The organism is Flavobacterium suncheonense GH29-5 = DSM 17707 (assembly GCF_000430025.1).
Classification (GTDB): Bacteria; Bacteroidota; Bacteroidia; order Flavobacteriales; family Flavobacteriaceae; genus Flavobacterium; species Flavobacterium suncheonense.
Map to the genome: position 1 here is coordinate 1 of NZ_AUCZ01000008.1, position 57,671 is coordinate 57,671.

Here is a 57,671-nt window from a genome sequence, read left to right on the forward strand (position 1 = left end):
CATCGTTATCGGCGTCGGCCAGGGTATGGTGGTAGGTTACCGTATATCCCGGTTGGTTATTCGTCACATCATTATTCAATGCCGCAAAATCAAATATCGCTACTCCTGAACCCGCTGCATTCTCACACAAAGTGATGTCTGCCGGAGTTTGTGGAGTGGAACCGCAGTCGTTGATAATTAAATTAAAAGATCTAAAAACTGGACAACCAGGAATATCATAATTTAGCACCTTTATCCAAATCGTTGTTGATGGAGCTAATGTTGAATAAGTTGTCCCTATTGGATTCAACCCATCTATTGCGTCTTGTTCTGATAAATAATAAGTTACATTATAATAGTTTTGGTCAATAGCATCATTATATTCTGAGAAATCAAAATCAACTAACGCTCCATTATTATCACACTGCACAATATCAACTGGTTCTTCCAAAAAAATTATTTCTTCACTAAACTCAATAAAAATTTCATCCGTCAAAGAACAGCTAGTTCCAGTATTGGATGCCGTAACCGAATATAATCCCGGTACTGTAGCCACAATTGAGGGACCAGTTTCTGTCGTTAAAACATTTCCGTCATGTGACCAAACAAAAGTATACTGAGTAGGATCTAAGCCCGTATCCAAAACTTGAGTATTTCCGAAACAAACCATAGTCCCATCGGCAATTGTCAAATCAGCACCTAAATTAGCCTGACCAACGTTAAACGATCCCGCCCCAATAAATACAGCAGAATCCCAAGCATTGTCCCGTAAATCTGAAACAGCTAATTTAATATGGTATGGTCTGCCGGGTATAACCGGAGACGAAGCTTGCATCACCACTAGCTGACCATCAAATTTGATAGCCGAACCAGCTCCGTTATACTGTGCGAAATATTCAGGATTAGCTCCTCCACAGGACTGCCCATTGTCCGGGTGCACATTGGTTACCAAAATAGGCGTAGAAGTTCCGGGAAGTACTGCCAGATTAGTCTTCACATTGGTTACCAAATCTGTTAAGATAAAAACGAAAGCATCGGAATAGTTACATTCAAAAGACCCGCCATCATATTCCTCAGACGCAAATAAAAAGTCGAAACTCATTGAGTTTGTAAGCGGAATAAAATCAAATTCCAACTTACTTGCATTGTTAGAGGTATCCGAATTCCCGGGGGGAATCGCATTTACAATAGCCTGTATTTCAGCATCTCCCAACCAGGCGCTCGTTCCGTCAGATGACGTTGGACCTGCCGGACCAGGAACCGAAGTTAAAGCACCACTCGACAAAACAACACCTGCAGCCATCGGAAAACCCGGGTTTGTATTTTGAAAATAACCCACTCCGTTTACCGAACCGTAGTTGGTTCCGGTCGTAATGGTGTGATTACTGGTTGTAACGCATGGCGTGTCCATCAAAACATTTACCAATTGTTGCGCTGTATAGGTTCCGTTTACGGTTACAGCCTGTGAAAATCCGCTGATTCCGAAAAACAAAAACAGCAAATGCAATAAGTAGTTATTTTTCATATATGTTATATTGGTTGTGTTCTTTGCCATATTTAAACAAACATTAAAACAATGTTAATTTTTCACTTAAATTGCCAAATATACTTAATAGAGAATTATTCTTCGCTAAATTTGCAAAAAATCACAAAATCCATGCTAAAAGTAACAATAAAAGAGACTCAAAACCCTAATATCGTGAAGTTTGAGTTTCCGGATTTCATCACCAAAAGTCAGAATTTCGAATTTAAGAACATCGACGAAACCGCGCAATCTCCGTTGGCCAAAAAACTGTTTTATTTACCTTTCGTTAAAACGGTATACATCTCAGGAAATTTCATCGCCATCGAAAAATTTTCCATTGTCGAATGGCACGAAGTAAAAGATTTGGTGGCTGAGGAAATCGAAACCTTCATCGACAAAGGCGGTAAAGTACTCAACATCGACGAAAACACCACCAAAAAAATTCCGGTAACCGTATACAGCGAAACCACTCCGAATCCGTCGGTGATGAAGTTTGTCGCGAGCAAAATGCTGACCAAAACGATGGTGGAATGCAAAAACATCGACGAAACCGCTTCTTCTCCGTTAGCCAAGGAATTGTTCAAATTTCCGTTTGTAAAAGAGGTGTTTATCGATGAGAATTACGTTTCCATTTCCAAATACGACATCGCCGAGTGGATGGAAATCACTCAGGAAATCCGTTCGTTTATCAAAACGTATATCGAAGAAGGCAAAACGGTTATCGACGAGTCGCAAATCGTAAAAACAAGCAGCCACGAAAAACAACAGGAAGCCTATTTCGACAAACTGGATACCACTTCGCAGCAAATCGTCAACATATTGGAAGAATATGTAAAACCGGCGGTACAATCCGATGGCGGTAACATCATGTTCCAGTCGTTCGACGAAACCGAAAAGCGCGTGAAAGTAATTTTACAGGGTGCCTGCAGCGGTTGTCCTTCGTCTACATTTACCCTGAAAAACGGCATCGAAAACATGCTGAAAGAAATGTTACACGATCCGGAAATTAAAGTGGAAGCCGTTAACGGATAATTTTTCACACTTGCTCTAAAACAGCCCCAAATAATTGGTTTTTAAAAGATTACCTATTAAATTAGTAAGCTAAACCTTAAAAATCAATACAGTCATGGGAGTAATGAAAGTTATCGAAATTCTCTCCAGTTCTGATGTGAGCTGGGAAGAGGCCACCAGAAAAGGCGTTGCTGAAGCTTCAAAAACCTTAAAACACATCCGTTCCGTTTACGTGCAGGACCAAAGCGCCGTGGTAAACGAAGACGGAAAAGTAACCGAATTCCGGGTGAACCTGAAACTTACCTTCGAAATCAAATAGTTTCGGGAAATCGCCGTATCTTTAAGCGTTCTGTTTTGGAGCGCTTTTTTTATTGACACTTATGAACGAATTACAACACGAAACCAGCCCGTATTTATTACAGCACGCCCACAATCCCATTCACTGGAAAGCCTGGAACGATGCTTCTCTGCAACTGGCCCGAACCGAAAACAAACTGCTGATTGTCAGTATCGGTTATTCCGCCTGTCACTGGTGCCATGTCATGGAGCACGAAAGTTTTGAAGACGAAGAAGTCGCCGCTGTGATGAATTCCGGTTTTGTTTCGATAAAAGTCGATCGCGAAGAACGGCCCGATGTCGATGCCATTTACATGAAAGCCGTACAACTGATGACCAGGCAAGGCGGCTGGCCCTTAAATGTAGTGTGCCTTCCCGACGGCCGGCCTGTTTGGGGCGGAACGTATTTCAAAAAAGACCAATGGACGGACATTCTGCAACAGCTTCAAAACCTGTATGTGGAAAACCCCGAGAAAATGTTGGACTATGCTGAAAAATTACATCAAGGCATTACCGTCTTAGGCGTTGTGGAGAAAAACACTTCCGACGAAAGCCGCCATACAGATCGTATTAAACCTTTAGTGGAAAAATGGTCGAAAAGCTTCGACTGGGACTTTGGCGGTTATGCACGTGCCCCGAAATTCATGATGCCGAACAACTATCTGTTTTTACAGCGTTACGGTTATCAGACGCAATCAAAAGAGTTGCTCGATTTTGTCGATTTAACGCTTACGCGGATGGCATACGGGGGTTTGTTTGACACGGTAGACGGCGGCTTTTCAAGGTATTCCGTGGATCTGCGCTGGCATGTTCCCCACTTTGAAAAAATGCTGTACGACAACGGTCAGCTGGTTTCGCTTTATGCCGAAGCGTACAAACGCACCAAAAATCCGTTGTACAAGGAGGTGGTTGAAAAGACACTGGCTTTCGTCGAACGGGAACTGCTGCAGGAAGATCACGCTTTTTATTCCGCGCTGGACGCGGACAGTATCAACGAAACCGGCACTTTGGAAGAAGGCGCTTTTTACGTCTGGAAAAAAGAACAGCTACAGCAGATACTGAAAGAGGATTTTGAAATATTCGCCGAACTCTTCAACATCAACGATTTCGGTTATTGGGAACATGACCATTACGTGTTGATTCAAAGCCAAACGACTGCAGCCATCGCTTCGCAATTCGGCCTGACCGAAACCGAGCTGCGCCAAAAAAAGAAAGACTGGGAACAACTCCTTTATAACGAACGGAAAAAACGGCCAAAACCCAGACTGGACGACAAATCGCTTACGTCCTGGAACGCCCTGATGCTGAAAGGTTATACCGATGCTTACAAAGCACTAGGTAACGAATCCTATCTGGCTGTTGCCGAAAAAAATGCGCAATTCTTAATAACCCGGCAATGGTCTGAGGAAGGTTTGCTGTGGCATTCCTATAAAAACGGCAAAAGTACCATTCCCGGTTTTCTGGAAGATTATGCCTTTGTGATTGAAGCATTCCTCAGTTTGTATCAGGCTACGTTAGTAGAAACCTATCTGCACCAGGCAAAACAGCTCACCGATTACACTTTGGAACATTTTTACGACGAAGCCAAACAGTTTTTCGCTTTCAACGCCCGGAACAGCACACAACTGATTGCACAGCATTTCGAGACAGAGGACAATGTGATTCCGGCCTCCAATTCGGTAATGGCGAACAATTTGTACACGTTGGGACTTTTGTTTCACAACAGTTATTACGAGAAAGTCGCGGTACAGATGTTACATCACGTGATTCCGTATATGGATTATGCTTCGGCGTTTTCCAATTGGCTGAACCTTTGGTTAAACCTTTCGGACGATCAGAAAGAGCTGGCCGTTTGCGGAAAAGAAGCTTTGGCAAACATCAAAACTTTAAATGCGGAATACCTCCCGAATGTAATCCTTGCCGGAACGACTACAGCATCGAATCTTCCTTTTCTGCACAACCGATTTGACGAAGCAAAACAGTTGTTTTATATTTGCCAACACAAAAACTGCTTGTTGCCGAACGAATCTTTGCAACAAACAGTATCCGAATTAAAAATCCAATAACCGTCATGGAAGTAACCAATGTAAGCAACGTGTTCAATCGCTATTTTAACTTCTTAATCGATTACTCACCGCGCGTGGTTTCGGCCTTGCTGATTCTGTTTATCGGGATTTGGGCCATTAAAATTCTGCGAAAAGTCGTGGAGCGCATCATGATCAAACGGGAACTGGAACCTACACTGATTCAGTTTACTCTGGATATTTTGATTTGGGGCGTGCGCATTTTGCTTTTCGTCACCGTAATTTCCCGTTTAGGCGTGGAAACATCCTCATTCGTGGCGATTCTAGGAGCCATCGGTTTGGCTGTGGGGATGTCGTTACAAGGGTCGCTGTCCAACTTTGCCGGCGGTATGCTGATTATCATGTTCAAACCGTTTAAAGTAGGCGACACTATCGAAGCGCAGGGCGAAACGGGCAAAGTACTGGAAATCCATATTTTCACCACCAAAATACTAACCGCTCAGAATCAGGTTATTTTTATTCCGAATGGCGCGTTGTCGAACAGCAAAATCAAGAATTATTCTGAAAAAAACATGCGCCGCAGCGATCTGATTGTCCGCACAGGCTACGATTCCGATATTAAAGTGACGAAAGCGCAACTGGAAACCATCGTCAAAAACCATCCGAAAGTATTAAAATCTCCGGCTCCGGAAGTTTTCGTACACGAGTTGGGCGAAACCACCGTAAATTTCGGCCTCCGCGTTTGGGTTAAAAACGCCGATTACGCCAAAGTAAGTTCTGATATTTTAGAAGAAAGTAAAGGCGTGGTTAAGCTTTAGGCTTGGTGGTCATCACGAAATCCTTCAGATAGAACGGCTCGAAATACGCTACATCCGCAAAATCCTTTTGTTGAAATTTCTCAAAAGACATCGCGCTCATTTCGTTGGCCGACGGATGAATCACTTTGTCGTGATACACAAACTTATCCGAAACGAGCACTTCTTTGCATTTTGAAGCTCCGTCACCAACCAGATGAAGCGGTCCGACAACTTCGGCATACGTGTTTTCATCTATAATTTCGGCTTTTGTTTCGCGGATTTTTGTATAGTCCTTATCAAAAAAAGCGGTAAAAACTTCCATTCTCCTGGCATCAAGCATGGGAACGACGATTCCGCTTTCAATGGTTATTTTTCGGGAAAGCGCTTCCAACGTATCGGTGGCTAACAACGGAATGTTGAGCGCATAACTTAACCCTTTGGCCGCCGAAACACCAATCCTTAAACCCGTATAGGAACCCGGCCCCTGACTGACGGCCACGGCATCCAGGTTCTGAAAAGTGAGTCCGGCCTGCTGAAGCGCCTGTTCGATAAAAACGTGCAGTTTTTCCGCATGCGAATACCCTTCATCCGCCACTTCCAGACAGACTACAGTTTTCCCGTCTTCGGCAAGGCTTACCGAACAGTTTTTGGTTGCGGTTTCTAAGTTTAAAATATACGCCATCGGTTTACAATTATTGGCAAAGATACGGGTTTGAAATCCCAAAAACCAAATCGCGGAAGGTCCTTAAAACAAATAAAAAAATCCAAACGGCCTGTTACGAACCGTTTGGATTTTCAACAACCTCATATCGGGTTATTATTTTTTTGTTTTGTCGTCGGATTCTTTTTTCTTCAGCGTTACCTTATCGCCCGGATTCAGCTCTTTGGTAACCGTGGTATACGGTCCGATGATAATCACATCGCCTTTTTTAAGTCCGCTTACGACTTCGATGTTGGTATCGTCCTGAATTCCGGTTTTGATCACGCGGATTTTGGCCTTATCACCTTCTTTTACGAAAACGCATTCGAATTTTTTATCGGTGGAACCTTTGATTTTTTCCTCCTGTTTTTTCTCCAGTTCTTCTACAATGTCTTTTTTTACGGAAGTCGTATCCGATTTCATCACTACAGCGCTGATCGGTACCCCCAGAACATTTTCTTTTCGGTTGGTAATGATATCCACCGTAGCGGTCATTCCGGGACGGAACGGTGAAAAATTGGCCGGTTTCCCTTCCATCAAATCCTGATACGATTCTTTCAGAATGCGCACTTTTACTTTGAAATTGGTTACCTGATCGGCTGTGGTAGTCGCAGTGGAGGAATTGGAAATACTGGTTACCACTCCTTTAAATTCTTTTTTCAGATAAGCGTCCACTTCGATTTTGGCTTCGTCGCCGATATTGATTTTCACGATGTCGTTTTCGTTTACATCGACTTCCACTTCCATGTTGTTCAGGTTGGCCACCCGAAGCAACTCGGTTCCGGCCATTTGCTGGGTTCCCAAAACGCGTTCACCCAATTCCACATCCAGTCTGGAGATGGTTCCGTCTGCCGGCGCGTAAATGGTGGTGCGTCCTAAATTATCCTTAGCTTCGGTAACCGTAGCCGAAGCACTCTGCACGTTATAATACGCCGATTGTTTGTTTGCCTGAGCCACTTCATACGCCGAAACCACTTTGTCCCACTCCGATTTGGAGATTACGCCCTTTTCAAACAATCGTTTGTTGCGGTCGTAATTGGCTTTCGCTTCTTTTAGCTGTGCTTCTGCCTGACTTAACCCCGCTTTAGTGGTAGACAAAGACGCAACGGTTCGGTTTACGCCGGACACATAAATATCGGGGTTGATTCTTACCAACAAATCGCCTTTCTTTACCGTTTGTCCTTCTTTTACCGGCAAGTCGATAATCTCTCCCGATACTTCCGAAGAAATTTTCACTTCCACTTCCGGCTGGATTTTTCCGGTGGCCGATACGGTTTCCACTATGGTGATGGCGTCGATTTTAGCGGTTTCCACCTCTTTTCCTTCATCTTTTTTACCCAACACTCCTGTTTTGGCTAATACCACCAATACAACGATTAATCCAACAGCACCGAATAATAAATATTTAGTTCTCTTTGTCATGGTTTATTGTTTTTTATATAACGGAATTCCGAAATAGAATTCCAATATTTTAGTTCTGAAAATGTAGTCGTATTTGGTTCGCAGCACTTCGGATTGGGCGTTCTCAAGGGCAACGGTTGCCTGCGAATAATCGAAAGAATTCATCAGCCCGATTTCATAACGCGCTTTGGAAAAATCAAACGCCTGTTTACGGGCTTCCAATGTTTTTTGAGCAGCCTCATAAGACTTCTGCGCATTCGAAACATCGTTATATGCCTGATACACATTTCGTTCCAGATCCAATTCTGCCTGCTTTAACTGCAATTCTGTTTTTTCTTTGTTTATTTTGCTGCGCTGTACACGTCCACGTGTGGCAAACCCGTTTAAAATAGGCACATTCAACTGCAGTCCAAAAGCAGTACCGTCAAACAGGTACAACTGATCGATAAATTTTATATCCACACTTTCAGACCATCGGGTATTATACCCCAAAAAAGCCGATAGTGTAGGCAGATAACTTGATCTTGCAAGGGACACATCTTTTTTGGCCAAATCCAGGTTAGCCATGGCTATTTTAACGTCTTTTACGGCTTCTTTTGCCTTTGCAACTATGTTTTCCTGACTTTCATTCAAAATGGCAGACAACGGAACATCGTAAGCCTCATCTGCAATATCAAAACTCGCGTATTCTTCCAGCAGAAGCAATTGGCACAAACTGATTTTGGAGATCAACAGCGCGTTTTGCGTATTGATGATCTGTTGCTCCTGACTGGCATCTGTGGCCTGCAATTCGTAAATGTCTCCGGCAGGAAGCGATCCGGCTTCAATAAGCTGTTTGGTTCTTTCGATATTCTGTTTGGAAATTGTGTTCTGATTCTGCAATACTTTCAGTTGCTCTTTATTGAAAAGAATCTGCAGGTAACCGTTGGCTACAGACAACGCAATATCGTCTTTCATCTTATCCAAACGATAATTGTTGGCTATCTCACTGAGTTTAACCCTTTGCAAAGCTCTCCAGTTCTGCAATCCGTTAAAAAGAGGAATACTCGAATTGGCACCTGCCGATAACGACTTAAACGTTTCGTTCTCAAACTGGTTTGTAGCCGGGTTAATATTAGCTCCTGTATTGATACTGTAGTTCGCATTCGCATTGAGTGTTGGCAAAAAACCGCCAATGGCTTCCAGCTTTTCAACCGCTACCGTTTTTAAATCCAGTTCGGACTGTTTGATGGAAATATTATTTTTAATGGCATAATCCACGCACTCTTCCAAAGTCCATTTTTTGGATTGTGCCTGGGATTGATATGCAACGAGCAACAATCCGGTGAGCAGCCATTTTGCTGCGGTTAAACTTCTCATAGGCTTTAATTTGAAAAGAGCATTACAAAGATATCATTTTTGAGAGTAATCTCTTATCCGTAAAAAATAAATAAGACGTATTTCTTCAGGAAAAGTTACAGTATCGCACGAATAAAAATTTTACATTTACGCGATTTATTACAGTTTTCATGAAAACAATTTTATCCTTGCTTACCGCTTCGGCTTTGTTGACAATTTTCACTGGTTGCTCTACCTCCAAAAGAGTTGACGCCTTAAAACCAACACCCAGCGACAATACGCCAACCGTCTACAAAACGACCACTTCATTTATCGCCATGCCGGTGGAAGTTCCGCTGAAAGAAATCGAAAACCAGCTCAACAAAACCCTTACCGGACTGATTTACAACGATTCGATACTTTCCGATGACAATACCGAAATGAAAATCTGGAAACAGGCTCCCGTGAAATTGGCAGAGAAAGACGGTAAAATACAATCGGTTTTGCCGATGAAAATCTGGATTCGGGTAAAATACGGCACCGAATTTCTGGGTATGAACGACATGAAAGACATCAACCTGAACGGTACCATCAAATTACTGAGTGAGGCCCGGTTATCGAACTGGAAACTCACCACCACTTCTGTAATTGAGGATTTTGAATGGAGCGAAAGCCCTTCCATCGAAGTAAAAGGACGAAACATTCCGATTACGTATTTGGTGAATCCTACCTTGCGCATTTTCAAGACGAAAATTGCCAAAAAGATAGACGAAGCCATCAATAAATCCACCGATTTCAAACCGCAGGTTTTAAATGTGCTGGAGAAACTAAGCACTCCCTTCCTGACCAGCGAACAATACGAAACCTGGTTCAAACTCATTCCGACCGAATTGTATGTAACCGATGCCGTCTTATCCAAAAGCAAAATCACAATGGACATGGGACTGAAATGCAGCATGCAGACCATTGTGGGACAACAGCCGCTCAACACGTTCAAAAAAGAAAATATCCAGTTGAAACCGGTTACCAAAATGCCCAACAAAATTGAGGCAACGGTAGCAGCAGTTTCTACCTACGAAAGTGCTTCCCGGATTTTAACCAAGAATTTTCAGGGCCAAACCTTTGCTTCCGGAAGCCGTAAGATAACCGTTCAGAAAGTGGATGTATGGCATAAAGACGGCAAAATGATTATTGCATTAGACATGATAGGTAGTGTAAACGGCACGATTTATTTATCCGGATTTCCGAACTATAATGCTGTGACTAAGGAAATTTATTTCGACCAACTGGATTATGTACTGAACACGAAAGGCGTATTGACCAAAACGGCAAACTGGTTGTTAAGCGGGATGATATTGCGCAAGATTCAGGAGAGTTGCCGGTACTCCATCAAAGGAAATCTGGAAGACGGAAAGAAAAACATGCAGCCGTATCTGAATAATTATTCGCCGATGAAAGGCGTTTTTGTAAACGGTTCATTAAACGATTTTGAATTCGACAAAGTAGAACTGACCGACAAAGCCATCATCGCCTTCATCAAAACTTCCGGTCAGATGAATATTAAGATTGATGGTATGGAATAAACAACCGCATCCGACACAAAACAAAAAAGCGATTTCCCCATTGAAACTGCTTTTTTGTTTTATTTCGCTTCTTTACTCTTCCCGTATTTCAAACGATAGACAGCATATCCAATTACCGCTACCAATATATAAGGAATAGCCATCAGGTAGACAATTCCGTCATTTACGGCTTCGGCCTTAACGCCTGAGGCTTCACTTTCAAGAGCAGCGCGACACATGGCACATTGCGCCTGCACATCCGCTAAGGCAAAAACAAAAAGGAATACAAAAAAGAAACCTGTCTGCTTTAAGTTTAACCCTTTCGCCGTAGCCATTATTTTATTATTAGTGCGCATAATAAGGAGAAATCATCATGTAAACTATAACACCGGTAATGGCCACGTACAGCCACATCGGAAACGTTATCTTGGCAATCTTTTTATGACGTTCAAAATTGTTGGAAATCGCTCTCACATACGTAATCAGCACAAAAGGAATAATCACAACTGAAAGAGCAATATGCGTTAACAAAATAACCAGATACAACAATCGGGCCTTGCCTACCACTAAAGCTTCTTCGGCATCCAAAACGCCGTTGTGGTCTGCATCTCCGAAAACCGTGGAATCCGAGGTCATGTGATAGGCCACGTACATTCCTAAAAAGGCTACCGAACAGGCAATTGCAATCTTAATCAAACGCTCGTGTAAGGCTCTTTTGCCGTTTTTAATAGCCCAAACGGCTGCAATCAGAAGAATTGCCGTGATTCCGTTTATTGTTGCATAAATCGGCGGTAAAAAGGACAGCGGCTGCACATCATAGCCTAATTTTCTGAGATTGACTCCGAAAAGTAAGGCCACCACCAAAGGAATAGCTACGGATAAAACGACTATCCATTTATTGTATTTTTTTTCTGCTGACTGATCCATTTATTCTTCCAATAATTTTTTAATGTCTTCTTTTAACATGTCGATGCCCGGCTGTTCCAAACCATCGTAGTACAAAATCGGGTTGCCGAATTCATCGCGACGACAACGGATATTCCCTTCTTTGTCTACTAGGGCAAACATTCCGGAATGCTCAAAACCGCCGGCCACATTTTTATTTTCCCCGGCATACAGGTTGAAGCCGGTTTGGGCCAGTTTGAAAATATACGCTTTATCGCCTGTTAAGAAATGCCAGTTGTAATGCTTTGCCCCTAACTGTTCGGCATGTGCTTTCAGCTGTTCCGGAGTATCCGTTGTCGGATCAATGGTAATGGACGCTATTCCGAAGTCCGGCTTTCCGTAAAATTCTTTCTGCAGTTGCAACATATTCTGATTCATGCGCGGGCAGATGGTCGGGCAACTGGAAAAGAAAAATTCCACCACATACGCTTTCCCTAAGTAGTCTTTATCACTAATCTTTTTATTGTTTTGATCGGTCAGCTCGAATGCCGGAACCGGACCTACCAGATACAAATCGGATTTCTGGAATTTGGCCACGATTTTCGGAACTGCCCAGATGCCGAATAACAGCACGATAAAGGAAATTCCTATATAGGATTTATTTTTCATTTTTTAGATTTTTCGCTTGTTGTTTCTTTTGAGTGCCAAACGGTATTCGGCCAGGATAATTTTTACATCATCGGACATTTCGTTGTGCAAATCGGCCGCGGAAATAGTATTGTAGCCTTCTTTATATTCCTGTTCTCCTTTTTTGTTTTTCCCTTTTCTGCCCCGAAGGTTTCGGTCTTTGTCTATGATGAAAACATTCGCCGTGGCAGCATTGGCATTTAACTGACCCACCAGTTTTAACTGTGCGTAATAGCTCTGAATTTCTTCAGGCTTGGCGAAAACGTAATGCCAGGAAGTCATGTCGGAAATACGGGCCAGTTCTGCTTTGATGGTTTTTGCATCGTTTTCCAGTCCTACCGGAAGAACCATAACAACCTGAAAATCCTGAAAGCTTTTGTTCTTATCGTAAATTTTCTGCTGAAGGTTAAACTGGTTTCCCTTTTCTTTCACGAATTCCGTTCCCGGAAAACCCAATATGGTGATTTTCTCCCGAAGCTGAACGTTTTCTCCATGCAAAGTCTTCCATTTGGGCAGTTCTGGCACATTTGGGGTTACAGTGGGCAATTTTACAAAACTGTTTACACCGGAGGCAAAAAAAAGGTATGCGCAAATAGGCAACGCAAAAAGAACCGTCAGGACAATATACTTCTTCATTGTAATTCTTGTTTCGGATACAAAAATAAAAAAAGGTACGCAATGCGTACCTTTTAATTCGTTAATATGCTATTAAAATATCCATTTATATTGTGAGGTTCTGAATACTTCGAATACATAATCGGCTTCCACAAGCAAAATAAACACTAAATAAAGGATTAAGAACACCAGCGGCCCAACGACTGACCATCTCAAGTTGCTTTTTTCTCCTTCCATGTGCATGAAAGCCCACGTAATGTAGTATGCTTTAACCACTGTTAAGATAATGAATATCCAGTTTAACAAACTCATTGACAAAAGATTTGTCATGTATAAAGAATGAGGCTTAACTATACCTAAAGCTACTTCAACAATTGTAACCAAAGACAAGAAAGCAAATACTCCCCAAATTCTTTTTGTATTAGATTCGTGCGAATGTCCCATGATAAAATTCTTTTGTGTAAATTATACTAAATAGAAGAATGTGAATACGAACACCCATACTAAATCTACGAAGTGCCAGTACAATCCAACTTTTTCAACCATTTCATAGCTTCTCCTTTTCTCGTATGTTCCTGCAATAACATTTAAGAAAATAATGATATTGATAATAATCCCGGAAAATACGTGGAATCCGTGGAATCCGGTAATAAAGAAGAAGAAATTTGCAAACGTTTTATGACCGTATTCGTTGCGGTACATGTTAGCACCTTCCACAACCAATTTGGCTTCTTTTAATCGCTCTAATGATTGCTCTCTTGAAAGCACTGTTTTCTTTTTGTCTTTAGTAATCACTTCTGTTCTTACCAAAATATCAGGATTAGCTTTAAAACCTTCCACCACTTCTTCCACAGAATAAGTAGCCAAGGTAGGTTCGCTCATAAACCAAACCCCGTCTTTTCTTTCCAATTGCGCTCTGTCTTTCGGTAAGTGTTTCGCAAAATCTGCCAAGGTTACACGTTCTCCTTCTCTGTTTACAAACTGAAGAATCGAACCTCCTTTGGTTTCAATTGCGCCGTGAGAACCCTGGATGAAGTTTTTCCACTCCCACGCCTGAGAGCCAACGAAAATCATACCTCCAACAATTGTTAAAGCCATATAAATAGCCACTTTTTGCTTCTGCAATTTATGCCCTGCATCTACCGCCAATACCATTGTTACCGACGAAAAGATTAAGACAAAGGTCATAAATGCCACATAGTACATTGGCGCATCCACACCATGCAAGAAAGGAAAGTGTGTAAATACTTCATCGGCAATTGGCCATGTTTCAATAAATTTAAATCTTGAAAAACCGTAAGCAGCAATAAACCCTGAGAAGGTTAAGGCATCCGATACGATGAAAAACCACATCATCAGTTTGCCGTAACTTGCTCCCATCGGCTCATTTCCGCCGTCCCAAGTTTTTCCGTTAGTAGCTGTTGTAGTAACTGTCGCTCCCATTGTAAAGTTATTTGTTAAAAAGTTCCCAAATTTACATTTTTTTTCTATTTGTAGAAATAGAAAAATAAAAACAAATACAACCACAGAAAATCGAGAAAGTGCCAAAACATCGCACCAAGCTCTATTCCAAGGGTTTGAGTTGCATTGTATTTTTGTTTATAATGATTATAAATTACAACCAAAAGCGCAATTGTTCCGCCAATTAAGTGTGCAACGTGCATGATTACAAACGCATACAAAAACGAAACCGTGATCGTTCCCGTACTTCCGGTAGGTACGAAACCATTGGCAAAAAGTTCGTTAAATCCCGAAAACTGCAGATAAATAAAGGCAATCGCCAAAGCCAATGTTAGCAAAAGATAAGCAGTGGTTGCGCCTCGGCTATCCTTTTTAATCGAAATTTTGGCCAGGTGAAACGTCACACTGCTTACCAATAAGACAATTGTACTGATGATAAACGCTTTCGGCACTATCAAATCGCTCACCCAATCCGGACGGGATTTACTGATTACAAAGGCACTCGTCAATCCTGCAAAAACCATCACGATGCTGATTATGGCAAACCACAACAGCATTTTATAGGATTTTGCTTTTCTTTCTCTTTCTTCCTGAACAGACATTTCCATACTTATTGCAAAAATTTATCAATAACATACACTAACTGCAGCAGTGAAATATAAGCCACACTGACCAACATTAACTTTTTGGCTGCTTTTTCATCCATTTCCTTATAAAGCTTCACGGCGTAATAAAGCATCCAAAGCCCAAGCAGCAACACAAAAACGGCCGCCACAAGACTTAACTTCAAATCACCTGTAAAACCGACCACGGGAATCAGCGAGGCAATGATTAGCCAAACGGTATACAAAATGGTCTGCAGCGCTGTTTTCTTATCCTGTTTTCCGGTCGGCAACATAAAAAAACCGGCTTTTTCATAATCTTTATACAAAAACCAGCCAATTGCCCAAAAATGCGGAAACTGCCAGAAAAACTGAATCAGAAACAAAGTCCCGGCTTCAATGCCAAACGTATTGGTTGCCGCCACCCATCCCAACATAAAAGGAATAGCACCCGGGAAAGCCCCCACAAAAACAGATAACGGCGTTACGGTTTTTAAAGGCGTATAAACACTGGTATAAAGAAAAATGGAAATTGCCCCGAACATTGCGGTCTTAGGATTGATTGCATACAGAATTGCCAATCCTATCAGCGTTAAAACCATTCCTAAAACAAAGGCGTTTTGCTTGGATATTCTCCCGGAAGGCAACGGACGGTTCTTGGTTCGTTCCATCTTAGCATCCAAATCGATTTCTATAATCTGATTGAACACGTTGGACGCTCCCACCATGCAGTATCCGCCGACTCCCAACAATATAAACGTTACCCAGTTAAACGGATGCTCTTCGGAAAACCCTAAAAGATAACCCACTATCGAAGAAAAAACAACACTTACAGCCAATCCGGCTTTCGTGATTTCTTTAAAATCCGCAAACAAGGTACCGATTGAAAGTGGTTTTTCAGAAGTATTCAAAATGGTTTTTATTTCATTGCTTTAATTGCGGGCAAATATACTTCAAAAAAAAAGATTTATTCAAGACTAAACACTGAAAATAAGCTCCTAAAACAAGTTTTAACAAAAAACCGACTTTAACAGCCGGCCTTGTATTATTGTTCTAAAATCTTCTTCAAATCATCCAAACCGGTTTGGAGTGCACCACCCAGCTCTTTATCCATATCAAAGGTTAAAAGCATCAGGTTCATCGGGTAATCCATATGCCCGTTAAAACCCCATTTTACTTTGGTTTGATTCGGACCAACAGCTTCAGTGGTAAAATAAGCATCGTCTTCTGCTTCGAAAGGCTCTTTGAAACGCAGTTTGAAATCGATGCGCTCATTTTCGGTGATGTTTACGATTTCCTGTTCTCCTTTGCCCAACTCCGGGTTTTTGCTGTCCCAGGCATAGATGAATCCCACTTGCCCGTCGGTACCTTTGAAGTCTTTTTTGGAATTGGGATCTTTCTTGTTCCAAACGCTGAAATTATCCTGATTTTTTACCAGTCTGATGTACTGAAACACCTCCGCTTCCGGACGGTTGATCACCACTTCCCGCTCAATGGCATAGTCTTTTTTTACAAATAAACCGGCAATCAGCAATATGGCAACACCACAACAACAAATAACAGTAGTTTTTTTAAAATTCTCATACGCATTTAATTTTGGTTAGTTTTTAAATGTACGAAATATTTTCACAAACGGTTAAAAATCGTAATACCAGTTAAACAAATCAGAACGCAAACCTACTGAGAACCAGACCGTATCCGATTTAAAAGTGGTAAGCGTTTCCGTAGCCGGATCAAAATTCCGGTAAATCAGGTTCCCGAAAACTTTCAGGTTCATGACCGGATTTACGACATAGCCCGCCTGCAAATCGGCAATCATGATATTGGTTTTATTACCCTGTCCGATGGTTACACCGGTGTCTGCATAACGTTCTTCTTCGTAATCGCGATAGATATTGCCACCGTAATTGGTGTTGGCTCCGCTGTTCTCGAAATCGAAGCCTTTGATTCCGTACACCAATTTAGCATCGCCGAACCAGCGTCCTTTATAATATCGGGCAATACCGACAAACTCTCTGAAGTTCGCGCCCCACAAATGCCCCATACTCTGGTTGTTGTGTCCGTAATTGGTTAAAATATTGCTGTGCGAATACACATACGGACGCACGTGGTTGTATTCCGCCTGCACCATCAGGTTTTTAACCGCAAACGCGTCGTAGTACTTCATACCCAACTGATAGCCGAATTTGTTTTTCCAGCTTTGCTGCCCGCCTTTCATGTCGCCCAAAGAGAATTCGTCGAGCAAAAACTGACCGTACAGATTCACTTTGCTGTTCCATTTGTATTTGGAGGTCAGTCCCAATGTGGCATTACCGCTTCTGGACGAAGATGAAAACTCAACCGAACGGTAGAAAATAATCGGGTTTACAAAGTTCAGATCAAAACCTCTGTCGTTGGTATTGGTCCAGATTACCGATTCGAAAAAGCCCATATTCCAACGCTTGGTCACATTCCAGCTCAGATAATGGTTGGCCATGTATTTGGTGGCGTAGGTTCTGTCGACCGTTACTTCCGGACGCACGTCTTTCAGCCACATATAGGTATTGGTATACTTGATTTTCCAGAAGGTTGTATTGATTTTAAAGTACGGATATGGACTTGCCGCATCACTGGTTAACAGCGAACGGTAACCGTCTCCGACAAAATTTCTCCCATAACCCAGCTGCAGATTGATCATCTCGTTAGGCACATAGGTAATATTGGCTTCCGCCGACGGAAAATCGAAAGCATCGGTTTTAAATTCCTTGGCGATTCCGATTCCCGGAATGATGGCCGGATTTCCACCCGCTGGCGCCATCGAGACCGCATAATTGTTGAAATAATCCGCAAAACGGCCCTGGCTTTCAAAAATTGAAGTCGAGAAAAACAGTTCTTTCCCCAAACCACCCTGAATCTGAAGCCCGCGTGTGTTCACGAAAGTATAATCCGCTTGTTTGCTCTCGAAATCTTTTCCCATGCGCAAATCCCAAATCGGGTTCATGGTAAACCAGTACTTTTCGCCTTGGATGGCTACTAGGTTTTCGTTCCACAGCTTCCGTCCCCACCATGAGGTTACCGGTTTCATACTCGTTTCATAATCCGATTTCAAATCGTAATACTTGGAGACTTCCGCATACGAATACGGTTTAGATGCCGTGTGGTTGTTACTTCCAACGACGTTCATCGCTGCATCGAATCTCCCGTAATTGTTATGGGTAAACGGCAGATTCAGATAACTTTTAAACTGCGGGTTCTCAAACTTTTTGTAGACAATGTTGTCGTATTCCTTCAACTCGGCATTCGGGTCGATTGTTTTGCTTTTCTTCTTGGCCGCTGCCGTTTCCGCCTCTTCTTCCGACTGATACGGCAAAGGTTCCACCAACGGTATGGCTATTTTGATGGAATATTTGGCATAGGTAGGTTTTCCGGAATATTTCGCCGGTTCCACTTTAGGCAACGCGCCGAAAACACGTTGGGTTTCCTCAATCAGTTCCGGAAAAGCCGCATCGGTATAAAGCACTTTAAAAGTTCCCAATGTATCTACCTCAAAAAGAGCGATAACGGTTCCTTTGTAGTTTTTCTCGGTTACCGCAGCCGGCACTTTAAAATTGTGGTACACAAAGTTCTGCAGGGTGTTGTAAAAACAGGCTTCCTGCTGCATTCCGGCCAACTGGCATTCCGGAAACACCGGCAACTGTTCTTTGGAAGTCTGTGCGGTAACCGTTTGAAATAGGCCAGCAAGAAAAAATATTCGTAAAAAATTATTCATTTAAAAAAGAAAAAATTAATATTCATTTTTAGAAACCCCGCCATCCGCAATCACTTTAGCAGAAGACGTTCCGATGCGTTTTACCCCCAGCTGAATCATCGTCACAGCCTCTTCATAAGTACGGACGCCTCCGGCCGCTTTTACCGGTAATGGAAAAGAGTTCTCCAGCATCAGTTTTATGGTTGGAACAGTTGCCCCGTTAGGTTTGTTGTTTTCGGTTTCATAAAATCCGGTGGACGATTTCACGAAAACAAAATCGTACTGGTTTTCCTTGAAATTAGCCACCACCACATTCTTGATCAAAGCCGACAACTGTACAATCTGATGATCGTTTAAGGCCGCCACTTCAATAATCCATTTTACCACTTTATGATGCGACAATCCGAGTTTTGTACCTTCCAGAACCTGCTGTTTTACCCATTCGGTTTCGCCTCTTTTGAAGGCTTCGTAATCCACCACAAAATCCAAATCGTCGGCACCGTCTGCAATGGCCTGGGCCGCTTCTTTCAGCTTGGCTTCCAGGGTTCCGTTGCCTTCCGGAAAATCGATTACGGTTCCTATATCCACCTTAGAATGCTGCGCGGTAATCATCTCTTTGGCCAATTTGACCATTTCCGGACGAATCATAATCAGCTTGAACTTTTCGTCTATGGCTTCCTGAATGCAGTTGCGAACGATTTCCAAATTGGCCGCTTTGGTAACACCCGCCTGTGAAGCGGTCTTCAAATAGGTTGAATCTAAATACTGTTTTATATCCATGTGATAAAAATAAAAAAATCCCACACAGGTGGGATATTTATTTGTCATTTTTATTGACCTGCTTTGGAGTTTTGAGTAAAACGCTTTATCAGCCACAATACTAAAACCCCAACCGCACTTCCGGTTACGTTAGCCAGAACATCAAGGACATCGGCTTTTCGGGTGGCGGTAAAAATTTCCTGCAACACTTCAATCAGTGTCCCGTAAAAAAGCGTAAAAAGCAAAACCAAGGTGGCTTTTAAACCAAAACGCCAGTTTACAAACCTTTTTTTAAAGTAACGGAACCACAAAACCGTAAACACAAAGTAAAAAACCGCGTGTACCGTTTTGTCCGTTCCGGGAACCGAAACACTTGGAATGGACGAGGTGCTGACCAAACAGGCTACTGCTATTCCAACCGTCCAGACAAAGGCCGCGTAGAAATTCTTCTTAGGCTCCAATCAATGCTTTGTAATCGTCTGCAGATAATAAAGAATCGACTTCCGACAGGTCTGAAATTTTCACTTTAACCATCCATCCTTTGCCGTATGGATCGGTATTTACAGCTTCCGGAGCAGTTTCCAGCTCTTCGTTGAATTCAACAATTTCACCGGAAAGCGGTAAGAACAAATCCGAAACCGTTTTAACGGCTTCCACTGTTCCGAAAACCTCTTCTTTTGCTAAAGTCTGGTCTAAGGTTTCTACTTCCACATAGACAATATCTCCAAGTTCTTTCTGTGCAAAATCAGTGATTCCTACTGTTGCGATATCGCCATCGATGCTTACCCACTCGTGGTCTTTTGTGTACTTTAAATTAGCTGGTATATTCATTGTGTTAATTTTTATTTCGCAAATGTACTTTATTCGGTGTAACTATAAAATGATTTCCGGATTAATTTCCAAAGTTGTAACGCAACGTAAAGCCCGAACGGATATTCGTAATCGGATAGGACGTTGAAATTACCGCTTTGGTAAAGGTATGGTCGTAATAGAAAATCGCGGTCAGGTTTTTGCTGAACGAATAATCTGCCGTAAATCTAATAGACCAGAGATTCTGTCCGCCGCCCAACTGATTGTTTTCGTAATCCAGATAACGCACTATCGTTTTGCTGTCGCGGAAGGACAAATCGGCTTTCAAATTCAGATCGCTTTTGATGACTCCGGTCGGATTATCGGCTAAGCTCGAATTGATCGTTACGTCTTTAAAACGGTAGCCTAATCCGACAATGTATTCATTTCCTCTTACTTCGGTAAGCAAATTGTTGTCGAAACTTAACGAAAGGGCACGGTCGCGTTTCATTTCGGCTAAAATTTTCATGGAATTCTTCATTTCAAAGTCAACGCGGATCAACGGATTGAACTGTTCCACCAAATTCACGTTAGCAATAATAGTTTTGGCGTGATAGTTTCCTCCGGCATCAAAATTATCAATCTCACCCGTATACTGGAAATTCGATCGGAACGAGTTAAGGGTGTACGAAGAACGATAGCCGTGTTGTAAGGAGAAACGCTTGAATTTGTCTTTGAACCACTGATAACGCATCAGACCGGTATATTTAATCACCCAGTTCGGCAACGGAACATCCCGGAAAGGCCCTGTTTTTACCGAAGATGCATCTCCGCCTGTATACGCAGCCAGGAAAGCCGGCAACAATACCTGCTGGCTGTTTTTTCCGAAACCTATAGGATAACCTTCTCCATCTAGGTTCGCCGGGTTGGACAAATCTATTCCTTTTGCCGTAGCCAATCGGTTGGCTACAATTAAACGGTTTTCGCGAAAATCGTTAAAGGCTTCCGACATTTTCTCATCACTCTGGGCAAACGCAGTTTTGATTAAAATCGTTGACATGGAGAAATTTCCATATTCGTACGGCGAACGTGAATTGTAAATTCCGTCGGTTACGTCATATTGTTCCGAATAATTATTGGACATGGTGCGATTCGCAGTCAAATCAATTTTTAAATCCGGAACCACTTCCAACTGTGCCGTAAGATCTAAGATTTTATTTTTTACCTGCGTGAAGTTCTGGTTAAATTCCGGATAATTCGTTAACCATCCGTTTTTAGCCGCTTCGTAACGCACGTCTTCCTGACTTCCCAAGACAAATCCCAAAGTTGGTTTCGAAGTACCTAAAAATCCGATACGCGGCAAATATCCCGGCAAAACGGTTCCGTTGTTCTCGGTGTAGTTTACCTGAATATTCTTGATACTGGTTGCTATACCAATCAAACGTTCCGAGAAAAGGCTTCTGTCTTTCGTTGCGGTATTGGTTTGTTTTTGTGCTACTTTTTGACCCGGTTTTGGCGCCTGAGCTGGTTTTGGTGCTGCTTTAGGCGTTTTCTTAGCGGTAAGTCCGATGTAACGGTAGAACGAATCCATGCTGAAAGCAGTGTTCAATTTATGCGAATTCGCATTCTGAATGGTGTTCCCCAACTGATAAAGCGTTCCGTTTTCTTCGATGGTAGACATCGCATCCGTAGCACGTTGCCAGTTGTAATCACTGGTATAAGTGTAGGTGGATTTGATAAAACTCAACGCCGGAATTTTATTAATCGGCAAATCGTAATTCATCACCAGTTGCTGGTTGTGCTGGTTCGGATCACCGATGTTGAAATAATCATCCCAAATCGTCAAATCGTCAATCGGCATATTGTTCTCGTCGAAATAATTGCGTACAATGTTATTGGTTGCCACCGTATAATTAAAACGCAGTGATTTCGTCAGATTATAGTTAAACCCATACTGATAGTTAAAAAAGTAATTTCTTCGGTACAGCGGAGAAAGTCCGATACCTTCCACATCCACCTGACGGAATTTCTGACGGTTGTACTGACGTAAAATCGTAGAAGAGAACGAAATGTTGGTAGGCAAATAGCTGAAGTTAAAATCGCTCAGCATTTTCCAGTAACTGCTCTTTTTCAAAAACTTATTATTCTTAAGCGGTTCAACAGATTTTGGTTTGAATGTAAACGCATAATCGGCCGAAGTGCGCACTTGCTGATCAACCAAATCTTCAATTTCAAAATCGTGGTGCTGCATCTCGTTGAAAGAGTACGAAAGCGTTAAGTTTTCCGGATCGTAAACCCTTTGTTTTTGTTCCGGAGCCCGCTCTTTTTTAACCCCAATGAAATTCAAACTGGTGCGTTTGGTATAGTCGATAGCACGGTTTTCAATGTTCTTTTTGGTCGCTTCGTCCTGAGTTACGTCTAAAATCTGCTGCAATTCGATATCCTGATAATACGGATCGAATTTCGGCGTAATCACCTCTTCCCCAACCGCATAGTTGAACGGCAAGGTAATACCCCATTTTTTCGGCAATAATTTTCCGAGATTTACATTGGTTACCACATCGTATTGAAAAACATCTTCACGGCTTCTTTCGTTTGGTCCTTGTTCCAGCGAACCAAAACCAATGGTTGATTTTCTCCCCGTAGCGGAAACGTTGGCAAAATCGGCAAAATTCGTATCCATATTCGCGATGGCTGCCCAACCACCTTTGTTGTCCATATCGGACATACGCAATTCGTTAAACCAGACTTCTCCGCGAATAGGATCGGCTGAATTTTTATTTTTCACCCCAACCATTAACGTACGCACCAAACCAAAATTCGGATTCCCTTTAATACCCAAGGTTAATTTACTCGACGACGATCCTAAGAAACTTTCATTGGCAAACTGGATACCATCGTTAACATCGTCATCCGGCGGCAACGTGTTTTGCAGCGCCATGATTTTAAGTTTGGTCAGCAACTCCAGCGGTAATTCGATTTCGTTTTCGGCCGGCCATATTTCTTCGGCACTTCGGGCTGACAAATCGGTAACTTTCAGAGGAATTTCCACCTGATAGAAGTTTTCAGTAAAGTCGTTACCAAAACGCAGAAACGCCACCATTTCATCGTTAGCCAAACGGTCTCCCGTCGGGTCGGCCTCCAAAGCTTCAGCATGCAGGAACATTCGTAGCTTTTTAAACTGGCGCATATCCACACTTACATTTTTAAAGGCCGCACGGGCATCTTTAGGTTCCAAACCTCCGATATCCGGAAGGGTGTTGTCTTTTTTATACACCCGCAACGATAACGATTGCTCGTTTTGATTGATAATGGAATTGTTGTTGTTCAACTGCTCGCGCACCACACCCGGGGGCGACACATAAGGAATCGGAGAGCGACTCGCGTTTTCCTGTACACTTAAAGAGGTGATATCGAAACCGGTATTGTCGTCGGTTACATCGCTATCATTATAATCCATCGAACTTAAATACCTTCTCCATTCCCCGCGCACCAAATCCAGAGCCCCGAAACGCAAGGTAACTTCTTCTTGGAATCCGGTTAAAAACATCCGCATGAAACGGATGGAACGGAAATCCGAAATGGCCCCTTCCACATTGGCTGAGGAAGCTTCCAAAATCGGCACTTTATACAAAACCCATTTCACTTTGGTGGTTCCGTTAGATATCGGTACGTTATCGTTAACACGGATATCGGCCACATAATTTTGCCCTACCACAGGATTGGGCTCGATTGGAATTTCAAATTTGTAATACGCATCAATCGTGTTCATGGTATTGTCACGGTTGATGTCTTCCACATCCGGTAACGTTGTAGAACCACGATTGGAATCTGACAATCCAACCGGTGAATTTCCTTCGGTACCGTTATAATCCCTGTATCGCTGCAACACATTTCCGGACGCACTTAAATAATAGACATAATTATCTGCGGCCGGATCTGAGAATCCCGCATACGCCGGATGTTTAACCGCTTCTTCGGCATCGTTTAACCCGTTAAATCCTAAATCCTGAACGGCACGGTTCCCTTCATTGGCATCGAAAGCGTAAATTAACGATTGTGAGGCCGGTATTTTACCCCAGTTAGACGTATAGGTCGGGACCGTCGAGCCTGATTCCGGCAAACCGTTTTCATACATTTTTCGGCCGTCTTTTAAGATGTCTTCGGAAATTTCCCCAAGGTTTAAAACTAATTTTCCGGTATTGGTAATCGGTGTTGTATCGTCAGGGTTTTGTCCGTAAAACGGATCCATCAACCAAAACTGTACGTATTCCACATTGGCCTGCTCAAAATTTGTCGAGGTAATGGAACGCATGATTCCCCCCCAATTGGTCTGCGGATTGGCAAAAGTTCCCGTTGCCGCATAATTCGGATCAAAGTTATAAGGACCTCGTTCCTGCGGATAATACGTTAAGTCTAAAGTACTTACCACCGTTGACTGTCCTTGGGCAATATCGGTATTCGGATACAATTCGTCGCTGTAAATTCTTCGCACCCGGTTGGAACGCAAATCAGCTGCCGAAATTCCGGACGGACGTTGGGAATCGACATAAAAAACCGGATCGATAGTATACCAGGATAATTTGGAACGCCGGTAACCATAAGACAAATCGTCTTCTGCAATTTCCCCTCCGTAACCTCTTGGCGTACTGGCAAGTGACCAGGCTTGCGGAGAACGCATGTCGATGGTGGTTTGTGAACCTTCAAAATCGTCTATGTATACGGTAGCTTCGCCGTTAAACTGATCGGCTTTTGAAGCGCCCGGCATCAAATAGGCGAATTCCCCTCTTAAGGATAAATTGGATGGCACATCGGTATCTACGTTGGGCAATTTGTTTACCAATCTTGTAAACAATGGTACTTCCGTGGAAAAGTTTCCGTTGAAACCAAAAATCGTATTATTCACCGACTCCTGACCGTAGTTGGATTTTTGGGTAAACGGACGTTCCGACATCCGCAATAACGTTCCGCCAATTAAGAATTTATCATTGAATTTATGCTCTACATTCACCCCGAAGAAACGTCGCGTTTGCTGACCGAACACGGCATTATTTTCCAAAGACACTTCAATAGGCGTATTGGACGCCTGCAGGGACGGATCTAAAATCTGAACGCGGCCCCGCTGGTAATCTACGGTATAATCGACTCCTTCCACCAACACTCTACCACCGGCCGTTACCACCACGGAACCTTGCGGTACATTGAAAGCACCGATGGAAATCCCGTCGCCTCCGGTAGATTTGAAGCGCCCTTTGAACTGGAATTTATTCTTTTCGCTTTCCTGTAAAGCAAGCGCCTGTGTTTTGGTATACAGACTTCGGTACACGTATTTTTTCTGATTCTGGTTGTAATCCGCTAAACTGTTTGGATCACCCTCGTAGTTTTCGGCAGGATTCAGAGGGTTTTTTAGTTTGTTGAACAGGTGTTTCCCGAACGGTTCGACAGTAGTAAAAATGATTCGTCCGTTTTGGGTATCAACAGTTAATCCCGGAATAAAATCAAAGAAACCGTCTCCGCCTTCCTGTGGGTCGTTCGTATAATTTAAGCGGTCCAGATTCAACACTTTTAAAAGCGGTGTTTCTGCCACACCGGCCGGTAATTGCAAAGGAACGTTTCCGGCAGCGTCTTTAAAAGGCTGAATATAATTCAAAGGGGAAGGATCCGTATACATGATGTTCATGCGGAAATCTTCCTGCGACAATTGGAAAGCTCCCGGAATCTGATAAATATTCTTCATCATCAGGTTCCAAACCGGTTCCTGTATGTTGTTCAGACTGCTTTTCAGCATTTTCAGGACAAGACTCTGTGTATTGGGTAAACCTCCATTTACCTGTGTGGCTTCTACCCCATCCGTTCCAAATTCCCCAACCTGATACACCTGATCTCCCAAAGTATACTGATATGCAACAGCCAAGACTTCATCGTTAGCCAGACGCTGTGTTAAGGAGATATATCCCAATTGCGGGTGATACGTAAACTCATTGGGGGATAATTTTCGGGCGTTTTCCAGTTTTGCATAATCTCTCCCTTCCGTTACGGTTAAAGGCGCATTGAAGCCGTTTCCGGCAGTGGCCACATCCCTAATTCCGGAATTCAGCAAACCACCGGCACCGATAAGTCCCGGATTGAGCAAATTATTGGCATTGTTGGAAGGCACATCAAAAGCGGTTCCGTTAAAAAAACCGGCGATTCCCTGATCGTGTACCCCAACGGTTTGCGGGGTAATATCGACTCCTTCGGCATTTGTTAACTGCCCTTCCCCTAAGTCCTGAATGGCGATGATGTTGCGCAGATTATTTTCCGTGGTATTAATCCGGTTTTGCTTGTTGGTTACCCAAACTTCAATCCTTGTGATCTGAACCCGACTATTGATTAACGGATAATTCTTCAGCGATTCGTCGTATTTGTTTCGGAAATACTGTGACAGGAAAAAGTGACGGTCGGCATCGTAATCCAAAGCAAAGAAGTCGAACTCCTGAATGGTTCCTCCGCCCTGTGCCGTTACGGTTTTGGTTTGTGATTTCTGTTCGGAAAACACTCCAGTAATCGTTGTTTTTCCGAACTGAAACTGCGCTTTCACCCCGAATAAACTCTGTGCTCCGCGAATCAAGGAACTGTTTAACGGCAAACTTACGTTTCCGACTTCAATCTTCCGGATGATGTCGTCTTCGGTTGGTGTATATTCTAATTTTATTAAATTCTGAAAAGCAAACGTAGACTGGGTATCATAATTCGCATTAACCGTAAGCCTTGTCCCTACTTTTCCCTGTAAACTCATGCTGATCCGCTGATCGAAATCGAAGGTAATCGAACGGCGGTTTCTCGGGGAAAAAGAAGGATTATCCTGTTTGGTATACCGCAAGCCCAAATCCATTTCTACGGATCCCTGTGGCTTTACATCGATGGTATTACTTCCGAAAATGCTTTCAAAGAAACTCGAATTTACGTAGTACCGCGGCAGCAAATCTTTTTTAGCCTCTTCAGCCCCTTCTTTTTTACCGTCCATCGCGCTTAACTTCTTCTGGAAATACTCACGCATCGACTCCCGCAACACCAGTTCCTCGTATTCTTCCGGTGTCATGATAATCGGGTAATTGATGTTAAACCCGTCGAAGGTTTTGGTGTAAATGTATCGGTTGGAAGCAGGATCATACGTGTAGGCCTCCACAATGCTTTTAGGATTATCCAATTCGATGTGCCCTAAATCTACTCCGGTTTTAACGGAATCCTGAACTTCCTCATCCACCTGAGCCTGAACAGTAATATTAAAGACCAACAACAATGTAAAACAAAGTTTTGCTGGTGAAAATAGTTCTTTAAAGTAGTGCGTTCTCAAGGACTATAAGTTTTTTAAAGCTTGTTTAATAATCGTTTCCACGGAAGCATCCGGGTTCTCTTTCGCAATTTTATCGACCACTTTTTCCGCCGATTTACGGACAAATCCTAAAACTTCCAAAGCAGATAACGCTTCATCTTTGTTTGTATTGCTTTGTGAAACCGAAACCTCCTCCAAATTGTATATTTTCAGTACTTTATCTTTCAAATCCAGAATAATACGCTGGGCTGTTTTCGCGCCAATTCCTTTGATGGACTGCACGGTACCCACATCCCCGGAGGCAATGGCCTGAATAATCTGCTGCGGGGCAATAGACGACAGCATCGTACGGGCCGTGCTGGCTCCGACACCTGAAACGGACAACAGTAACTTAAAAAGTTCCCGTTCCGCTTTTTCCACGAATCCGAAAAGCGTATGTGCATCTTCTTTTACCTGAAGAAACGTAAACAGCTTGATGTGCTCCGAATCGGGCAACAGTGAAAAGGTATGCAATGAGATATGGATTTGATACCCCACACCGTGGCAGTCTATCACTACTTCCGTAGGCATTTTTTCCACTAATTTTCCCTGAATATGTGCTATCATACGTATGAATTCATCAACCAAAAATAAGAAAAATCTTTTACGCTGATAATCAGAACGGATGAAGTCCCAATTTATCAGGTAAAAGATTCATTTTTATTATTTTTTCTCGGCTTGTTGTTTTAGTCTTTTTTCTTTCTCCTGTGCATCCACCACTGCTACGGCAGCCATGTTCACCATTTCTTCCACGCTGGCTCCCAACTGGAAAATGTGAACCGGTTTGTCCATTCCGAGCATAATTGGCCCAATAGAGGTGACTTTATTCAGTTCTTTAAGCATTTTATAGGTGATGTTCGCCGCATCCAGATTCGGGAACACTAAAGTATTTACTTTTTTATTGGCTATTTTGGAGAACGGAAATTTACTTGCCAGCATTTCCTGATTTAAGGCAAAATCGGTCTGAATTTCTCCATCCACTATCAAGTCCGGATAATTTTCATGCAGAAAAGCTACTGCCTTTCTGATTTTCGTAGCGCTTTCATCAGACGACGAACCAAAATTCGAAAACGAAACCATCGCAATTACCGGTTCCATCCCGAACATGCGTACGGTTTTGGCAGTCATCAACGCAATTCGCGCCAAATCATCGGCTGAAGGATTAGGGTTGATGGCGGTGTCGGCTAAAAAGATCGGACCGCGTTTGGTCATCATCATGTTCGTAGTCGCAATCCGGGTTACACCCTGCTGTTTCGGAATTAACTCCAACATGGGTTTTACCACCGTCGGATAACTTCTGGAATAACCGGTTACCAAGGCATCTGCTTCGCCTTCATTCACCATCATGGCGGCGAAATAATTGCGTTCGCGCATCCATTTTTGCGCATCCAGCAACGCGGTTCCTCTTCTTCTTCTGGATTCCCAATAGGCGTTGGCAAAACGGTTTCGGCGCTCTTCTTCGTCTTTGGTTTTCGGGTCGATAATGGCCACGTCTTCATCGAAACCGATTTCTGTTTTTAATTCTAAAATCGTTTCTTTATTGCCTAAAAGGATAGGTTCGCCAATCCCTTCTTCTTTTACAATCTGGGCAGCTTTCAGCACATCCAGATGATCGGCTTCCGCAAAAATCACTTTCTTAGGATCGGTTTTCGCGCGGTTGTGCAGCAAACGAACCATCTTGTTATCAGAGCCCATGCGCTCCAGCAACTCGTCGCGGTATTTATCCCAATCGGTGATCGGCGCGGTGGCAACACCGGATTCCATAGCGGCTTTGGCTACGGCTGGCGGCACTTCGGCAATTAAACGCGGATCGAAAGGTTTAGGGATGATGTACTCGCGACCGAAAGTCAGTTTGGTTTCCCCGTAAGCAATATTTACCTGCTCCGGCACGGATTCCTTCGCTAAATTGGCTAAAGCCACTACGGCAGCTTTCTTCATTTCTTCGTTGATTTTCGTCGCACGAACGTCAAGCGCACCGCGGAAAATAAACGGGAATCCCAACACGTTGTTCACCTGGTTAGGATGGTCCGAACGTCCGGTAGCCATGATAATGTCTTTACGGGTAGCAACGGCCAAATCGTAGTTGATTTCCGGTTTCGGGTTGGCCATGGCAAACACAATCGGATTGGCAGCCATTCCCATTAGCATATCGGGGGTTACAATGTCTCCGGAGGAAAGTCCGATGAACACGTCGGCACCTAACATGGCATCGGCCAACGAATCGTATTTTTTATCGGTAGCAAACTGACGCTGCATTTCCGAAATATTCGGATCGTCTTTGCGCAAAGCCCCTTTGCTGTTGAACATGACGATATTCTCTGTTTTCACCCCAAAGGAGACGTACAATTTCGCACAGGCAATCGCTGCAGAACCCGCTCCGGAAACCACTACTTTTACTTCTTCCATTTTTTTCTCGGCCAGTTCAACGGCGTTCAGTAAGGCGGCTGCGGAAATAATAGCGGTTCCGTGTTGGTCGTCGTGCATCACCGGAATGTTCAGCTCTTCGATTAAACGTCTTTCAATTTCGAAAGATTCCGGCGCTTTGATGTCTTCTAAGTTGATTCCTCCAAAAGTCGGCGCAATGTTTTTTACGGTTTCGATGAATTTGTCGATATCTTTCGTGTCTACCTCAATATCAAACACATCAATATCCGCAAAAATTTTAAACAGAAGGCCTTTTCCTTCCATTACCGGTTTTGAGGCTTCGGGACCGATATCGCCTAAACCCAAAACGGCCGTTCCGTTGGAGATTACAGCTACCAAATTTCCTTTGGCAGTATATTTATAAACGTTGTTAACGTCTTTTTCAATTTCTAAGCAAGGCTCGGCAACGCCCGGAGAATAGGCTAAGGCCAAATCTCTTTGGGTGGCATATTTTTTGGTGGGAACTACCTGAATTTTACCCGGAGTGGGTTTGGCATGATATAATAAGGCTTCTCTTCTTTTACTGTCTCTATGCATGGTTTGTTTGTTTACTAACTCACAAATATAAGCCTATGCAGATAAAATGAGAAATTATTTTGACATTCTTTTAAAAAAACTCTTCCCGAAATCAGATTGGAAAGGCCGGATTGTCAAATCAGCAAAATCACCTTGTAAAACAAGTCTTTTTCTTTAGCCATAATTTTTGAAAGCAGATCGGATTTTACTGATAGTTACTACCCCTAAAACCGTTACTGCACCCACTGTAATCCCGACAACTAATTCTGCCAAAACCGAAGGAACAGCCTCCGGAACAAGATGATGCAAAACATCAAGGTTATGGATGAAAATTCCGCCGGAAACCAAAAGCAAAGCAATCGTACCAATCACTGCCAAAGCCCTTATAACCAAAGGCAACGCTTTAATTAACACGCCTCCCAGAGCGGATAAAAAATTGGCCTTTTCGGATTTTCGCATCAGATAAAAACCGGCATCGTCCATTCTTACAATCAGGGCAACAATCCCGTATACGCCAACAGTAGCCAAAAAGGAAACCACTGTTACGGTTAAAATTTGGGTTAATAGATTATGCTCTTTATCCAGAGTTGCTCCTAAAGCAATAATTATGATTTCCAGAGAAAGTATAAAATCGGTTTTGATGGCCGATTTCACTTTTGCCTTTTCGGAATGTTCGTCATTTTCATCCAATGTGCTTTCCGCAACCACTTGTGCTGCATTTTTGGCACGATGAAAAAAATACTCAATGATTTTCTCTACGCCTTCATACGCCAAATAAAGTCCCCCTACAATTAACGCCATTTTTATAGCCGGCGGATACAACCAATTCAACAGAAAAACAGCCGGCAGAATGATCAGTTTATTAACGAAAGACCCTTTGGTAATGGCCCAAAGAACCGGAATCTCTCTTGAAGATAAAAATCCGGTGGCCTTCTCGGCGTTCACTGCTAAATCATCCCCTAAAATTCCCGCTGTTTTTTTAGTTGCTATTTTACTGGTCATGGCCACATCATCCATTAATGCAGCAATATCGTCCAGGATTGCAAAGATTCCCGATGCCATATTTCAAATTGTCTTATTAAATTGTTGGAGGCAAAACTACTTTAAAGTTTTGTTATTTCAATCCTTTTTTTCGCTCAAAAAATTGATATTGCGAAGCAGTCCGTCATATTTTGTTCGTTTCACTGCGGAATTTTTAAAGACTTTGCGAAAGGTTTCCTCAGTGATTTCTTCCCAGTCTTTTTTGGTAAACGAAAGCAGTTCCGGATTTGGGTCGAACAGCGGTTCGCTATGCGGTTTGGAAAAACGGTTCCACGGACAAACGTCCTGACAGACATCGCAGCCAAACATCCAGTCCTCGAATTTGCCTTTCATTTCCATGGGAAGATTATCCTTAAGTTCGATGGTGAAATAGGAGATGCATTTGCTGCCGTCTACCACATAAGGTGCGACAATGGCCTCAGTCGGACAGGCGTCGAGGCAGGCGGTACAGTTGCCGCAATGATCGGTGGTGATGGTGTCGTATTCCAGATCCAGATCGACAATTAATTCGGCGATGAAGAAAAACGAACCGACTTGTTTGGATAGCAAATTACCGTTTTTACCCACCCAGCCTAAACCACTTTTCGCCGCCCAGGCCTTATCTAAAACCGGCGCGGAATCCACAAAGGCTCTTCCAGACACTTCGCCGATTTCGGTTTGAATGAATCGCAGCAAATCTTTGAGTTTGTCTTTGATGACAAAATGGTAATCCTGGCCGTAGGCGTATTTGGAGAGTTTATAGCTTTCCGGATTTTGGACTTCGGACGGATAATAGTTGAGCAACAGGGAAATGACACTTTTCGCACCGTCGACCAGTAACGTAGGATCAAGGCGCTTGTCGAAATGGTTTTCCATGTAATGCATCTCGCCCTGCATCCCTTTTTGCAGCCAGGCTTCCAAACGCGGGGCTTCGGCTTCCAAAAAACCGGCTTTGGAAATCCCGCAAGACAAAAACCCGAGGCGCTGGGCTTCGGATTTTATCATTTGGGTATATTTTGATGTAGTCGTGTTCATGGTTGCATTAGGGATTATCTGCGATCAGTTCACTTCGTTCGGATGAGCAATTGTCTGAGCTCTTTTTTGGCGGAACTTTGCGAAGCTGAAAAAAGCGAGTGTGAAAGCCCGGCCCGAAGGGAATGTCCTAAAACAATCCGCCCTGAATATTGGTTCGGATTTTCCCTAAATGTTTATAGGCTTTCTCGGTTACTTCCCGTCCTCTCGGTGTACGGATGATGAAGCCTTCCTGAATTAAAAACGGCTCGTACACTTCCTCGATGGTTTCACCGCTTTCCGAAACGGCTGTGGCCAACGTGGTTAACCCTACCGGGCCGCCTTTGAATTTATCGATGATGGTCGTCAGGATTTTGTTGTCCATTTCGTCCAGTCCGTGAGCATCTACGTTTAAGGCTTTTAAGGCAAAACGGGCAATTTCAATGTCGATTTTCCCGTTCCCTTTGATTTGCGCAAAATCGCGAACCCGGCGTAAAAGCGCATTGGCAATACGCGGTGTTCCCCGGCTGCGACCGGCAATTTCGATGGCCGCTTCCATGGAAATCGGAACGTTTAGGATGGAAGAACTTCGTTGTACAATTGTCGTTAACAATTCCGTGTTATAGTATTGTAATCGGCTTTGAATGCCGAAGCGGGCTCGCATCGGTGCGGTTAACAATCCGGAACGAGTTGTAGCTCCTACTAACGTAAACGGATTCAGGTTAATTTGTACGGTACGCGCGTTGGGACCGCTCTCGATCATGATGTCAATCTTGAAATCTTCCATCGCAGAATAGAGGTATTCTTCCACAATCGGACTCAGACGGTGAATCTCGTCGATAAACAACACATCACGCTCGTCCAGATTCGTAAGCAGTCCGGCCAAATCACCGGGTTTGTCCAACACGGGACCTGACGTGATTTTGATGCCCACGCCAAGCTCGTTCGCTAAAATATTGGCCAACGTGGTTTTTCCTAATCCGGGCGGTCCGTGAAACAAGGTGTGATCCAAAGCATCGCCGCGCAGATTGGCTGCTTCTACGAATACTTTCAGATTTTCCAACACCTGATCCTGACCGGTAAAGTCGTCAAAACTTAACGGGCGCAGGGCTTTTTCGATATCGATTTCCTGAGGACTAAAACGCTCTTTGTTGGGATTCAGATTTTCATTCATAGGACAAAGATAACAAGAAAGTAATCAGTTTGCAGTGTCCGGCCGGCAGATTCTAAACTGAGCCTTAAACGTGAAAACCGGGCGCGAGAATTTCAGCCCATTCGGGATGCCGTTTCAGATAGGCCGCTACGAACGGACACAAAGGCGCCAAGGTAAATCCGTTTTCTTTGATCCATTCCAGCGTTCGGGATACGATGGCCGAGCCCACACCTTTTCCCTCCAGTTCGGACGGCACTTCGGTATGAGTTAAAAAAACAATGTTGTCTTTGTTCTGGATGTATTCAATAAAAGCGACTGAATTTTCCACTTCCAGCTCGAAACGTTTCCGGTCTTCGTTATGAATGAGCACCGTGTTTTGTAAGTTATGCATGCTTGTCTTTGTTGTAGTAAAACGATAAAGCACCGGATGGGCATTGTTTGATCTGGTTGATCATTTCTTCGGAACTGGCGCCGCGAACTTCAATCCAGGGTTGCACTTTCGGACGAAAAACTGTGGGCAAACCGCGTACGCAATTCCCGGAATGTATACACAAATGCTGTTTCCAAACCACGGTGATTTCCCCGTTGGTGTATTCTTTTTGGCTTTCCATAATCGTAAGAATTTTGTGTTTATGAAAGTTACGAAATTTTTAAGTGCAATTGCGATGTTTTTATATCTTTAGCAAGATTTAACATAATTTTTATGCAAAACGAAAACCAACATTTAAAACGGGAATTAGGATTACTGGACGGCACCATGCTCGTGGTGGGCTCCATGATTGGTTCCGGTATTTTTATCGTAAGTGCCGATATTGCCCGACAGGTGGGTTCGGCCGCGTGGCTTTTAATCATTTGGCTTTTATCGGGAATCATTACCATTATTGCCGCCGTAAGTTACGGAGAGCTGAGCGCCATGTTTCCCAAAGCCGGCGGTCAGTACGTCTATCTGAAAGAAGCCTACAACAAACTTATTGCCTTTTTGTACGGCTGGAGTTTCTTCGGCGTGATTCAGACCGGAACGATTGCGGCTGTCGGGGTAGCTTTTTCGAAGTTTACCGCTTACCTGATTCCGGCGGTTAGTGATGAAAACATTCTTTATGAAATAGGCAGTTTTCAGTTGAATGCCGCTCAGTTGGTTTCCATTGCCACAATCATACTGCTCAGCTATGTCAACAGTCGCGGGGTGAAAAACGGTAAGGCTTTGCAAACGTTCTTAACGATTATAAAAATTGCGTCGTTGGTCGGGCTGATTGTTTTCGGACTGCTTATAGGCACCAAAGCAGAAATCTGGAATGCCAACTGGACGGATATCTGGGCCACAAAGTCCTTCAATGCAGAAACCGGCCAATGGCTCCCGATATCGGGTACGGCCTTAATCACGGGAATTTCCGCAGCCATGGTAGGCTCTTTATTTTCGAGTGATGCTTGGAACGGCGTAACTTTTATTGCCGGTGAAATTAAAAGACCGGAACGCAATGTGGGCCTGAGTTTGTTCCTGGGCACTTTTATCGTAACGATTATATATGTTTTGGCCAACGTGATGTATGTGGCTGTTGTTCCTTTGGAAGATATTGCTTTCGCCAAATCGGATCGTGTTGCTGTGGTGGCGGCCAACAATATTTTTGGCAATATCGGAACCCTGATTATTGCCGTGATGATTATGATTTCCACCTTTGCCTGCAACAACGGTTTAATTATGGCCGGAGCGCGTGTATACTATACTATGGCGCAAGACGGTTTGTTCTTTAAAAAAGCGGCACATTTAAACACATTCAGCGTACCGGCTTGGGCGCTTTGGGCACAGTGTATTTGGGCTTCGGCTTTATGTCTTACCGGAAAATACGGCGATTTGCTGGATTTTGTGATGATTATCGTATTGATTTTCTACATCCTGACTATTTCCGGAATTTTTATCCTGAGAAAAAAACGTCCGGATGCGGATCGTCCGTATAAGGCTTTTGGCTATCCTTTTCTGCCTTTGCTTTATATTGTTATCACGACAGCAATTTGCATTTCCCTACTGATTACCAAACTTTCAACCTGTGGCTGGGGTGTTTTGATTATGCTGGCCGGAATTCCGGTTTATTATCTGACACAAAAAAAGAATATATAAAACACAAACATTTGTTTTTCAGTTGTTTAGCTTAAAAATATTTTGTACTTTTATTGGACAGTTTTTGATTTATTATTTGTTTGAATATAGAATACTGTAAACGTGTTTATTTTCGGATTCAATTCTGCTTAATGAAGAAGTAAGAATGATAGTAAATCAAAAACTTATGGGAGGTCGGGAAGACCTCCCTTTTTTATACCACGGTTTTTCACACGGATTGACATCCTCTCCGGTTATGCTCAAACAACTAAGAACATCTGTAACAACCGCATCGCAAAACTCCCAGCAATTACAATGACGGCAGTGTGTAAAAAAAGCCTTTCCGCTAAGAAAGGCTTTTTAGTATGTGAATTTATAATTTTAGTGATGAAGTTGCTCTTCTCCGTCTTTATAAGGAACGATTTGCGGCACAAAATCTTCGTCGTGACCCGGCTTGCTGTAATCGTAAGCCCAACGGTGTACGTGAGGAATTTCACCCGGCCAGTTTCCGTGCATGTGCTCTACTGGTGTAGTCCATTCTAAAGTATTGGATCTCCATGGGTTTTGCGTAGCTTTTTTACCGTAGAAAATACTGTAGAAGAAGTTCCAGAAGAATACAACTTGGAAAGCTGCCCCCACTAAGGCGAATACGGTAATCAATACGTTTACATCTGCTAAATCGTCGAATAACGGGAAAGCAGTATTGGTATAGTAACGTCTTGGTAAGCCGGCCATTCCGATGAAGTGCATTGGAAAGAAAACTCCGTAAGCACAAACCGCAGTTACCCAAAAATGGATATATCCAAGGTTTTTATCCATCATTCTACCGAACATTTTAGGGAACCAGTGGTACACACCGGCAAAGAAACCATAAAGTGCAGAAATACCCATTACCAAATGGAAGTGTGCAATAACGAAGTAAGTATCATGTACGTTAATGTCCAAAGTACTATCTCCAAGAATAATCCCCGTTAAACCTCCTGTAATAAATGTTGACACCATACCGATTGAAAACAACATTCCAGGATTCATCTGCAAATTACCTTTCCACAAGGTAGTAATCCAGTTAAAGGCTTTAACCGCCGATGGGATAGCAATCAACAACGTAGTAAAAGTAAATACAGAACCTAAGAATGGATTCATACCCGAAATAAACATGTGGTGACCCCATACAATAGTTGACAAGAAAGCAATGGCCAAAACCGATGCAATCATCGCGCGATAACCGAAGATAGGCTTACGAGAATTCGTGGTCAAAATCTCGGATACAATACCCATCGCAGGTAAAATAACGATGTAAACTTCTGGGTGACCCAGGAACCAGAACAAGTGCTCAAATAAAACCGGAGATCCTCCCTGATAATGCAATACCTCTCCAGCAATATAAATATCAGACATGAAGAAAGATGTTCCAAAACTTCTATCAAAAATCAACAATAAAGCTGCTGATAATAGTACCGGGAAGGACACAATACCAATAATAGCTGTTACAAAAAATGTCCAGATCGTTAAAGGTAATCTGGTCATTGACATTCCTTTCGTTCTTAAGTTGATTACGGTAACAACATAGTTCAACGATCCCATCAAAGATGAGGCGATGAAAATTGCCATGGAAATCAACCATAAGGTCATTCCTGTCCCTGAACCCGGAATTGCTTGCGGCAAGGCACTTAACGGAGGGTAAATAGTCCATCCTGCTGATGCCGGTCCTGATTCAACAAATAAAGAGCACAACATAATTATAGTAGAGATGAAAAACAACCAATACGAAATCATGTTCATAAAACCAGAAGCCATATCGCGAGCTCCGATTTGTAAAGGAATTAACAAGTTACTAAAAGTTCCGCTCAATCCTGCTGTCAATACAAAGAATACCATGATGGTACCGTGAATGGTAACCAAGGCAAGATAAGCATCATTTTTCATTACTCCACCCGGAGCCATTTTTTCGCCTAAGAAAAATTTAAAAATTCCAAAAGATTCTTCAGGCCATGCTATTTGCATACGGAATAAAAGGGACATCCCAACACCAATGATTCCCATTAACAAACCCGTAATAAGGTATTGCTTTGCAATCATTTTGTGGTCAATACTAAAGATGTACTTTGTAATAAAAGTATCTTTATGGTGATGTTCGTGGTCGTGTCCGTGATCGTGACTTAAATCGTGTCCTACTGCTGACATATTCTTTTAATTTGAATAGTATTAAAAACAATTATTATTTTACAAGCTGTGCAATGGCTTTCACTGTATCTGCAACAGGTGCTGAAGTAGCCTCTGTAGCTGCAGGTGCTTCAGCAGGAGCATTCGCTTCTTTGATTGCTTTGCTTAAAGTCCCTTTTTCGTTCAACCATTTTTTATAGTCCGCTTCACTTACCACAACAATTTTCATCTGCATGTTATAGTGAGACGCCCCACAAATCTTATTACACAACAACAGGTAATCAAAGTTATACGGCTCTAAAGCTGTTTTCCCTTCAGCAACTAAAGCAGCACTTTTCTTAGCTCTGATTTTGTTGATTCTTGCCACTTTCTCAACCATTTCCGGTGTCTGACGCATTTCATCTGTAGTCATGGTCGGTGTGAAAGCAAATTGCGTCACCATACCCGGCACACAGTTCATTTGTGCACGGAAGTGAGGCATGTAAGCCGAGTGCAACACATCCTGAGAACGCATTTTGAAAATTACTTTTCTGCCTACAGGAATATGGAGCTCCTGAACCACTTTATCGTCCTGAGCATTTGGATCGCTCATGTCTACCCCTAAAGTATTCACGCCCTCAATATAACGAACATTCGCTTTTCCAAGCATGTTGTCTTCTCCAGCATATCGGGCTTCCCAACTGAACTGTTTAGCATAAAGTTCCACAAAAATAGGATCTCCTTCTTTCTCATCCACAAACATAATGTTCGTCCAGGCATACAATCCGTAAAGGATTAAACCAGCCAAAACAATTACCGGGATAATCGTCCAAACAAATTCTAATTTATCATTGTCCGCAAAATACAAAGCTTTTTTCCCTTGCTTTCCACGGTATTTGAATGCAAAATAATGTAATAATGCCTGTGTAATAGTCTGCACAAAAAAGATAAGAATCATCGAGATCCACATCAGACGGTCTACATCCGGTCCGTGCTCTGAAGCAGAATTATCCATTAAAGGCAAATCCCCAAACTTCACGCAACAATAAATTGTAGTTATGTAAATGAAAACCAAAAAGGCAAACATTAAGTAACCATTTATATTATTATCCTTGTCGTTTGCAATGCCGGAATCATCCGAAGCATTGGCCCCGATTTGGGTCAGATCAAATATCTTAGTCAATTGCCAAACGGCAACGCCTAATAAAACTACTACTAAAAGTACCAATAAACTTGTCATTTGTTTATTACTTTAAATATTAATAATGAAAATGTTTACTTTCTTCAATCAACGGATTACGTTTTGCTAATAACGGTGCTTTAGTAAGAGCCGAGAATACCACAAAAATAAACAATCCTAAGAAGAACATCAAGGCTCCGATTTCAGCCGCACCAATAAACCATTGGTCTCCAACTGTAGCCGGCATAATCATATTGAAGAAATCAATATAGTGTCCTGTAAGGATGATAATACCTGCCATAACCACAATCCAGGTAAGACGTTTAAAGTCTGTATTGATAAGGATTAAGATTGGAAGCACAAAGTTCATAACCACCATTCCGAAGAAAGGCAATTTGTAGTTTTCTATACGTGTTACGAAATAGGTAACTTCTTCCGGTATATTCGAATACCACATCAGCATGAATTGGGAGAACCATAAATACGTCCAGAAAATACTGAACCCAAACATGTATTTTGCCAAATCGTGAATGTGACTGGTATTTACATATTCAAGAAGCCCTTTTGATTTTAGATATAAGGTTACAAAAGCAATTACTGTTACAGCACTCACTACAAAACTGGCAAATACATACCATCCGAATAAGGTACTGTACCAGTGCGGATCAACAGACATCACCCAATCCCAAGATGAAATGGATTCGGTCACGATGAAAAATGCTAAGAAACCAGCCGCCATTTTGAAGTTCTTTTTGTAGAAAGAATCGTCTGAAGCATTGTCCTGAGCCAAAGAGTTTCTTCTTGAAAAATAACGGTATAAATTCCATCCGCCCAAGAAAACCAAAGCTCGTATTAAAAAGAACGGCACATTCAAAAATCCGGATTTCCCATCAATGATAGCATCGTAATTCGGACTGGCCGGATCGGTAACCCCTTCGCCCATCCAGGCAAACAAATGGTTCATGTGCATTCCCGAAAGCACCAACAGGATGAAGAAAATAACAGAACCCGGCAATAAATAAGCGGTGATTCCTTCCATCACGCGGAACAATGCCGGTGACCAACCTGCCTGAGCAGCCCATTGGATCGCATAAAACGCCAGAACCCCAACAGAGATTAACAAAAAGAAAATACAAGCCACATATAAGGCAGCCCAAGGTTTGTTTTGCAATTGGTGCAGTACGTGCTCCAAGTGTTTTTGATGTGCTGCATGAGCCTCTGCTTCCGCTCCGTGATGAGCATCGTCATGGTGTGCCTCATCGGCAGGAGCAACTGCTGCATGTGCTGTCGTAGAATCAGCTGCTTTCTCAACTGAAGCCTCCTCGTGCGCTGCTACAACAGTATCGCTAACTTTTTCGCCTTTAGCCGCTTCGTGTGCAATTTCCGCAACAGCAGGATCTGCTTCTCCGTGAGCAGGAGCAGCAGCATGATGACCGTCGTGGTGGCTTTCCGCTAATATTTTTTCTACGTCTTCCGTAGTCTTAGGTGCAGTTAAAAAACCGTATGCAAGACCTAACAACCCTAAGGCCATAAGGACAAAAGCAAAAGTTTTTAGTTTGTTTGAAAAGGTGTACATATTCTAAACTTTCAAATGAGTTTTACTTCTTTAATTCGTCTCTTAGTGTCATTACATGTCTTGCCACTAACCAACGTTCTTCTTGTGTTAATTGATTAGCGTGGGATCCCATCGCATTCAAACCGTATGTTTCCACATGAAAAACACTGCCTTCTGTAATATCTCTATCTGCATAATTTGGTACGCCTAAGAATTTCTCTCTCTTCGCCAAATTACCTTTTCCATCTCCTTTTTCACCATGGCAAATCGCACAATAGATATTGAACAATTCTGCACCTTTTTCAGGATTAACAGACAAGGAATCTAAAGGTGATTTTAATTCAGTTTTTGCCTGCATGTAACCGGCCGGAGTATTTTCATACTCGTAAGGTTCAAATCCTCTTTTTATACTTCCCTTCGCCGGCAACTGACCTTCTTTACCGCTGTTGAAAGCATCCGACTCCGAATACGTTTCATAGGCAACGGATTCATACATATTAGGAAAGAACTGATAGTTAGGCTTCGACTTATCAAAGCAAGAAGTTGCCACTATCGACACACCTACTACTGCTACTATTTTATATAAGGCTTTCATATCTACTATTAATGCTTATCAATTACTTTAACTTCCACAGCGCCGGTATTTTTAAAGAAAGAAACCATATCTTCTTCATTGCCATGAAGAGCTACTTCCATTAAAAAGTGATCGTCTGTGGTTCTTACATCCGGGTTTTCTGCTTGTTTAAACGGCCACAACTTACTTCTCAAATAGAACGTAATAACCATTAAGTGCGCCGCAAAGAAAACCGTAAGCTCAAACATTACCGGTATGAAAGCCGGCATGTTCTGATAGAAAGCAAAACTTGGTTTCCCTCCGATATCCTGAGGCCAATCCACAATCATAATGTAGTTAAGCAAATTTGCCGCAAAAGTAAGACCAATACACCCGTAGATAAACGAAGCAATGGCAATTCGTGTTGGTGCTAAGCCCATTGCTTTGTCTAATCCGTGAACCGGAAATGGCGTATAAACTTCTTCAATATGATGATGTGCTGCTCTTGTTGCTTTTACAGCATCCATTAAAATGTCATCATCATTGTATATTGCATGTATAACTTTATTCGTACTCATGATCTATTAATGATTATGTGAATGATGTCCTTCTTTTTCTCTTTCTCTTTTGTAGTTGTCCCCGGAAGATTTCAAAATGGTTTTCACCTCTGCCTGAGCAATTACAGGGAAACTTCTTGAATATAATAAGAATAATACAAAGAAGAAACCAATTGTACCAATATAGATACCCGCATCCACAAAGGTTGGCTGGAACATCGTCCAGGATGACGGTAAATAATCCCTGTGTAAGGAAGTAACGATAATTACGAAACGCTCAAACCACATACCGATGTTTACCACTATCGAGATAATGAACGAGAACATGATACTTGTTCTTAATTTCTTGAACCACATGAACTGCGGAGAGAACACGTTACAAGTCATCATCAACCAATATGACCACCAGTAAGGACCGGTTGCACGGTTTAAGAATGCGTACTGCTCATATTCCACTCCGGAATACCAAGCTACGAATAACTCCGTGATATAAGCACATCCTACGATAGAACCTGTAATCATAATTACGATGTTCATCAATTCGATATGCTGTACTGTGATATAGTCTTCCAAGTTTGATACTTTTCTCATGATGATCAACAGGGTGTTAACCATTGCGAATCCTGAGAAGATTGCTCCTGCAACGAAGTACGGCGGAAGGATGGTCGTATGCCACCCCGGAATTACCGAAGTTGCGAAGTCAAAGGATACGATTGTGTGTACCGAAAGTACCAGTGGTGTTGCCAAACCGGCCAATACAAGAGAAACCTCTTCAAAACGCTGCCAGTCTTTTGCTCTACCCGACCATCCGAAAGAAAGGATGGAATAAATTCTTTTATTGAAAGGGGTTACCGCACGGTCACGAATCATCGCGAAATCCGGCAATAAACCTGTCCACCAGAACACCAAGGATACGGAAAGATACGTTGAAATCGCGAATACGTCCCACAACAACGGAGAGTTAAAGTTCACCCATAACGATCCGAACTGGTTTGGAATCGGCAATACCCAATATCCTAACCATGGACGTCCCATGTGAATAATCGGGAATAAACCAGCCTGCACTACCGAGAAGATCGTCATCGCTTCCGCTGAACGGTTAATAGCCATTCTCCATTTTTGACGGAATAATAATAGTACGGCTGAGATAAGTGTTCCGGCGTGACCGATACCTACCCACCATACGAAGTTAGTAATATCCCAGGCCCAACCTACTGTTTTGTTTAATCCCCATGTTCCGATACCGGTAGAAATGGTGTACACCATACATCCCGCTCCCCAAAGGAAGGCTGCTAATGCAATGGAGAATACGGTCCACCAAAGTTTGTTTGCTCTTCCTTCAACCGGACGAGCCACGTCTACTGTTACATCGTGATAAGATTTATCACCTATAACTAAAGGTTTTCTAATGGGTGCTTCGTAATGAGACGACATAATCCTTTATATTGTTTCTTATTAATTTATTTTATTACTCTTAGGTATTTCTAACTTTTACATGGTAGAATACATTCGGTTTGGTTCCGATGTGCTCTAACAAATGATACATTCTTTCGTCTTCTGCCAATTTAGCCACCTGACTTTCTTTATCATTTACGTCACCGAAAACCATTGCTCCGCTGGTACAAGCTGCCGAACAAGCGGTCTGGAACTCACCGTCTTTGATTTCACGTCCTTCGCGTTTTGCTTTCAGGATTGTTGCCTGTGTCATTTGGATACACATTGAACATTTCTCCATAACTCCACGGGAACGTACGTTCACATCCGGGTTCAATACCATACGACCTAAATCATCGTTCATGTGGTAATCGAACTCACTGTTTTTGTTGTACAAGAACCAGTTGAAACGACGTACTTTATACGGACAGTTGTTCGCACAGTAACGGGTACCCACACAACGGTTGTACGCCATATGGTTTTGTCCCTGACGTCCGTGTGAAGTTGCCGCAACCGGACATACAGTTTCACATGGTGCGTGGTTACAGTGCTGACACATTACTGGCTGGAACGCTACCTGAGGATTCTCAGAAGGATCTTCCATACCAGTGAAAGTATCGATAGAATTCATTAAACCGGAAGCTTTTCCTTTTAATTCTTCGTCGCCTTTGAAAGTTTCTTCGGAAGAATAGTAACGGTCGATACGCAACCAGTGCATATCGCGGCTTCTTCTCACCTCGGATTTACCTACAACCGGAACGTTGTTTTCGGCGTGACAGGCAATAACACAAGCTCCACACCCTGTACAAGCATTCAAATCAATCGATAAATTAAAGTGATGTCCAACCGAACGGTCGAAAGAATCCCACAAGTCAACTTCTGTTGTAGGCGTTTCCTGGTGGTCTAAAGACACCATCGGAATCGGGTTCCAGATTTCAGCATCTTTAGTATTGAAGATTTCAAGGGTAGTTTCTTTAACGATATCGCCTCTACCCATTAAGGTTTTTTGTAACTGAACACACGCAAACTCGTGGTCGCCATTTCCTTTAGTCAATTTAGCCGTCTGGTTGGCATTTAAGTTTGCATACACTTTGTAAGCATTAACCCCAACCTGCATTTCGGCTTTCATAGCCTCTTTACGACCGTATCCCAAAGCTAAACCGATGGTTCCGGTAGCCTGACCCGGTTGAATAATCACCGGAACGTTTTCCAACTTCACACCACCTACTTCTAAAGTAGCGTAGCTTCCGTTAAGACCACCGTTGGCCACGTTATAGTTTTCCAAACCAATTTGTTCCGCATCTTTTTTGGAAACCGTTACATAATTGTCCCAAGACGCTCTGGTAATCGGATCCGGGAACTCCTGTAACCATGGGTTGTTGGCCTGCTGTCCGTCTCCCATACCGGTTTTAGTATACAATACCAACTCCAGTCCTCCTGCATTTTTAGCCTGAGCCAACGTTGCAGCAGCACCCGCGAAGTCTGCAGCTCCCGAACCGGCAACACCAGCCTCGAAAGTATACACCCCATCATGTACCAATTTGTTCCATGAAGTTCCGGCTGCAATTGAAGTTCCTACTGCTTTTAAGTAATCGTAATAAGAAGCTGTATTTCCAGTCCAGGCCAATAAAGCTTCCTGGAATTGTTTTGTATCGAATAACGGACGGATGGTCGGCTGGGTAACCGCATAATGTCCTTTTGCAATCATTACATCGCCCCAAGACTCTAAGTAGTGAGGAGCGGCGGCAGCGATAGTGGTTTTTACTGCCGTTTCGTCTTCTCTCTGTGTGAAAGAAACCGAAAGTTTTACTTTTCCTAAACCTTCTGCAAAATCAGCAGCGTTTGGTAAAGTGTAAAGCGGGTTAACACCGTTCATAATTAAGGTATGAACTGCACCGGCTTTCATATCGGCAACCAATTGCATTACGGCTTTGTTGTCTCCTTTGCGGATCAAACGGGCAGCTGCAGGGTTGAATGCTTCTGAATTCAAAGCTTTGTTAATCGCCAATACTAATAATTGTGCATTAACATCATCCAATCCGGAAACCAAAACTCCTTTTGACCCGGCTGCTTTTAATTGTTGTGCTGCTTTTGTCACAGCCTCATCCTGTTTTCCTAAAGAAGAAGTACTAACAGCAGAACCTGTAACAGCGTTATATATTTTAACTAAAGCCTGTTTTTGCTCGGTAACGGTTAACGGAATACGTTTGTCTGCATTTGCTCCGGCTAATGACATGTTTGCCTCAATCTGGATGTGCTTCGACATTTTTCCGTTTTTCGGAACACGCCCTTTGGCATAACCGGCGTCGTAGTTTCCGCCTTGCCAGTCTCCCAAGATATCCGCCCCTACAGAAACAATTACGTCTGCTTTTGCGAAATCATACTCCGCCAAAGCTCTTTCTCCATACACCATCTGGAACGCATCCAAAGCAGTGGAAGAAGAAACCGCATCGTAAACAACGTGTTTGGCCGTTGGGTTTTTAGCAATAAAATCGGCGATTAATTTATCTGTAGACGGGCTGGCCATCGTATTGGTTAACAACACTACCTGACCGCCTTTTGTTTTTGCCTCTGTCAAACTTGCCGTTACTTTAGCATTCACCTCAGACCAGGAAGCATCTTTACCACCAATCTTAGGCTGTTTCAGACGCATGCTGTCGTACAACGACAACACTGACGCATGAACCCTTGCGTTAGCTCCAAATTTTGCATTTGGCAAATTATTATTTTCAACTTTAATAGGACGACCTTCTCTGGTTTTAATTAAGATGTTGGCAAAATCAAAACCATCCATCATAGTGGTTGCATAATAATCCGCAACACCGGGAATGATTTCTTCAGGTTGAACTACATAAGGAATAGACTTTACAACCGGACCTTCACAAGCCGCCAATGAAGCCGCAGCCGTAGAGAATCCAACGTATTTCAAAAAGTCACGACGAGTTGTTGAGGAAGCCGACAGGGTAGCCGCATCGCCAAGGAATTCATCCGTTGGGATTTCTTCAACAAATTCATTGTTTCTTAGCGTCTCAACAATAGAGCTGTTTTCGTTTAGCTCTTCAACACTTTTCCAGTATTTTTTGTTTGATGCCATTGTATATAGATATTAGCTTCTTATTAATTATTAATAGTGACACTTACCACACTCTAAACCTCCCATTTGTGCAGCCGTCAATTTGTCTACACCATACTTTTTAGAAAGCTCTTCGTGAATTTTTTTGTAATAGTCATTTCCTTCCACCTTAACATTGGTTTCTTTGTGACAGTTCACACACCATCCCATGGTTAACGGAGCATGTTGTTTCATGATTTCCATAGTTTCAACAGGACCGTGACATTTCTGACACTCTACCCCAGCCACTGTAACGTGCTGTGAGTGATTAAAATAGACAAAGTCAGGAAGATTGTGGATTCTAACCCATTTTACAGGTTTCACTTTTCCGGTATAAGACATGGTTGTTTTATCCCATCCCACCGCATCGTATAATTTTTGAATTTCAGCCGTATAGAATTCTTTCGAATACTCTACATACGTAGAATCTTTATCGCCCTGGAATTCAGAAATATTCTTATGACAGTTCATACAAACATTCAAAGAAGGAATACCGGCATTTTTACTCACCCTTGCTGACGAGTGACAATATTTACAATCGATTTTATTGTCTCCAGCGTGAATTTTATGCGAATAATGAATTGGCTGAATCGGCTCATAGTTCTGATCCACACCGATTTGCATTAAATATCCGTAGATAAAATACATTCCGATTAAAATCATCACAATGGTTGAAACCAAAACCAAAAATTGATTTTTAGCAAACGCCTTCCACAACGGTAACGACTTTTCTTTAACAGGCATTTCCACCCCATTAGCCGCCGCTATTTTGTTCAGTACATTTTTAACGAAGAACAACATGGCTACCAACATTGCCAAAACAACTGCCAGCACTCCCAAAATCAGGTTATTGGAGACACCGCCTTCCTGAGTCACTCCTCCAGTTGCCGCTACAGCAGCCGCAGCCGGTGCTTCTTCTTTCGGCTGAGAAGTAAAGGCCAAAATGTTATCAATATCGGCATCCGACAATTGCGGAAAAGCCGTCATTGGAATTTTGTTGTTTTCCTCAAAAACCTTAACCGCCTGAGCATCACCGGATTTAATCAGCTCTCCACTGTTTTTAACCCATTTGTACAACCACGCTTTGTCGTATTTATCCGCAACACCACGAAGCGCAGGCCCCGTCATTTTAGCATCTAACTTGTGACAAGCCGCACAGTTTGCATTAAAAATAGCTTTTCCGGCTACCGGATCGCCCGCACCTGCAGCAGGAGCTTCAGCTGCATCTTGAGCAAAAGTATTCAGCGAAAGCGACACTAACAGCGCCAGACTGAACAATAATTTTTTAGAAATCGAGTTATGGTTACCCACGTTTTTCATAATTAAAAATGATTTTCGACTAAATTTGGTACGATTTTCGTAAACCAGAAAACATACCCTATTTATAAACTCGGACAAAAATACGACTTATGAACTATTATCAAAACCTTAAATTTATCTTAAATTGTAATTTATACCAATTCTAAATAAATACCTGCTTTTATCGTTATCATATTAATCGTACTTTTGCATCAAACACAGTTCATTATGAGAATTTTAAGACCCTCCCTATTGGCATTATTTCTTACCGCAGGTGTATTTGGCAACCAAAATGCATTGGCACAAACCCCAAAATTTAACATAATTCAGGATCCGAAATTCGAAAATCTCTTAAACGAGAAAAGAAAGATAAACTCTTCCATAACCGTTAACGACCGCTATAAAATTCAGATTTTTTACGGCACGAACGAAGAGGCCAAAAAAGCACTTTCCACATTCCGGAAGGAGTACCGAAACCTTGACGGAACCATCGTCTATTCCAATCCCAGTTACAAAGTTTGGGTCGGTACTTTCAAAACGCGGATTGAAGCCGAACGAAATTACAAGGAAATCCTGAAAAAATACCCCAATGCCTTGTTACTTCGCCCGAACAAATAAGGCCTTTTACAAACAAAAAGCCGGCGTTTGCCGGCTTTTTGTTTTTTATATACAAATCTTACAACTCTAAATGAGCACCTTCCGTATGCAGTATATGTTCGGCTTGTTCAATTTCTTCCATCGAACCATTTAAAACCACCATGAATTTACCTTCTTTCAGATGCTCTTCGTATTTCACCACTTCGTCTTCTTTTATGCCAAGATAGGCGAAAAAAGAAATCAGACCTCCTGTGACAATGCCCAAATCAAATCCGGCGACAGCACCCACTAAAGCACCTGCGCCGTACAAAAAACCAAAACCGGGAATCGTAAAAACCCCGATACCGGAAAGCAAACCAATAACTGTCCCTGCTCCTATCCCAATTACTGCCGGAGCTTTTTGCACCACATCCGAAGTTCTCACATGGATGTGATCGTCAATGACTTCTGCAGTACCAATGAGCGAAACGTTTTTCATGGGAAAGCCATGGTCATGCAACGTTTTGATTGCATCTACCGCCTCCTTGTGCGTTTCGTAGATGGCGATTTTTGATTTCATGACTAACACAATTTAAAGTTTCCAAATTCCTTAATACTACAGTAAAATTATCAATTATAATCAGACAAATAATACATTTTATCTTAATATTATCATTTCAAAAGTGTTTTTACACATAAAAAGCAACCTCAATAACACCTAATTATCACAACGCAGTACGCCACATCATTTCCAACCCATTTCACTCTTGAATTTATCGGCAAAAAACAGATTCCGAACAGGAATTTCCGGGTTTTCTTCCTTCTCCTTAAAGAAATACCAAGGGAGATCTTCGGCAGTAATCAGACCGTATTTCTGAAAGCCGGTGGCCACATAGGAATAAACATCATATTTTTTATACATCCCATAATCCAGATCATGTTTCAGACAGGCTTGCTTAAAATAAGGTTCAAAAAGAATCCAGGTACGCTCCAGATTATCCGCACTCATAAAATTATGCTGTACCATCATAGAAAAATCATGCTGAATAAGTCCGAAATTCTTTCCGGTGGGGAACCGATCATATTTTCTAGCAATCTTATACACATCGGTCAGTACGTTAAAAAGCAACTCGTTTTGAATATCCGACACCTGACGAAGCACTGACTCATCCTGAATCTTCTCCTTAATTTTCATCCCGTAAGAATTGAGCAGCTGATCTTTAAGTCTTGCTTCGTTCAGTTGCTTTAAATCAAGCTGTTTGTCAAAGTTCTGCTCCAGCCAAATGCTGTGATTTTTAATATACATCGGTTTAAACCAGACCGCCAAATCCCCTTTTAAAACAGCCTCAGCATAAGATTCGGAACCTGTCATGTAAGCGATTGTAAAACCGTGTTTTTCCACTAAGCGGGAAAGTTGCGTTTTAAAGAAATCCAAATCGTTGTGTTTGTAACTCAGATTCATCAGTTTCAGATGCAGATCGGCTTCGTAACCGTAATCTTCATCCAGCTTCAGAATCAGCTCTTTTACTTTGAGATAGTCTGTATTGGAAACGGGTTTATAGCTGTCCAGAATGGGATTTAAGGTTTCATGAATAACTTTGTCTCGGTAGTTTTGAGAAAAAGACTTTAGCGTTGTTAAAAACAGCAGAACAAATAGGTGCTTTAGGTTCATTATATAAGAATTACCATAAGAAATGATAACGCAAGAAAAGAAATTTATTGCAACAAAACATAAAAAAAGTCCGACAAATGCCGGACTTTTTAATTATACTTAAAAACGATTATTTCAGTTTTTTCTTCACTTCCACTTCCTGGAACGCTTCGATCAAATCATATTCTTTCAAATCGTTGTAATTCTTGATCTGCATCCCGCAATCGTATCCTTTGGACACTTCTTTCACGTCGTCTTTGAAACGCTTTAAAGTAGCCAATTCACCAGTGTAAATTACCACACCTTCGCGAATCAAGCGGATTTTCGAATTGCGGAAGATTTTACCGTCGGTAACCATACATCCGGCAATCGTTCCCACTTTAGAGATTTTAAACAACTCGCGAACTTCGGCCGTACCGGTAATTTCTTCTTTCAATTCCGGTGACAACATTCCTTCCATCGCATCTTTCAAGTCGTCGATAGCATCGTAGATGATCGAGTAGTGACGGATGTCGATTTCCTCTTTCTCGGCCAACTGTTTCGCATTTCCCTGTGGGCGCACGTTAAATCCGATGATGATCGCATCCGAAGCCGACGCTAACAACACGTCAGACTCGGTAATTGCTCCTACTCCTTTGTGGATGATACGGATCTGAATTTCTTCGGTGGACAGTTTCGAGAAGGAATCCGATAAGGCTTCCACCGAACCGTCCACATCTCCTTTAAGGATAATGTTCAGCTCTTTAAACTGCCCTAAAGCGATACGGCGACCGATTTCAGCAAGCGTAATGTGTTTCTGCGTACGAACCGACTGCTCGCGCAACAACTGCATACGTTTGGCTGCAATTTGCTTCGCTTCTCTTTCGTCTTCGAATACGTTGAACTTATCACCCGCTGTTGGCGCCCCGTCCAATCCTAAAATTGAAATTGGTGTGGATGGACCGGCCTCTTTCACCATGTTACCGCGCTCGTCAAACATCGCTTTTACCTTACCGTGGTTTTTACCGGCTAACACGTAATCTCCTACGCGTAATGTTCCGGCTTGTACCAACATCGTGGTTACATAACCGCGGCCTTTATCCAATTGCGCTTCCACAACGGTTCCGACGGCAGGTTTATTTGGATTGGCTTTTAAATCTAAGATTTCCGCCTCTAACAATACTTTTTCAAGCAATTCTTTCACACCCATTCCCATTTTTGCGGAAATGTCATGCGACTGGTATTTACCGCCCCAATCTTCCACCAAAAGGTTCATGGCTGCCAGACGCTCTTTAATCTTTTCCGGATTCGCCGTTGGCTTATCCACTTTATTGATGGCAAAAATCATCGGTACACCAGCAGCCTGTGCGTGACTGATTGCCTCTTTGGTTTGCGGCATGATGTCGTCGTCGGCAGCGATTACGATAATCGCGATATCGGTAACCTGAGCTCCACGGGCACGCATCGCCGTAAAGGCTTCGTGACCCGGAGTATCCAGGAACGTGATTTCCTGACCGTTTTCCAACTCTACCCCATAGGCACCGATGTGCTGTGTAATACCTCCGGACTCACCCGCAATCACATTCGCTTTACGGATGTAATCCAACAAGGATGTTTTACCGTGGTCTACGTGACCCATTACCGTTACGATTGGTGCGCGGTGCACTAAATCTTCCGGACGGTCTTCCACCACTTCGATGTTTTCTTCGATATCGGCTGTGGTGAATTCCACTTCGTATCCGAACTCGTCGGCTACAATTGACAAGGTTTCCGCATCCAAACGTTGGTTCATCGTTACCATGATTCCTAAGGACATACAGGTTCCGATAACTTTGGTAATCGGCACGTCCATCATGCTGGCAATTTCCCCTACGGTAACGAATTCTGTTACTTTCAGTACTTTGCTTCCTTCTTCCAACGCCTGCATTTCATCCTCGGAACGCTGACGGTGGGAATCCCTTTTGTCTCTTCTGTATTTTGCCGCTTTAGATTTGCTTCCTTTTCCCTGAAGTCTTTCTAAAGTTTCTTTGATTTGGTTTTTAACTTCTTCTTCGGTTGGTTCTACTTTTGCCACAATCGCCGGACGGTTTCCTTTCTGGAAGCCCGGTTTGTTTCCAAATTTACCACCGCCTCTGTTAGCATTATTGCCACCCTGGCCTGCGTTACCGCCTTGACCCGGCTGACCGGTAGTTCCCGGTTTGCCCGGAATGCGGTTGCGTTTCTTTTTCTCCTGACTTTGCTGGTTTGCATTTTGTCCCGCAGCACCCTGACCCGGTTTATTGGCGTCTTTTTTGAAATCTTCCTTCTTCTTCTTAGGCTTGTTGAACTGCGATAAATCGATGGTCTGACCTGTGAATGTGGTTCCGGAAAGTTTTTGGTATTGCGTTTCGATTTTTTCGTCTTCCGCTGTTTCCGTTTTTGATGCTTCGGTTGCCGGCGCTTTTTCGGCTTTTTCAGCTTTCTCTTCTTTTGCAACAGCCTTAGGAGCTTCTTCCGCTACCGGCTTTTCTTCTGCTACCTGCGCAGCTGAAACAGCTTCCTCTTTTGCGATTTTTTCTGAAGAAGGTTTTTCGTCTTCCGGTTTTTTAGGATCCAAATCGATTTTACCGACTGCTTTAGGACCGGAAAGTGAGGCACGCGCTTTGATTACTTCCTGACGTTGCCTTTCCTCTTCCTGTTTGCGTTGTGCTTCCAACTCTTTCTCTCTTTCGATGCGAAGCGCTTCTTTTTCTTTCTTTTTCTCCTCACTCACTTCCAGAGAAGCTACTTTCTTACCTTTATCAGCAGAGAATTGTCCGCACAAGATCGAGTATTCCTCATTAGAAATTTTAGCGTTAGGACTTGATTCGATGGCATGACCCTTCTCCTTCAAATACTCCACAGCTCTATCCAGAGAAATATTTAATTCCCTTAAAACCTTGTTAATTCTTATTACTCTTTCTTCAGACATAAATCTTTTTTATTATTACCTTAATGCGTGTTGTGTTGTGTGTCTAACTAATAAATTAGTCTTCGAATTCTTCTTTTAAGATTCGCATTACATCCAGAATTGTCTCTTCTTCCAGATCGGTTCTTCGTACTAAATCGGCAACATCCTGTTTCAGTACGCTTCTTGCTGTATCCAAACCGATTTTTGCAAATTCGTCGATTACCCATCCGTCGATTTCATCAGAGAACTCTGTTAATTCTACGTCGTCTTCTTCTTCGGCGATATTACCTTCACGGATAACATCCAACTCATAACCGGTTAAAAGACCCGCCAGTTTAATATTGTGACCGCCGCGACCAATTGCTTTGGAAACTTCTTCTAATTTTAAAAATACTTCCGCCGTTTTTTTCTCTTCATCAATTTTAACCGAAGATACTTTTGCCGGGCTCAACGCTCTGGTGATAAACAACTGCGCGTTGGTTGTATAGTTGATAACGTCAATGTTTTCGTTACCCAACTCGCGAACAATACCGTGGATACGGGAACCTTTCATTCCCACACAGGCTCCTACCGGATCGATTCTGTCGTCGTACGAATCTACGGCTACTTTCGCTTTTTCACCCGGGATACGCACCACTTTTTTAATCATGATTAACCCGTCGAATACTTCCGGAATTTCCTGCTCGAACAATTTTTCCAGGAATTTCTCTGAAGTCCGGGACATGATGATTTGCGGCTTGTTGCCTTTCAGCTCCACGCTTTCGATGATTCCGCGCACGTTATCGCCTTTGCGGAAAAAGTCGGACGGAATTTGTTTTTCTTTCGGCAACACGATTTCGTTTCCTTCGTCGTCCACCAAAATTACAGCTTTTGGTCGCACGTGATGCACTTCTGCCGTATATATTTCTCCTATCAGATCTTTAAATTGTTTGTAAAGATTCGTATTGTCATGTTCGTGAATTTTGGAAATCAGGTTCTGACGCAACGCCAAAATCGCTCTTCTTCCCAACTGAATTAATTTCACTTCTTCGGAAACGTCTTCCCCTACTTCAAAATCAGGCTCGATTTTACGCGCTTCCGACAAAGAGATTTCAGAGTTTGGATCTTCCACCTCACCATCTGCCACCACCACACGGTTTCTCCAGATTTCCATATCCCCTTTATCAGGATTGATGATGATATCGAAATTATCATCGGAACCGTATTTTTTCTTCAATGCATTTCTGAACACATCTTCTAAAATCGCCATTAAGGTAACTCTATCGATTAGTTTATCGTCTTTGAACTCTGAAAACGACTCGATTAATGCAATATTCTCCATGTCAACTCTTTATTTAAAATGTTATTATAACAATTGCTTCTTTAATATCTTCGTACTTAATCTCTGCTCTTTTCTGAACAGTTTCTTTTCCTTTTCCGATTTGCTTCGGCTCTCTGGCTGTCCATTCCAAAACAATGCCGGCATCATCTGCTTCCGCAAGGGTTGCTTCAATTTTCTCTTTAGCGGTGGTTACCTTTAGCTTTCTGCCAATATTTTTCTTAAACTGGCGCGGTAATTTTAACGGACTGGTCGCTCCTGCTGAAGCCACTTCCAGTGAAAAATCCTGCTCTTCGCGATCTAAGTTTTGTTCAATAGATCGGCTTACATCAATACAATCCTGCAAACTCACACCATGATCTCCATCCAGCGTCACACTGATTTTATAAGCCTCTGAAATGGAAAAATCAATAAGAAAAAGAGCCGGACGCTCCAGCAACGCCTGATCCAGTTGATTTTTTACTTTTTCTTTAAACGTCATATTCGGTATAAAAAGAGGGAAGCCCTGCTTCCCTCATTATTTAGTTCGGTATTTAAATAACGGAGCAAATATACGACTTTTTTTAAATTTTAAAAAACATTGTGAATTGTAAATTAAATTATTACCTTTATAAAAAGATTTTTTAACACTATTTTCCCACACTTTACTATTATGAAAAAAATTTTAGTACCTACCGATTTTTCAAAACACGCCGAATACGCACTTAAAGTTGCTGCTCAAATCGCCAAAAAAAACAACGGTGAAATATACGTTCTTCACATGCTTGAACTACCTCATGAAGCCAACGATCCGTTTCATCAGGGGCACGACATTCCCGAAATCATGTATTTCAAAAAGAGAGCCGAAGAAAAACTGGACGACTTAACCAAAGCACCTTACCTTGACGGAATAGACGTATCTGAAATCATCAAAATTGAAGGTACTTTTGAGGGCATCATGGACATCAGCAAAAAAAACGATATCGATTTAATTGTTATGGGTTCTCACGGTGCTAGCGGTTTCAAAGAAATGATTATCGGTTCCAATACTGAAAAAGTTGTACGAACTTCAGAAATTCCGGTTTTGGTCATCAAAAAAGAAATGGACACATTTGCCGTAAACAAATTCGTTTTCGCTTCTGATTTTTCTGACGAAGTTAAAGGAACGTTCTCCAAAGCCGTTGAATTTTCAAATAAATTCGGAGCACATCTGCATTTGGTTTCCATCAACACGCCGAACAACTTTAAATCTACTGCTGTTGCGGAAAAAATCATGTCCGATTTTATCGGAAACTTCCAAATCGACAACTACTCTACCCATATTTACAACGATGTAAACGTGGAAAAAGGAATCTTAAATTTTGCCAACAGCATCGATGCCGACCTTATCGGAATGAGCACACACGGCAGAAGAGGCTTAGCGCATTTCTTTAACGGAAGCATTAGCGAGGATTTGGTAAATCACGCCGTTCGCCCGGTAGTTACTTTTAAAATCTAAACAATTAAATAAGTATAAAAAAAGCCCCGAGAATTTCGGGGCTTTTTTGTTGGTCCACTAGGACTCGAACCTAGAATGACTGAACCAAAATCAGTAGTGTTACCATTACACCATGGACCATTAAACCTGCGCTCATTGCTGATTGCGGGTGCAAATGTAATACATATTTTTTTCAATCCAAATTTTTAGATAAAAAAATATTAAAAAAAAGTTTTGTGCGTTTCTATATACAAAAAAAGAGTTTCTTTGTAGTAGAATTTAAAAGACCTAACCGATAGAACGTTGTATGATAACATTCGACTTTAAAAAATGGAACACGCTTTTAGGCTGGATTTCCTTTGTTATTGCTTTATTAACTTACTCCCTTACCGTGGAACCCACCTTAAGTTTCTGGGATTGTGGTGAATACATCGCCACTTCTGCCAAACTGGAAGTTGGCCACCCGCCCGGAGCACCTTTGTTCCAGATGATTGGCGCCTTCTTCTCCATGTTTGCGGTGAGTCCGGACAAAATTGCCCTGATGGTTAACATGATGTCAGTTTTCTCCAGTGCGTTTACCATTTTATTTATGTTTTGGTCGGGTACGATTCTGCTTAAAAAAATCGTTGCTTCTTTTACAGAACTGAACAACAATAACAGTATTGCCATTTTAGGCGCTTCTTTTGTCGGTGCTTTAGCTTTTACTTTTTCCGATAGTTTCTGGTTTAATGCGGTGGAAGCGGAAGTATATTCCATGGCTACCTTATTTATTGCCATTTTGTTTTGGCTGGGACTGCGCTGGGAAGAAGACATGCACAAACCTAAAGGAAACCGCTGGTTACTCCTGATTTCCCTGATGATTGGACTTTCTTTCGGTGTTCACTTCATGGCTTTGCTAACCATTCCGTCTATCGGATTACTGTACTATTTTAAGAACTACGAAAAAATAACCCTTAAGAACTTTATTATTGCCAACATCCTGATGGTAGCCGTTCTGTTCTTTTTCTTTAAATTCCTTTTACCTTACACGCTTGGTTTCTTCGGGAAAACAGAAATATTCATGGTAAACAGTTTAGGGTTGCCTTTTAATTCCGGAACCATTTTCGCTTTTCTTTTAATTATCGCTTTTTTCCATTTCGGATTAAAGTACACCAAGAAAAACGACAAACCGTTTTGGAATACCGTATTATTGTGCATCTTGTTCGTCTTGATAGGATTTTCCACCTGGTTAATGCTTCCCATTCGCGCCAACGCTAATGTCGTTATCAACGAAAACAAACCTTCCGATGCAGCCGAGGTGTTGGCTTATTACAACCGCGAACAGTATGGAGAGCAAAAAACCTTTTACGGTCCTTTATTTTCCGAAACCTATGCAGGCTTAGACTCAGTTAACCCATATTTGGATGACAAGCCTAACTACGAAAGAGACTATAAAACCGGACGCTACGTTATTGTAAACAATTACAAAAACGCCAAAAGCAACAGTGACGACAACCACAAAGGAATCCTTCCGAGAATGTGGAGCACCGATCATGCAGTAAACTACATGACGTTTACCCAACCGCTGAATTTTAAGATCGACCCGAATGCTTTCATCGACGAAAACGGTGAAACCATGGAAGACGAAATGAGTCAGATGACTGAAATCGTTTCCGAATTCCGCGCGGCCTATGCGGCAGGAAAAATTGATCTGGAAGGCTATGACAAATTCTTAAAAGGCTACAGCGATTACCTAATCGTGGAAAAACCGTCCTTTGCCGACAACATGAAATTCATGTTCGAGTATCAGTTCGGCTATATGTACTGGCGCTATCTGCTTTGGAATTTCGTGGGCCGCCAAAACGATGTTCAGGGAAAATACGATACACAAAACGGCAACTGGCTGAGCGGCATCAACTTTATTGACAGTGCACACTTAGGCACGCAAAAGAACCTGCCTCCGGATGTTGCCAAGAACAAAGCCCGAAACACGTACTATTTCCTTCCTTTTATTTTAGGTGTCTTGGGAATTGTTTTCCACGCATCAAAAGACAAGAAAAGCTTTTATATCTTGTTGGTATTGTTCCTGTTTAACAGCTTTGCCTTAAAAATTTTCTTGAACGAACGACCGTTTGAACCGAGGGAAAGAGATTACGCTGTAGTAGGTTCTTTCTACGTATTCGCGATTTGGATTGCCGTTGGCG

At 42.4% G+C, this 57,671-nt stretch carries 47 protein-coding genes and 1 tRNA gene (1 of these 48 running past the window's edge); 9 read left to right on the forward strand and 39 right to left on the reverse strand.

What is annotated here, in order from left to right:
* Nucleotides 1–1,504 (reverse strand): choice-of-anchor L domain-containing protein (locus G498_RS0105280; protein ID WP_211227763.1); only part of this gene is annotated, 1,504 nt, incomplete at its 3' end.
* Nucleotides 1,505–1,636: 132 nt separating this feature from the next.
* Between G498_RS0105280 and G498_RS0105285 the strand changes: the two genes are divergently transcribed.
* The 4 genes from G498_RS0105285 to G498_RS0105300 all read left to right on the forward strand — a co-directional run bounded on the left by G498_RS0105285 (nt 1,637) and on the right by G498_RS0105300 (nt 5,693).
* A complete protein-coding gene (locus tag G498_RS0105285) occupies nt 1,637–2,536 on the forward strand; it encodes a NifU family protein (RefSeq protein WP_026980208.1) in 900 nt (299 codons plus the stop codon).
* Nucleotides 2,537–2,630: 94 nt separating this feature from the next.
* Nucleotides 2,631–2,834, forward strand: a complete 204-nt coding sequence (locus tag G498_RS0105290) for a dodecin family protein (RefSeq protein ID WP_026980209.1) — start codon at nt 2,631–2,633, stop codon at nt 2,832–2,834.
* 61 nt (nt 2,835–2,895) lie between these two features.
* Nucleotides 2,896–4,917 carry a thioredoxin domain-containing protein gene (locus G498_RS0105295; protein WP_035744222.1) on the forward strand — a complete coding sequence of 674 codons (2,022 nt, stop codon included), beginning with the start codon at nt 2,896–2,898 and terminating at the stop codon, nt 4,915–4,917.
* 5 nt (nt 4,918–4,922) lie between these two features.
* Nucleotides 4,923–5,693, forward strand: coding sequence for a mechanosensitive ion channel family protein (locus G498_RS0105300; protein WP_051269742.1), 771 nt, complete (start codon nt 4,923–4,925; stop codon nt 5,691–5,693).
* On the opposite strand, the gene tsaB is transcribed toward G498_RS0105300, so the two are convergent.
* The 3 genes from tsaB to G498_RS0105315 all read right to left on the reverse strand — a co-directional run bounded on the left by tsaB (nt 5,683) and on the right by G498_RS0105315 (nt 9,132).
* Nucleotides 5,683–6,354 carry a tRNA (adenosine(37)-N6)-threonylcarbamoyltransferase complex dimerization subunit type 1 TsaB gene (tsaB, locus tag G498_RS0105305; protein WP_026980212.1) on the reverse strand — a complete coding sequence of 224 codons (672 nt, stop codon included), beginning with the start codon at nt 6,352–6,354 and terminating at the stop codon, nt 5,683–5,685. The genes G498_RS0105300 and tsaB overlap by 11 nt on opposite strands.
* 135 nt (nt 6,355–6,489) lie before the next feature.
* Nucleotides 6,490–7,794, reverse strand: coding sequence for an efflux RND transporter periplasmic adaptor subunit (locus tag G498_RS0105310; RefSeq protein ID WP_026980213.1), 1,305 nt, complete (start codon nt 7,792–7,794; stop codon nt 6,490–6,492).
* A 3-nt stretch (nt 7,795–7,797) separates the two neighbouring features.
* Nucleotides 7,798–9,132, reverse strand: a complete 1,335-nt coding sequence (locus G498_RS0105315) for a TolC family protein (RefSeq protein WP_026980214.1) — start codon at nt 9,130–9,132, stop codon at nt 7,798–7,800.
* Between the two features lie 149 nt (nt 9,133–9,281).
* Between G498_RS0105315 and G498_RS0105320 the strand changes: the two genes are divergently transcribed.
* Nucleotides 9,282–10,673: a DUF4403 family protein gene (locus G498_RS0105320; protein ID WP_026980215.1), complete on the forward strand. Its 1,392-nt coding sequence runs from the start codon at nt 9,282–9,284 to the stop codon at nt 10,671–10,673.
* Nucleotides 10,674–10,732: 59 nt separating this feature from the next.
* Here the strand turns inward: G498_RS0105320 and G498_RS0105325 are convergent, their stop codons facing one another.
* The 21 genes from G498_RS0105325 to G498_RS0105425 all read right to left on the reverse strand — a co-directional run bounded on the left by G498_RS0105325 (nt 10,733) and on the right by G498_RS0105425 (nt 34,266).
* On the reverse strand, nt 10,733–10,987 hold the full coding sequence (locus tag G498_RS0105325) for a hypothetical protein (protein WP_051269766.1): 255 nt from the start codon (nt 10,985–10,987) through the stop codon (nt 10,733–10,735).
* A 10-nt stretch (nt 10,988–10,997) separates the two neighbouring features.
* Nucleotides 10,998–11,579 (reverse strand): DUF420 domain-containing protein, encoded by a 582-nt coding sequence (locus G498_RS0105330; protein ID WP_026980217.1) that lies wholly within the window; start codon nt 11,577–11,579, stop codon nt 10,998–11,000.
* Entirely contained in the window at nt 11,580–12,206 is a 627-nt protein-coding gene (locus tag G498_RS0105335; RefSeq protein WP_026980218.1) for an SCO family protein, read from the reverse strand.
* Nucleotides 12,207–12,209: 3 nt separating this feature from the next.
* On the reverse strand, nt 12,210–12,860 hold the full coding sequence (locus tag G498_RS0105340) for a hypothetical protein (RefSeq protein ID WP_026980219.1): 651 nt from the start codon (nt 12,858–12,860) through the stop codon (nt 12,210–12,212).
* 72 nt (nt 12,861–12,932) lie between these two features.
* On the reverse strand, nt 12,933–13,283 hold the full coding sequence (locus G498_RS0105345) for a cytochrome C oxidase subunit IV family protein (protein ID WP_026980220.1): 351 nt from the start codon (nt 13,281–13,283) through the stop codon (nt 12,933–12,935).
* A 21-nt stretch (nt 13,284–13,304) separates the two neighbouring features.
* Nucleotides 13,305–14,282, reverse strand: a complete 978-nt coding sequence (locus G498_RS0105350) for a cytochrome c oxidase subunit 3 (RefSeq protein ID WP_026980221.1) — start codon at nt 14,280–14,282, stop codon at nt 13,305–13,307.
* Nucleotides 14,283–14,326: 44 nt separating this feature from the next.
* On the reverse strand, nt 14,327–14,908 hold the full coding sequence (locus tag G498_RS0105355; RefSeq protein WP_205619165.1) for a cytochrome c oxidase subunit 3: 582 nt from the start codon (nt 14,906–14,908) through the stop codon (nt 14,327–14,329).
* Nucleotides 14,909–14,910: 2 nt separating this feature from the next.
* Complete coding sequence (cyoE, locus tag G498_RS0105360; RefSeq protein ID WP_035744218.1) at nt 14,911–15,825, reverse strand: heme o synthase; 915 nt, start codon at nt 15,823–15,825, stop codon at nt 14,911–14,913.
* 122 nt (nt 15,826–15,947) lie between these two features.
* Nucleotides 15,948–16,436 (reverse strand): SRPBCC family protein, encoded by a 489-nt coding sequence (locus tag G498_RS0105365; RefSeq protein ID WP_240470454.1) that lies wholly within the window; start codon nt 16,434–16,436, stop codon nt 15,948–15,950.
* Between the two features lie 102 nt (nt 16,437–16,538).
* Entirely contained in the window at nt 16,539–18,650 is a 2,112-nt protein-coding gene (locus G498_RS0105370) for a hypothetical protein (protein ID WP_026980225.1), read from the reverse strand.
* A 15-nt stretch (nt 18,651–18,665) separates the two neighbouring features.
* Complete coding sequence (gene deoC, locus G498_RS0105375; RefSeq protein ID WP_026980226.1) at nt 18,666–19,409, reverse strand: deoxyribose-phosphate aldolase; 744 nt, start codon at nt 19,407–19,409, stop codon at nt 18,666–18,668.
* A gap of 50 nt (nt 19,410–19,459) precedes the next feature.
* On the reverse strand, nt 19,460–19,849 hold the full coding sequence (locus G498_RS14690; protein ID WP_051269745.1) for a VanZ family protein: 390 nt from the start codon (nt 19,847–19,849) through the stop codon (nt 19,460–19,462).
* On the reverse strand, nt 19,839–20,219 hold the full coding sequence (gene gcvH, locus G498_RS0105385) for a glycine cleavage system protein GcvH (protein ID WP_026980227.1): 381 nt from the start codon (nt 20,217–20,219) through the stop codon (nt 19,839–19,841). Before gcvH ends, G498_RS14690 begins: the two co-directional genes overlap by 11 nt.
* Nucleotides 20,220–20,280: 61 nt before the next feature.
* Nucleotides 20,281–27,513, reverse strand: a complete 7,233-nt coding sequence (sov, locus tag G498_RS0105390) for a T9SS outer membrane translocon Sov/SprA (RefSeq protein ID WP_051269748.1) — start codon at nt 27,511–27,513, stop codon at nt 20,281–20,283.
* A 3-nt stretch (nt 27,514–27,516) separates the two neighbouring features.
* The gene (gene ruvA / locus G498_RS0105395) at nt 27,517–28,098 is read right to left on the reverse strand and encodes a Holliday junction branch migration protein RuvA (RefSeq protein WP_026980229.1); all 582 of its coding nucleotides are present in this window, start codon (nt 28,096–28,098) and stop codon (nt 27,517–27,519) included.
* 96 nt (nt 28,099–28,194) lie between these two features.
* Nucleotides 28,195–30,492 (reverse strand): NADP-dependent malic enzyme, encoded by a 2,298-nt coding sequence (locus tag G498_RS0105400; protein WP_026980230.1) that lies wholly within the window; start codon nt 30,490–30,492, stop codon nt 28,195–28,197.
* 153 nt (nt 30,493–30,645) lie between these two features.
* Complete coding sequence (locus G498_RS0105405; RefSeq protein WP_026980231.1) at nt 30,646–31,533, reverse strand: DUF808 domain-containing protein; 888 nt, start codon at nt 31,531–31,533, stop codon at nt 30,646–30,648.
* Nucleotides 31,534–31,590: 57 nt separating this feature from the next.
* Nucleotides 31,591–32,526, reverse strand: coding sequence for a tRNA epoxyqueuosine(34) reductase QueG (gene queG, locus G498_RS0105410; RefSeq protein ID WP_026980232.1), 936 nt, complete (start codon nt 32,524–32,526; stop codon nt 31,591–31,593).
* A gap of 127 nt (nt 32,527–32,653) precedes the next feature.
* A complete protein-coding gene (ruvB, locus tag G498_RS0105415) occupies nt 32,654–33,676 on the reverse strand; it encodes a Holliday junction branch migration DNA helicase RuvB (RefSeq protein WP_026980233.1) in 1,023 nt (340 codons plus the stop codon).
* 64 nt (nt 33,677–33,740) lie between these two features.
* Complete coding sequence (locus G498_RS0105420; RefSeq protein ID WP_026980234.1) at nt 33,741–34,046, reverse strand: GNAT family N-acetyltransferase; 306 nt, start codon at nt 34,044–34,046, stop codon at nt 33,741–33,743.
* Nucleotides 34,039–34,266 (reverse strand): (4Fe-4S)-binding protein, encoded by a 228-nt coding sequence (locus tag G498_RS0105425; RefSeq protein ID WP_026980235.1) that lies wholly within the window; start codon nt 34,264–34,266, stop codon nt 34,039–34,041. Before G498_RS0105425 ends, G498_RS0105420 begins: the two co-directional genes overlap by 8 nt.
* 92 nt (nt 34,267–34,358) lie before the next feature.
* Here G498_RS0105425 and G498_RS0105430 point away from each other — a divergent pair, with 92 nt between their 5' ends.
* The gene (locus tag G498_RS0105430) at nt 34,359–35,768 is read left to right on the forward strand and encodes an APC family permease (protein WP_026980236.1); all 1,410 of its coding nucleotides are present in this window, start codon (nt 34,359–34,361) and stop codon (nt 35,766–35,768) included.
* Between the two features lie 360 nt (nt 35,769–36,128).
* Here G498_RS0105430 and G498_RS0105435 read toward each other — a convergent pair whose 3' ends face one another.
* Genes G498_RS0105435 through G498_RS0105470 form a run of 8 tightly spaced genes read right to left on the reverse strand, consistent with a single transcriptional unit; the run spans nt 36,129 to nt 47,600 of the window.
* Complete coding sequence (locus tag G498_RS0105435; RefSeq protein ID WP_026980237.1) at nt 36,129–37,931, reverse strand: cytochrome c oxidase subunit I; 1,803 nt, start codon at nt 37,929–37,931, stop codon at nt 36,129–36,131.
* A gap of 34 nt (nt 37,932–37,965) precedes the next feature.
* A complete protein-coding gene (locus G498_RS0105440; RefSeq protein ID WP_026980238.1) occupies nt 37,966–39,129 on the reverse strand; it encodes a cytochrome c oxidase subunit II in 1,164 nt (387 codons plus the stop codon).
* Nucleotides 39,130–39,148: 19 nt separating this feature from the next.
* Entirely contained in the window at nt 39,149–40,645 is a 1,497-nt protein-coding gene (locus tag G498_RS0105445; protein WP_026980239.1) for a hypothetical protein, read from the reverse strand.
* 22 nt (nt 40,646–40,667) lie between these two features.
* A complete protein-coding gene (locus tag G498_RS0105450) occupies nt 40,668–41,219 on the reverse strand; it encodes a c-type cytochrome (RefSeq protein ID WP_026980240.1) in 552 nt (183 codons plus the stop codon).
* 8 nt (nt 41,220–41,227) lie between these two features.
* The gene (locus G498_RS0105455; RefSeq protein ID WP_035744214.1) at nt 41,228–41,755 is read right to left on the reverse strand and encodes a DUF3341 domain-containing protein; all 528 of its coding nucleotides are present in this window, start codon (nt 41,753–41,755) and stop codon (nt 41,228–41,230) included.
* A 6-nt stretch (nt 41,756–41,761) separates the two neighbouring features.
* Nucleotides 41,762–43,168: an NrfD/PsrC family molybdoenzyme membrane anchor subunit gene (gene nrfD, locus G498_RS0105460; RefSeq protein WP_026980242.1), complete on the reverse strand. Its 1,407-nt coding sequence runs from the start codon at nt 43,166–43,168 to the stop codon at nt 41,762–41,764.
* 40 nt (nt 43,169–43,208) lie between these two features.
* Nucleotides 43,209–46,262: a TAT-variant-translocated molybdopterin oxidoreductase gene (locus G498_RS0105465; protein WP_026980243.1), complete on the reverse strand. Its 3,054-nt coding sequence runs from the start codon at nt 46,260–46,262 to the stop codon at nt 43,209–43,211.
* A 30-nt stretch (nt 46,263–46,292) separates the two neighbouring features.
* Nucleotides 46,293–47,600 (reverse strand): c-type cytochrome, encoded by a 1,308-nt coding sequence (locus G498_RS0105470; RefSeq protein WP_026980244.1) that lies wholly within the window; start codon nt 47,598–47,600, stop codon nt 46,293–46,295.
* 207 nt (nt 47,601–47,807) lie between these two features.
* On the opposite strand from G498_RS0105470, the gene G498_RS0105475 reads away from it, so the two are divergent.
* Nucleotides 47,808–48,197 (forward strand): hypothetical protein, encoded by a 390-nt coding sequence (locus G498_RS0105475; protein ID WP_026980245.1) that lies wholly within the window; start codon nt 47,808–47,810, stop codon nt 48,195–48,197.
* Between the two features lie 58 nt (nt 48,198–48,255).
* Here the strand turns inward: G498_RS0105475 and G498_RS0105480 are convergent, their stop codons facing one another.
* From G498_RS0105480 to rimP, 5 genes are all read right to left on the reverse strand, one after another.
* Nucleotides 48,256–48,735, reverse strand: a complete 480-nt coding sequence (locus G498_RS0105480; protein ID WP_026980246.1) for a hypothetical protein — start codon at nt 48,733–48,735, stop codon at nt 48,256–48,258.
* A 165-nt stretch (nt 48,736–48,900) separates the two neighbouring features.
* The gene (locus G498_RS0105485; RefSeq protein ID WP_026980247.1) at nt 48,901–49,827 is read right to left on the reverse strand and encodes a hypothetical protein; all 927 of its coding nucleotides are present in this window, start codon (nt 49,825–49,827) and stop codon (nt 48,901–48,903) included.
* Nucleotides 49,828–49,936: 109 nt separating this feature from the next.
* A complete protein-coding gene (gene infB, locus G498_RS0105490) occupies nt 49,937–52,735 on the reverse strand; it encodes a translation initiation factor IF-2 (RefSeq protein ID WP_026980248.1) in 2,799 nt (932 codons plus the stop codon).
* Between the two features lie 55 nt (nt 52,736–52,790).
* Entirely contained in the window at nt 52,791–54,035 is a 1,245-nt protein-coding gene (nusA, locus tag G498_RS0105495) for a transcription termination factor NusA (protein WP_026980249.1), read from the reverse strand.
* Between the two features lie 13 nt (nt 54,036–54,048).
* Complete coding sequence (gene rimP, locus G498_RS0105500; RefSeq protein ID WP_026980250.1) at nt 54,049–54,513, reverse strand: ribosome assembly cofactor RimP; 465 nt, start codon at nt 54,511–54,513, stop codon at nt 54,049–54,051.
* Between the two features lie 171 nt (nt 54,514–54,684).
* Between rimP and G498_RS0105505 the strand changes: the two genes are divergently transcribed.
* On the forward strand, nt 54,685–55,509 hold the full coding sequence (locus G498_RS0105505) for a universal stress protein (RefSeq protein WP_026980251.1): 825 nt from the start codon (nt 54,685–54,687) through the stop codon (nt 55,507–55,509).
* Nucleotides 55,510–55,558: 49 nt separating this feature from the next.
* Here the strand turns inward: G498_RS0105505 and G498_RS0105510 are convergent.
* Nucleotides 55,559–55,629 (reverse strand) — tRNA-Gln (locus tag G498_RS0105510).
* 166 nt (nt 55,630–55,795) lie between these two features.
* On the opposite strand from G498_RS0105510, the gene G498_RS0105515 reads away from it, so the two are divergent.
* Nucleotides 55,796–57,671 carry the 5' portion of a glycosyltransferase family 117 protein gene (locus G498_RS0105515; protein ID WP_026980252.1) on the forward strand. Its footprint extends 1,358 nt past the window's final position, so the window shows 1,876 of its 3,234 coding nt (coding positions 1–1,876); it begins with the start codon at nt 55,796–55,798; its stop codon lies beyond the right edge, outside the window.

Bases quoted from the DNA above. Each gene is read 5' to 3' on its own strand.
- G498_RS0105285 (WP_026980208.1), top strand. From the start codon at position 1,637: ATGCTAAAAGTAACAATAAAAGAGACTCAAAACCCTAATATCGTGAAG.
- G498_RS0105290 (WP_026980209.1), top strand. From the start codon at position 2,631: ATGGGAGTAATGAAAGTTATCGAAATTCTCTCCAGTTCTGATGTGAGC.
- G498_RS0105295 (WP_035744222.1), top strand. From the start codon at position 2,896: ATGAACGAATTACAACACGAAACCAGCCCGTATTTATTACAGCACGCC.
- G498_RS0105300 (WP_051269742.1), top strand. From the start codon at position 4,923: ATGGAAGTAACCAATGTAAGCAACGTGTTCAATCGCTATTTTAACTTC.
- tsaB (WP_026980212.1), bottom strand. From the start codon at position 6,354: ATGGCGTATATTTTAAACTTAGAAACCGCAACCAAAAACTGTTCGGTA.
- G498_RS0105310 (WP_026980213.1), bottom strand. From the start codon at position 7,794: ATGACAAAGAGAACTAAATATTTATTATTCGGTGCTGTTGGATTAATC.
- G498_RS0105315 (WP_026980214.1), bottom strand. From the start codon at position 9,132: ATGAGAAGTTTAACCGCAGCAAAATGGCTGCTCACCGGATTGTTGCTC.
- G498_RS0105320 (WP_026980215.1), top strand. From the start codon at position 9,282: ATGAAAACAATTTTATCCTTGCTTACCGCTTCGGCTTTGTTGACAATT.
- G498_RS0105325 (WP_051269766.1), bottom strand. From the start codon at position 10,987: ATGGCTACGGCGAAAGGGTTAAACTTAAAGCAGACAGGTTTCTTTTTT.
- G498_RS0105330 (WP_026980217.1), bottom strand. From the start codon at position 11,579: ATGGATCAGTCAGCAGAAAAAAAATACAATAAATGGATAGTCGTTTTA.
- G498_RS0105335 (WP_026980218.1), bottom strand. From the start codon at position 12,206: ATGAAAAATAAATCCTATATAGGAATTTCCTTTATCGTGCTGTTATTC.
- G498_RS0105340 (WP_026980219.1), bottom strand. From the start codon at position 12,860: ATGAAGAAGTATATTGTCCTGACGGTTCTTTTTGCGTTGCCTATTTGC.
- G498_RS0105345 (WP_026980220.1), bottom strand. From the start codon at position 13,283: ATGGGACATTCGCACGAATCTAATACAAAAAGAATTTGGGGAGTATTT.
- G498_RS0105350 (WP_026980221.1), bottom strand. From the start codon at position 14,282: ATGGGAGCGACAGTTACTACAACAGCTACTAACGGAAAAACTTGGGAC.
- G498_RS0105355 (WP_205619165.1), bottom strand. From the start codon at position 14,908: ATGGAAATGTCTGTTCAGGAAGAAAGAGAAAGAAAAGCAAAATCCTAT.
- G498_RS0105370 (WP_026980225.1), bottom strand. From the start codon at position 18,650: ATGAATAATTTTTTACGAATATTTTTTCTTGCTGGCCTATTTCAAACG.
- deoC (WP_026980226.1), bottom strand. From the start codon at position 19,409: ATGGATATAAAACAGTATTTAGATTCAACCTATTTGAAGACCGCTTCA.
- gcvH (WP_026980227.1), bottom strand. From the start codon at position 20,219: ATGAATATACCAGCTAATTTAAAGTACACAAAAGACCACGAGTGGGTA.
- ruvA (WP_026980229.1), bottom strand. From the start codon at position 28,098: ATGATAGCACATATTCAGGGAAAATTAGTGGAAAAAATGCCTACGGAA.
- G498_RS0105400 (WP_026980230.1), bottom strand. From the start codon at position 30,492: ATGCATAGAGACAGTAAAAGAAGAGAAGCCTTATTATATCATGCCAAA.
- G498_RS0105405 (WP_026980231.1), bottom strand. From the start codon at position 31,533: ATGGCATCGGGAATCTTTGCAATCCTGGACGATATTGCTGCATTAATG.
- queG (WP_026980232.1), bottom strand. From the start codon at position 32,526: ATGAACACGACTACATCAAAATATACCCAAATGATAAAATCCGAAGCC.
- ruvB (WP_026980233.1), bottom strand. From the start codon at position 33,676: ATGAATGAAAATCTGAATCCCAACAAAGAGCGTTTTAGTCCTCAGGAA.
- G498_RS0105420 (WP_026980234.1), bottom strand. From the start codon at position 34,046: ATGCATAACTTACAAAACACGGTGCTCATTCATAACGAAGACCGGAAA.
- G498_RS0105425 (WP_026980235.1), bottom strand. From the start codon at position 34,266: ATGGAAAGCCAAAAAGAATACACCAACGGGGAAATCACCGTGGTTTGG.
- G498_RS0105430 (WP_026980236.1), top strand. From the start codon at position 34,359: ATGCAAAACGAAAACCAACATTTAAAACGGGAATTAGGATTACTGGAC.
- G498_RS0105435 (WP_026980237.1), bottom strand. From the start codon at position 37,931: ATGTCAGCAGTAGGACACGATTTAAGTCACGATCACGGACACGACCAC.
- G498_RS0105440 (WP_026980238.1), bottom strand. From the start codon at position 39,129: ATGACAAGTTTATTGGTACTTTTAGTAGTAGTTTTATTAGGCGTTGCC.
- G498_RS0105445 (WP_026980239.1), bottom strand. From the start codon at position 40,645: ATGTACACCTTTTCAAACAAACTAAAAACTTTTGCTTTTGTCCTTATG.
- G498_RS0105450 (WP_026980240.1), bottom strand. From the start codon at position 41,219: ATGAAAGCCTTATATAAAATAGTAGCAGTAGTAGGTGTGTCGATAGTG.
- G498_RS0105455 (WP_035744214.1), bottom strand. From the start codon at position 41,755: ATGAGTACGAATAAAGTTATACATGCAATATACAATGATGATGACATT.
- nrfD (WP_026980242.1), bottom strand. From the start codon at position 43,168: ATGTCGTCTCATTACGAAGCACCCATTAGAAAACCTTTAGTTATAGGT.
- G498_RS0105465 (WP_026980243.1), bottom strand. From the start codon at position 46,262: ATGGCATCAAACAAAAAATACTGGAAAAGTGTTGAAGAGCTAAACGAA.
- G498_RS0105470 (WP_026980244.1), bottom strand. From the start codon at position 47,600: ATGAAAAACGTGGGTAACCATAACTCGATTTCTAAAAAATTATTGTTC.
- G498_RS0105475 (WP_026980245.1), top strand. From the start codon at position 47,808: ATGAGAATTTTAAGACCCTCCCTATTGGCATTATTTCTTACCGCAGGT.
- G498_RS0105480 (WP_026980246.1), bottom strand. From the start codon at position 48,735: ATGAAATCAAAAATCGCCATCTACGAAACGCACAAGGAGGCGGTAGAT.
- G498_RS0105485 (WP_026980247.1), bottom strand. From the start codon at position 49,827: ATGAACCTAAAGCACCTATTTGTTCTGCTGTTTTTAACAACGCTAAAG.
- infB (WP_026980248.1), bottom strand. From the start codon at position 52,735: ATGTCTGAAGAAAGAGTAATAAGAATTAACAAGGTTTTAAGGGAATTA.
- nusA (WP_026980249.1), bottom strand. From the start codon at position 54,035: ATGGAGAATATTGCATTAATCGAGTCGTTTTCAGAGTTCAAAGACGAT.
- rimP (WP_026980250.1), bottom strand. From the start codon at position 54,513: ATGACGTTTAAAGAAAAAGTAAAAAATCAACTGGATCAGGCGTTGCTG.
- G498_RS0105505 (WP_026980251.1), top strand. From the start codon at position 54,685: ATGAAAAAAATTTTAGTACCTACCGATTTTTCAAAACACGCCGAATAC.